Source organism: Streptomyces sp. NPDC053513, from assembly GCF_044544765.1.
Classification (GTDB): Bacteria; Actinomycetota; Actinomycetes; order Streptomycetales; family Streptomycetaceae; genus Streptomyces; species Streptomyces litmocidini.
The window spans coordinates 56,852-113,346 of sequence record NZ_JBITXP010000024.1; the positions used below are offsets into that span (position 1 = coordinate 56,852).

The following is a 56,495-nucleotide window of genomic DNA, read 5'->3' on the forward strand; positions in this document are numbered from 1 at the left end:
GCTGACGGCCATCAACCAGTACTGGCTGCACTACCGCATCCAGGACAACAAGGGGTGGACGAAGCTCGCCAAGTACACCCGCGAAGAGTCCATCGACGAGATGAAGCACGCGGACAAGCTGACCGAGCGCATCCTGATGCTCGACGGCCTGCCCAACTACCAGCGGCTCTTCCACGTGCGGGTCGGCCAGACGATCACCGAGATGTTCCAGGCGGACCGCCAGGTCGAGGTGGAGGCGATCGACCGCCTCAGGCGCGGGATCGAGGTCATGCGCGCCAAGGGGGACGTCACGTCCGCCAACCTCTTCGAGGAGATCCTGGCCGACGAGGAGCACCACATCGACTACCTGGACACGCAGCTGGAGCTGATCGAGTCCCTGGGTGAGGCGCTGTACGTCTCGACGCTGATCGAGCAGCCCAGCTAGGGCCGCTCTAGGCGGCTTCCGACAGTTCGGTCACTTCCGCCGTCAGGGCGGGCACGCCCTGGTCCAGGAGCCCGCGTCGGGGGCAGCTGCCGCGTCCGAGGATGGCCTGGATACGACGGACGCAGGAACCGCAGTCCGTGCCGGCCTTGCAGGCCGAGGCTATCTGGCGGGGCGTGCACGCGCCCGCGTCCGCATGCTCCTTGACCTGCTTCTCCGTGACACCGAAGCATGAGCAGACGTACACGCGGTTCACCTCCCGCCGAGATCGTTAAGGCTAACCTAACCTTACCTGGCGACCCGGAACCCCAAAAGACCCGCATACGGAGATGGGGCCCGGATCACATGATCCGGGCCCCATCTCCGTAGGAACCTACTTACTGATCGCGGTACATCTCCGCCACCAGGAACGCCAGGTCGAGCGACTGGCTGCGGTTGAGCCGCGGGTCGCAGGCCGTCTCGTAGCGCTGGTGCAGGTCGTCGACGAAGATCTCGTCGCCGCCGCCCACGCACTCGGTGACGTCGTCACCGGTGAGCTCGACGTGGATGCCGCCCGGGTGGGTGCCCAGCGCCTTGTGGACCTCGAAGAAGCCCTTGACCTCGTCGAGCACGTCGTCGAAGCGGCGGGTCTTGTGGCCGGAGGCGGCCTCGAAGGTGTTGCCGTGCATCGGGTCGGTGACCCAGGCGACGACCGCACCGGAGGCGGTGACCTTCTCGACCAGCTCGGGGAGCTTGTCGCGGACCTTGTCGGCGCCCATGCGGACGATGAAGGTCAGCCGGCCCGGCTCGCGGTCCGGGTCGAGACGGTCGATGTACGTGAGCGCCTCGTCCACCGTGGTGGTCGGGCCGAGCTTGATGCCGATCGGGTTGGCGATCTGCGAGCAGAACTCGATGTGCGCGTGGTCCAGCTGGCGGGTGCGCTCACCGATCCAGACCATGTGGCCGGAGGTGTCGTACAGCTTGCCGGTGCGCGAGTCCGTACGGGTCAGGGCGCCCTCGTAGTCGAGCAGCAGCGCCTCGTGGGAGGCGTAGAACTCGACGGCCTTGAACTCGGCCGGGTCGGTGCCACAGGCCTTCATGAAGTTCAGGGCGTTGTCGATCTCGCGGGCGAGCGCCTCGTAGCGCTGGCCCGAGGGGGACGACTTCACGAAGTCCTGGTTCCAGGCGTGGACCTGGCGCAGGTCGGCGTAGCCACCGGTGGTGAAGGCGCGGACCAGGTTGAGCGTGGAGGCGGAGGCGTTGTACATCCGCTTCAGGCGCTCGGGGTCCGGGACGCGGGCCTTCTCGTTGAAGTCGAAGCCGTTGACGGAGTCGCCCCGGTAGGTGGGGAGCGTCACGCCGTCGCGGGTCTCGGTCCCCTTGGAACGGGGCTTCGAGTACTGGCCGGCGATGCGGCCGACCTTCACCACGGGCACGGAGGCCGCGTAGGTGAGGACGGCACTCATCTGGAGCAGCGTCTTGAGCTTGGCCCTGATGTGGTCGGCGGACACGGCGTCGAAGGCCTCGGCGCAGTCGCCGCCCTGGAGCAGGAACGCCTCGCCACGGGCGACGGCTCCCATCCGGGCGCGCAGCTGGTCGCACTCGCCGGCGAAGACGAGCGGAGGATACGACTCGAGGTCCGCGATCACATCGCGCAGAGCCTCGGCATCGGGGTACTCGGGCTGCTGCGCCGCGGGCAGGTCTCGCCAGGTCGCCTTGGCGACGGCGTGGGATTCAGCGTTCACGGTCACAAGCACCACAGTAAGGGGTTCTTCGTCCGGTCCTGTCCCTCTGCTCAATGGCTGAGACGCGCGCGCCCCGCGTCACACCCGGTGCCGCACCCGAAATGTCCGCCGAGGATCTTCGGGTCGTCGAGTGGTGCTACCCTGCGGCCCGTTTAACAAGAGCAAAGTCGAACTCACAGGGGTGGGCGTGACGCAGAGGCACCGCAGGGATCGCAAGAAGAAACGACTCTTGTACGGGGCGGCGGCCGCAGTCGTCGCCACCGCCACCATCGGCACCATCGCGGTCGCCTCGCCGGGTCTCCTCGGCGCGGCGGGCGACGGGAAGTCCGGAGGGGACCCTTCCCTCCAGTCGCAGTTCGCAAACGCGGCGCGCGAGTTCGATGTGCCGCAGAGCGTGCTGATGGCGGTGTCGTACCAGCAGACGCGCTGGGAGTCGCACGACGGCGAGCCGAGCACGACCGGCGCGTACAACGTCATGGGGTTGACGAAGGTCGACCCGGAGGACGTACAGCAGAAGGTCACCGACGAGCAGATCGAGCACTTCAACGGCTCGGGCCGCCCGGAGATCGAGAAGACCTTCGACCGCGCGAAGGTCCGGAGCGTCCTGGAGAAGGCCGTCGTCGACACCGACGACCCCCGCCTCCACACCCTGGACAAGGCCGCCGAGCTGATCGACAGCTCCACCGAGGCCGTCCAGAACGACACCGCCACCTCCATCCGGGCCGGCGCGGCGCTGCTCGCCGACTACCAGAAGCAGGCCGGCGCCGAGCTGTCCGACGACGCCGGCGACTGGTACCCGGCCGTGGCCCGGTACAGCCAGTCCCCCGAGAAGAAGGGCGCCGACCTCTTCGCGAAGCGCGTCTTCGACTCGATCAGGACCGGTGAGCAGGAGCTCACCCTCGACGGCGAGCAGGTGGCCCTGCCGGCCGATCCCACGGTCAAGCCGGTCAAGCCGTCGAACGTGCCGCTGGCCGCGTCCTTCGCGAGCACCACGGCCACGCCGACCGCGGACTGCCCCTCGGGTCTGAACTGCAACTTCGTGCCGGTCCGCACGGATCCCGCGAACCCCAACAAGCGCAACTACACCCTCGCCGACCGCCCCAACCAGGGCGTGGACATCCGCCAGATCGTCATCCACGACACCGAGGGCGGATACGACGGGTCGCTCGACGCCCTGACCAACCCGAACGTCCCGGGCAGCGCGCACTACCTGATCCGCGCCTCGGACGGTCTGGTCACCCAGATGCTCGAGAACAAGAACCTGGCGTGGCACGCGGGCAACTGGACCCACAACATGCACGCCATCGGCGTGGAGCACGAGGGCTTCGCCATCAAGGAGGGGAGCTGGTACACCGAGCCGCAGTACCGCTCCTCCGCGGCGCTGGTGAAGTACCTGGCGAACAAGTACGGCGTGCCGATCGACCGCGAGCACATCATCGGCCACGACGAGGTGGCGCTCCAGACGGACACCGGCGTCGCCAATCTCCACTGGGACGCGGGCCCGTACTGGGACTGGAACTACTACATGTCGCTCCTCGGCGCCCCGCAGGGCGACAAGGGCGCGGGCGGCCTCCTCAGGGCCGGCCAGGTGGTCCGGGTGGTCCCGCCGTTCACCACGGCGAACCAGCCGGCGCTGACCACCGGCGGCACGGCCGTCCCGGGCCGTCCGTCCAACTTCGGCTACCTGTACACGTCGCCCTCGACGAGCGCGACGACACTGAAGGACCCGTACTACACCTCGGGCTGGACCGAGGGCTCGAACTACGGCAACAAGGTCCGCGCCGGCGGCCTCTACGTCGTCGCCGAGGCCCAGAACGACTGGACGGCGATCTGGTACGCGGGCCAGAAGGCCTGGTTCCAGAACCCGGGCGGCCAGTACACCGTGCCGGTGTCCGGCGCCACGACCGTGAAGCTCAAGGCGGGTCTCGCCTCGACCAAGGTCTTCGGCCGCTCCTTCCCCGACACCGCCGCCTACACCGCGGCCGGTCTGGAAGCCCCGGGCGACGAGAACGCCCCCCTGTCGAAGTTCGACTTCCTCTCCGACCAGGCCTACGTGAAGGCCGGTCCGGCTGTGAAGGGCGACGACTGGTTCGGCTCCGCCCAGAAGAACGTCGTCGGCAACGTGCTCTTCGTGCCGATCCGCTTCCACCACAAGATCGTCTGGGTGAAGCAGGACGACATCGTGGAGGCGCCCGGCGCCGCCCCCGTCGCCACCACCAACCGCTACAACCTCCTCGCCCGCGACACCTCCGGCGTCCTCTGGCAGTACCAGGGCACCGGCAGCGCCACCAGCCCCTTCCTGGCGAAGTACAAGGTCGGCGGCGGCTGGCAGATCTACAACACCGTCACCCCGCTGACGGCGCTCCGCGCCGACGGCACCGGGGACGCCGTCGCCCGTGACACCTCCGGTGTGCTCTGGTACTACCAGGGCAGCGGCAACCCGTCCGCGCCGTTCAAGGCCCGGCTGAGGACCGGTGGCGGCTGGCAGATCTACGACCGGATCATCGGTGTCCGCGACCTCACCGGGGACTCCAAGCCGGACGTGATCGCCCGCGAGAAGTCGGGTGTCCTGTGGCTGTACAAGGGCACCGGCACCCCGGCGGTGCCGTTCGCCCCCCGGGTGAAGATCGGCACCGGCTGGCAGATCTACAACGACATCGTCAGCACCGGCGATCTGACCTCCGACGGCAAGGCCGACCTGATCGGCCGCGACAGCACCGGCGCCCTGTGGCTGTACAAGGGCACCGGCAGCGCCACCACCCCGTACGCCGCGCGCGTCAAGGTGGGCACCGGCTGGCAGATCTACAACAGCATCACCGGACCGAGCGACCTCACCGGTGACGGCAAGGTCGACTTCGTCGCCCGTGACGGCGCCGGCGCCCTGTGGCTGTACAAGGGCACGGGCAGCGCCACCGCTCCGTACGCCGCGCGCGTGCAGGTCGGTCCGGGCTGGCAGTCCTACAACCTGATCTTCTGATCCGATCAGGCCCCCGCGGGGCCCGGTCCGCGCCGTCCACGGTGCGGACCGGGCCCCGTTCGCGTGCCCTGCTGGGTTACAGTGCTCGCATGTTCGCGCACTCGAACCAGAACTGGTGGTGGACCGCTCATCCGGCGGCCCACTGATCGCGCGTACACCGACAGACACGCGAAGGCCGCCCGAGGGGCGGCCTTTCTCGTACCCGCGAGGCCGTTCCTCTCCGATCCGAAGCTCCCGGAAGGAACACGCCCCTCATGGACCTCTCCCGTCTCCTCGACGACTCCTGCCCTCCCTTCGCCCTGCTGCGCCGCCGCACCCCCGGCCGTGATCACGACACCGTCGAGGTGCTGATCGGCCGGGTCCACGAGGCCGAGCGCCTCGCGGAGCTGCCCGTGGGACCGATGCCGACGCTCGCCCTCGTGCCCTTCCGGCAGATCCGGGAGCGCGGCTTCGACGTGCGGGACGACGGCACCCCGCTCTCCGTGCTCGTCGCCGACGAGGCGTACGAGCTGCCGCTCGCCGAGGCCCTGGCCGCGCTCCCCTCCCATGACGTACGGGTGGAGGGCGGCGGCTTCGACGTCTCCGACGAGGCCTACGCGGAGACCGTGCGGCGGGTCATCGACGAGGAGATCGGCTCCGGCGAGGGCGCGAACTTCGTGATCCGGCGCACCTACACCGGTGAGGTCCCGGGCTTCGGGCGCGCCGACGCGCTCGCCCTGTTCCGGCGGCTGCTCGCGGGCGAGCGGGGCGCGTACTGGACGTTCGTCGTGCACACCGGGGAGCGGACGCTCGTCGGGGCGAGCCCCGAGGTGCACGTCCGGATGTCGGGAGGGACGGTCGTGATGAACCCGATCAGCGGCACGTACCGCTACCCGGCCGGGGCGGCCCCGACCGCCGAGGACCTGCTCGCCTTCCTCGCCGACCGCAAGGAGACCGAGGAGCTCTCCATGGTGGTGGACGAGGAGCTGAAGATGATGTGCACGGTGGGCGACATGGGCGGGGTCGTGGTCGGGCCGCGGCTCAAGGAGATGGCCCATCTCGCGCACACCGAGTACGAGTTGCGCGGGCGGTCCTCGCTCGACGTACGGGAGGTGCTGCGGGAGACGATGTTCGCGGCGACCGTGACCGGCTCTCCGGTGCAGAACGCCTGCCGGGTGATCGAGCGCCACGAGGAGGGGGGCCGGGGGTACTACGCGGGTGCGCTCGCCCTGCTCGGCACGGACGGGAACGGGACGCAGACGCTGGACTCCCCCATCCTCATCCGTACCGCCGACATCGCCGCCGACGGGCGGCTGCGGGTGCCGGTGGGCGCCACGCTGGTGCGGCACTCGGACCCCGAGGGCGAGGTCGCCGAGACCCACGCCAAGGCGGCGGGCGTCCTCACGGCCCTCGGCGTCCGGGAGGGCCGGCCGGCCGACCCGTCGGCGCCGGTGCCGGCGCGGCTCGCCGACGACCCCCGGGTGCGGGCCGCGCTCGACGCGCGCCGGGCGGACCTCGCGCCGTTCTGGCTGAAGATGCAGGCCCGGTCCGCGGAGCTGTCCGGGCACGCGCTCGTGGTCGACGCCGAGGACACGTTCACGGCGATGCTGGCGCACGTCCTGCGCTCCTCGGGCCTGGAGGTGTCGGTGCTCCGCTACGACGAGCCGGGGCTGCGGGAGCTGGCCCTCGCCCACGAGGGGCCGGTCGTCCTGGGGCCCGGGCCCGGGAACCCCTCGGACGCCGCCGACCCGAAGATGCGCTTCCTGCGCGGCCTGACGGCCGAGCTGGTGCGGGACCACCGCCACGGCCTGCTGGGCGTCTGCCTCGGGCACGAGCTGATCGCGGCCGAGCTGGGCCTGGACATCGTCCGCAAGAGGACCCCGTTCCAGGGGGCGCAGCTGCGGATCGACCTCTTCGGCCAGCAGCAGACGGTCGGCTTCTACAACAGCTTCACGGCGCGGTGCGACGACCGGACGGCGACGGAGCTGGCGCTGCACCGCATCGAGGTGAGCCGGGACGCGGACACCGGCGAGGTGCACGCCCTGCGCGGGCCGGGCTTCGCCGGGGTGCAGTTCCACCCGGAGTCGGTGCTCACGACGGACGGGGCGGCCCTGACGGCCTCGCTCCTGGCGGGAGTCCTCGTCTAGGGGGCCCTCGGCACCAGGACGTTCTCGCCGCGTCGCCCTGCGGCGTGGTCGAGGACGGGGCGCGCGGGAAGCCCCGCAGGTCACGGCCCGTCAGGAGGGGCTCCTCATACGCCCGCACGCCGGGTGCCGGGATCTCCACGAGGTCCCTTCACCCTCACGGTGGGCCGCGCGTACGGTCCTCCCGGCCGTCCCGGTCGGCCCGGCCCGCCTCAGGCGTCGTCGAGGCCGCGCTCGATCGCGTACCGGACGAGCTCCACCCTGTTGTGCAGCTGGAGCTTGCCCAGGGTGTTCTGGACGTGGTTCTGGACCGTGCGGTGCGAGATGACCAGGCGTTCGGCGATCTGCTTGTAGCTGAGCCCCTTCGCGACGAGCCGCAGGACCTCCGTCTCGCGCTCGGTCAGCTGCGGGGCCTTCGGCTCGTCGGCACCGGGCGCCGGGGCGGGCTCGGAGGCCAGTCGGCGGTACTCGCCGAGGACCAGGCCGGCCAGGCCCGGCGTGAAGACGGGGTCGCCGACGGCCGTCCGGCGGACCGCGTCGATCAGCTCCTCCGTACTGGCCGACTTGAGGAGGTAGCCGGTGGCACCGGACTTGACCGCCTCCAGGACGTCGGCGTGCTCGCCGCTCGCCGAGAGGACGAGGACCCGCAGCTCGGGCCGGCCGCCGACGAGCTCCTTGCAGACCTGGACGCCCGGCTTGACCGGCAGGTTCAGGTCGAGGACGAGGACGTCGGGGCCGGCCGCGACGGCGCGGCGCACGGCCTGCTCTCCGTCGCCGGCGGTGGCGACCACGTCGAAGCCCGCCTCGGCGAGGTCGCGGGCCACCGCGTCCCGCCACATCGGATGGTCGTCGACGACCATCACCTTGATCAGCTGCTCGCTCACTTCTCCCCTGCCTTCCCCCGTGGGACCTTCAACTCGACTTCCGTGCCCTGGCCCGGGACCGAGATCAGCTCGGCCGAGCCGCCCAGGTCCCGCAGTCTCCCCCGGATGGACAGGGCGACGCCCATCCGGCCCTCGCCCCAGGCCTCCGCGAGGCGACCCTCGGGGATGCCGGGGCCGTCGTCCCGGACGGTGACGATCACCTCGTCCGGCCAGTCCTCGATCAGGACCCACGCGTGCGCGTCCTCACCGGCGTGCACCCGGACGTTGTCCAGGGCGGCGCCGACGGCGGTGGCCAGCTCGCGGGCGGCGGCCGGCGGCAGCAGGACCGGGGCGCCCGGCTCGGAGAGGGTGACCCGGGCCCCGGCGCGCGGGGCGAGCAGGACGCGGAGGTCGGTGGGGGCGTCCGCGTCGGGTTCGTCGTCGACCTCGACGACCCGGACGAAGGCGCCCTCGGACTCGTCCTCGGAGACCAGGCTGGGCCGGGTGAGGCCGCCCGCGACGAGGGTGCGGAGGGCGATCTCCTGCTCCCCCGCCATCCGGCCGAGTTCGGCCGCCTCGCCGCCGAGCGCGGTGCCGCGCCGCTGCACCATCGCGAGGACCTGGAGGACGCTGTCGTGGATGTCGCGGGCGAGCCGCTCCCGCTCCCGGGTGGCGGCCTCGATCTCCAGGGCGCGGGCGAGGGTGCGCTCGGAGGCGCGGGCGACCTCGACGACGTAGCCGATGGCGATGGAGGCGACCCAGACGAGGAGCACGTTGTGGAAGGTGTCCCGGCTGGGGTGGCCGCGCTCGATGATGTTGGCGACGGCGACGAGGGAGGAGGCGATGCCGGCCCAGCGCCAGCCGCCCTTGATCGCGAAGGCGAGGACGGAGCCGGCGGTCCATATCGACGGCAGGGTGGGGCCGTCGATCGACTGTGCATGGGCGTCGGCGAGCGGGGTGAGGAGGATGCCGACGAGGGCGATGGTGAGGTCGGCGACGAGGAAGCGCCTGGTGCAGCCGGCCGCGTTCGCCACCTTGGGGAGGGTGGCGAGGGTCCAGCAGCACAGCACCGCCAGGTAGACGACCGCGATCCACGGCCGCTCGTACCGGTCGCGGCCGAAGCCGAAGATCAGGACGGCGTAGACCATCGTCAGGACGCGGTAGCCGGTCAGCGCCCGCCACAGCGGCTGCTCGACCGACATGCGCACGACACGCTCGCGCTTGGCCATCTCCCCCACCCCCGGGTCCCCGCGGGGACCTTACGCGCCGGATTCTTCCCGAGCGGCGATCTCGGCCTTGACGGCCTCCTTGGCCGCCTTCTCCGCCTCCGCGATCTGCCGCTTGGCGGCCGTCGCGTAGATGTCGACGTACTCCTGGCCGGACAGCTTCATGATCTCGTACATGACCTCGTCGGTCACCGAGCGGAGGATGAAGCGGTCCCCCTCCATGCCCTGGTAGCGGGTGAAGTCCAGCGGCTTGCCGATCCGGATGCCCGGACGCATCAGCTTGGGGACGATCTTGCCGGGCGGCTGGATCTTCTCGGTGTCGATCATGGCGACCGGGATCACGGGCGCGCCGGTGGCCAGGGCGACGCGCGCCAGACCGCCGGGCTTGCCCCGGTAGAGGCGGCCGTCGGGCGAGCGGGTGCCCTCGGGGTAGATGCCGAAGAGGCCGCCGCCCTCGATGACCTCGATGCCGGCCTTGATGGCGGCCTCGCCCGCGCCGCGGGCACCCGAACGGTCCACCGGCAGCTGGCCGACGCCCTTGAAGAAGGCGGCGGTGAGCTTGCCCTTCACACCGGGGGTGGTGAAGTACTCGGCCTTGGCGATGAAGGTGACCTTGCGGTCCAGGACGGCGGGCAGGAAGAAGGAGTCCGAGAAGGACAGGTGGTTGCTCGCGAGGATCGCGGGGCCCTCGGCGGGGATGTTCTCCAGACCCTCCACCCAGGGCCGGAAGGCGAGCTTCAGGGACCCTCCGATGGAGAACTTCATTGCGCCGTAGATCAACTCGCCATGCCTTCCGTGTGCCGTCGCCCCGACTTTATCCCGTACCGGCGCACGGCCCCGGCTACGGCCCTGGTCGGTGTCGGTCCGGTCGCGTACCGTGAAGGTCCTTCCCCATATTCCGTCGCTCCGGCGTACCCGAGGACGCCGGAGTCGCAACGAACAGGAGACCCCGGTGCCGGTCCTTCCCGGAGCCGAGCCGTACCGCCACGAAGGCGGAGAGGTCGGCGTCCTTCTCTGTCACGGATTCACCGGTTCCCCGCAGTCGATGCGTCCGTGGGCCGAGTACCTGGCCGAGCGCGGCCTGTCGGTGTCGGTGCCGCTGCTGCCGGGCCACGGCACCCGCTGGCAGGACATGCAGCTCACCACCTGGCAGGACTGGTACGCGGAGGTGGACCGGGCCCTGCGCGAGCTCCTGGGGCGCTGCCGGACCGTCTTCGTCTTCGGCCTCTCCATGGGCGGGGCCCTCACGCTGCGGCTGGCGGCCCGGCACGGAGACGCGGTGCGCGGCATCGTCCTGGTCAACCCGGCGAACAAGGTGCACGGCCTCGCCGCGCACGCGCTGCCCGTCGTCCGGCACCTGGTCCCCTCCACCAAGGGCATCGCCAGCGACATCGCCAAGGAGGGCGTGGCCGAGGTCGGCTACGACCGGGTGCCGCTGCACGCCGCGCACACCATGCGGCGGTTCTTCCGGATCGTGGACGCGGAGCTCCCGCAGGTCACCCAGCCGGTGGTACTGCTCCACAGCCCCCAGGACCACGTCGTGCCGCCCGCCGACTCGGCCCGGATCCTCTCCCGCATCTCCTCGACGGACGTCAAGGAGATCCTGCTGGAACAGAGCTACCACGTGGCGACGTTGGACCATGACGCGGAGCGGATCTTCGACGAGAGCCTGGCCTTCGTCGAGCGTCTGACCCCGGAACTGGTCGACGGGAAGGGGAGCAGGAGCGGTGGCTGAGCAGCAGGACGGCGACGGGCGGGAGCCGCAGCCCATCGACGAGGAGGCGGCCTGGGCCGCGATCGTCGCCGGGTACGGCGAGGAGCCCGCGGACCCTCCGGGGACGAAGCCGTTCCGGCCCGTCGAGAACCTGTCGCTGCCGGAGCCGGAGGACGGGGAGGACGGGACCGCCGCGGAGGTCAGGCCGTTCAAGGGCACGGCCTGGAAGCCGCGGCCGAAGCCCGCGCCGGATCCCGTCGAGGAGACCGGGACGGACGAGGACCCGGAGGCGGGGCCCGAGCGGCCGGCGTTGGGCAGCTCGATCGTGTTCGCACCCGGGGTGCGGACGGGCGGCCCCCGGGACTACTCGCCGGCCGAGCCGGACGACGCGGCGGGCGGCGCCGACGAGGGCCACTTCGTCCCGCCGGAGCCGCCTCCGCTGCCCGAGGCGGACACGACGACCAAGTTCGCCTGGCTCGCGGTCGTCGGCGGCCCGGTCCTGATGCTGCTCGCCGTCCTGCTCCAGTGGGACATGACCTGGTGGCTGACGACGCTGTGCGTGGGCGGCTTCCTGGGCGGCTTCGCGACCCTGGTGGCCCGGATGAAGCACGACGACGAGGACGACGACGGCTTCGACGACCCGGGACGCGGGGCGGTGGTGTAGCCCGGCCCTACGAGGCGGGGACACGGACCGCCGCCAGCACGGGAAGGTGATCGGTGGCGGCCCGCAGGTCCCCGGGGTCGAGGTCCGTCGGGACTCCGCAGCCGAGGAACTCGATGCCCGGGGTCGCCAGGATCGCGTCGATGCGCTGGTGCGGGTCGGCGGGGGTCGAGGTGTGCTCGCCGCCCCAGGGACTGACCGCCCACCCGTCCTGGAGCTCCTTGGTGAGGCGGGTGAAGGCGGGGCCGCCGGGGCGTTCGTTCAGGTCGCCGGCGACGAGGACGTGCGGGGTGCCGAGGGCGGCGACCCGGTCGAGGACCATCCCGGCCTGGGCGTACCGCTCGTCCTTCCGCAGGCTCAGGTGACAGCTGACGAGACCGAGCCGGGCCCCGGCGAAGCGGACGACCGCGGTCGCGAGGCCGCGCCGGTGCAGGCCCGGCGTGAGCGGCAGCAGGACGTCCTCGGTCCGCTCCACGGTGGCCCGCAGGGAGCAGAGCAGGAGCGGCCCCGCCGCGGTGGCGCCGCCGCTCAGGACGACGAGCTCGCTCTTGGCGGCGAGCCGGGCGGCGTGCTTGCGCCAGCGGAAGAACCGGGGGGCCTCCTGGACGAAGACGAGGTCCGGGGCGCAGGCGCGGATCACCCGGGCGAGGGCGTCCTCGTCGTCGCGCATCGAGCGGACGTTGTAGCTCAGGACCCGGAGGACGGCCGAACCGTCGCTCTCGGTACGGGAGTTGGGCAGCTCACTGATCGCCATGACGGCCAACATACGACGACCGCCCGTCGCGTCCGAGAGGACGCGACGGGCGGTCGTCGTATGGCTCCGTACGAGCTCAGCCCTGGCGGGCCAGGTCCGCGGCGCCGACCAGGCCGGCCTTGTTGCCGAGCTGGGCCGCGAGGACCTGCGCGTGCGGGCGGTACCGGCCGCCGATCAGCCAGCGCCGGAAGGACTTCCGGATCGGGTCGAGAACCAGCTCGCCCTCGTCGGAGACGCCGCCGCCGACGATGAACGCCGACGGGTCGAAGAGCGACGCCAGGTCGGCGAGGCCGGCGCCCGCCCAGCGGGCCAGCTCGCGGAAGGAGTCGATGGCGACCTTGTCGCCCGCCCGGGCGGCCTCGCTGACGTGCTTGCCCTCGATGCCCTCGGGGGTGCCGTCGCCGAGCCCGAGGAGCACCGTGGCGTTCTCGGGGGTGGCGGCGGCGCGCTGCTTGGCGTACCGGACGAGCGCGCGCCCGGAGGCGTACTGCTCCCAGCAGCCCTGGCTGCCGCAGCCGCACAGCAGACCGTCCGGGACGACCCGGATGTGGCCGAACTCGGCGGCCACGCCGAAGCGTCCGCGACGCAGCTTGTTGCCGATGATGATGCCGCCGCCGAGGCCGGTGCCGAGGGTGATGCAGATGACGTCCTCGTGGCCCTGGCCGGCGCCGAAGCGGTACTCGCCCCAGGCCGCCGCGTTGGCGTCGTTCTCGACGACGACGGGCAGACCGACCCGCTGCTCGACCTTGTCCTTGAGCGGCTCGTGCCGCCAGTCGATGTTCGGCGCGAAGAGGACGGTGGCGCGCTTGTCGTCGACGTAGCCCGCGGCTCCGATGCCGACGGCCTCGATCGAGTGGCCCTTGCCGGCCTCGGACACGGCGGCGCAGATGGCGTCGACGATGCCTTCGGGGGTCGGCGGGGTGGGCACGGTGTGCGTGTCGAGGATGTTGCCCTCCTCGTCGACCACGCCGGCCGCGATCTTCGTGCCGCCGATGTCGACGCCGATGGTGAGTCCCATGTGTCCCTCAGTTTTCGGTCGAGCCCCGCTAAGGCCCACCGTACCCGAGGGGAGGTGCCCCACCGATCAGTCGAGGTCGATGTGCTGGCCGGTTCCGGGGCCGTCGTCGTCCTTGCGGGGGACGTCGTCCGGGTCGGCGTCCCGGCGCGGGTCGTCGTCCTCGGGCACGGCGCCGCCGCGGGTCCAGCGGCTCTCGTGGCCCTCGACGGCGGAGCGGTAGGCGGCGAGCAGCTCGCTGCCGGCGGCGGCGAGGTGGTCGAAGACCTGCGGGTTGCGCTCGATGACCGGTTCGACGGCGGCCTTCGCCTGGTTGACGAGCTGCTGCACGGTCTGGGCGGCGGTCTGCGCGGCCCGGCCGCCGAGGAGCGGGTTCCCGAGGCCGCCGGAGACCTTGTCGGCCACGGCCTCGAAGAGCCTGCGGAACTCCTCCGCGGGCGAGCCGGGCTCGGCCGCGCGCTGCGCCCGGCGGCGGGCCTTCTCCGCCTCCAGGTCCTCGGCACAGGCCTTGGCCCAGGCGTCCGAATCGCTCATGGCGTACTCCTCAATGGCTGCGTACTTCGACGGTACACGCCGCCTCAGGGGGTGCGGGGCCAGAGCCCGGGGTCGGGGGTGAAGCGCACCCGGAGGTCCCCGTCGACGAGTCCGGCGCCGGTGACCGTGCAGCGGCGCAGGGCGCCCGGCAGCGGGACGCCGCGGCGGAACGCGCCGACGGTCAGGAGCAGTTCGTCGCCGCGGCGGACGAGCGAGAGCTCCTCCTTGACGGCCCCCGGCAGGGGGATGTGCCAGACGAGGACGCCGTCCTCCCCGCGCCGGTCCTCGACCGTCCACTCCGGTACGGGGACGGGGGCGGGTTCGGGCCGGACGGGGGCGAGCAGGGCCAGGTCCTCGGCGCCGCGCGGAGCACGGCCGAGGTGCGGCAGCTCGTACAGCTGCTCGCCGACGGCGGTACGGAGCTCCGCGAGGTGCCGGTGCTGTTCGGCGGTGAGTCCGGCCAGCCACGGGTCCTCGGAGGCGGCCGGGAGGATCCGGTTCGCGACGACGGCGTCGAGGGCGAGGCGCTGGACGGCGAGGCCGAGCCGGGCGGTGCGCAGGGCGCGGGCGGCGGCGGGGCCCGGTTCGAGGACGAGGCGGACGGTGGTGCCGGGGGCCTCGACGACGGCCTGGACGGCGGCGAGCTCGGCCTCCCAGCGGGCCGTCGCCTCGTACAGCCACTGCGCGGGCATGGGTACGCCGGCGAGCTGGGCGAGCATCGGGCGCAGGGCGCGGGCGGCCTGGCGCTCCGGCGGCAGCAGGCGGCGCAGATAGCGGCGGAGCTGCGCGGGCAGGGCGAGGAGGGCGAGGGCCTCGTCGAGCGGGGGCAGGTCCACGACCACGAGGTCGTGGTCGCCGGCGGCGGCGTCGCGCAGGGCGCGCAGCAGGGCGAACGGGCGGCTGCCGGGGAGTTCGGTCAGCTCGGCGTCCTCGAAGGGGGCGGCACCGAGCAGGTCCAGGGCGGTGGAGGAACGGGCCTGGAGGGCGAGGAACTCCCGGCGGAAGTCGGCGCCGGGGTGCGGGCGCAGGCTGTCGACGCCCGGGAGCGGGGCGGCGTCCTCGGAGACGAGCAGGACCCGGCGGCCGGTCCGCGCCTGCGCCTGCGCCTGGGCTTCGGCGAGGGTGGTGCGGCCGGCGCCGCCGGGGCCGGTGACAAGGATGATCCGCATGCACCGGACGTTACCGGCCCGGCCCGGCCCCACCGCCCGCGGGCCGCCCCACCGTCCCCGTCGCGGACGCGCACCCACCGCTGCGGCGCCCCGCCGTTGTGGGCGCCCGGCGGCGCGGTGCCCGCCCCTCGCGCCCCCGTTGTGGGCGCGCACCCGCCGGCGCGGTGCCCTTGCCCACCCCCGTTGTGGGCAGTCGTTCCGCTGGGGCAAGGGGGTCCCCCCTGCTCGAGCGAAGCCGAGAGCTTGGGGGAGGGTGGGCACAACGGACCCGCGCCCTGCCGGCGCCAGAGGCTCATGCGCCTGAACCCGCACCGGGTTGCGCACCCAGCTTGTGGTGCGGGTCAGGGCGCGGAACGCGGAGGCGCCGCTCAGGGCGCCGTCCCGTGTGCCCACCCGTCCCGCCCCAGCGGGACGATTGCCCACACGGCCAGGGGGCAACGCCCACCCGGGCGCGGCCCACACGGGCAGGGCAGGGCGCGCCGCCCCGCCCGGGAGCGGGCCCTCCCGGGTGTTCGGGGTTACGCGCCGGATTCGACGCGCTTCTTCAGGCCGTCCAGGGCCCGGTCGATGATGACCTTCTCCGCCTTGCGCTTGATCATGCCCAGCATGGGGATCTTGACGTCCACCGTCAGCTGGTACGTGACCTCGGTCCGGTCCCCGGAGCCGAGCGGCTTCAGGAGGTAGGAGCCGTCGAGGGAGCGGAGCATCTGGGACTTGACGAGGGTCCAGCTGACCTCGTCGTCCCCGGTCCAGGTGTACGCCAGGGTGTGGTCGTCCTTGATGGCGCCCGCGTCGAGGAGGAGGCGGACCTTCGAGGCGCGGCCCGAGGAGTCCTCCTCCAGGACCTCCGCCTCCTTCACCTCGCCGGTCCATTCGGGGTAGCGGGCGAAGTCGGCGATCACGCTCATGACGTCGGCCGGCGCCGCCTCGATGGTGATGCTCGAGCTGGTGTGTTCGGCCATCGTGGTGGCTCCTCCACTGTGCGGTCCGGCGGAAGTAAAAGGCGGAAGCGAAAGGGCACAGTCGTGCCGACGGAAGGCTATCGCGCCCCCGTGCCCGCGCCGTCACCACTCCAGGGCGAAGGGCTTCCCGGTGGAGGCGAAGTGGCCGACGTTGACGCACTCCGTCGCGCCGACGCGCATCCGGCGCGCCAGCGGCTGGTGGACGTGGCCGAAGAGGGCGTAGCGGGGGCGGACGCGGTGGAGGGCGTCGAGCAGGGCCCGGCTGCCGCGTTCGAAGCGGCGGGCGACCGTGTCGTACAGCAGCTCGGGCACGTCCGGCGGGATGTGGGAGCAGAGGACGTCGACGTCGCCGAGGGCCTCGACCTTGGCGGCGTACTCCTCGTCGGAGATCTCGTACGGCGTGCGCATGGGGGTGCTCAGCCCGCCGCCGACGAAACCGAACACCAGCCCGCCGAGCTCGATCCGCTCGCCGTCGAGGACCGTCGTCCCCGGTCCGGCGAAGTCCGCCCAGAGCCGGGGGATGTCGACGTTCCCGTAGGTGGCGTACGTGGGCGTGGGGAAGGCGGCGAAGAGTTCGGCGTACTGGCGGCGGACGGCGGCCTCGATGGCGGTCTCGCGGTCGACGTCGAGTCCGGCCCAGAGGCGGCGGCCGAGGTCGCGGGCCTCGTCGAAGCGGCGGGCGGTGCGGAGCTCGACGAGCCGGTCGGCGTTCTCGGTGCCGAAGAGGTCGGGGAAGATCCCCCGGCTGTGGTCGGCGTAGTCGAGGAAGAGGACCAGGTCACCGAGACATATGAGGGCGTCGGCGCCCTCTCCCGCCTTGGCGAGGTCGCCGGCGTTGCCGTGTACGTCACTGACCACATGGACTCGCATGAGCCCACCTTAGGGGGTGTCACCTGCGGTTACTTGGGAGTCGTGAAACCTGTGGATTACTGTGCGCAGAGCACCGTCACACCGGTGTGACGCACGGAACATCTGGCCGGGACCCCCTATCGGGAACCGTGTACTGACGAGTAACGTCCGGGCAGTCCAGTCGTGCTCACCCCCACTGAGCACCTGCCCGATCATGGACTTCACCGGTGCATCACACAGAGCCGTGGCGCCGGCGCCCGATGAGGAGCAGCAGTCTTGCGCGAGTTCAGCCTTCCGGCCCTGTACGAGGTCCCCACGGACGGCAACCTGACGGATCTCATCCGCCGCAACGCCTCCCAGCACCCAGACGTCGCCGTGATGGGGCGCAAGGTCGACGGCGTCTGGACGGACGTCACCGCCACGGAGTTCCTCGCCGAGGTCCGCGGGGTCGCCAAGGGCCTGATCGCCTCCGGCGTGGAGCCGGGCGACCGGGTCGCCCTGCTCTCCCGCACGCGCTACGAGTGGGTGCTCCTCGACTTCGCGATCTGGAGCGCGGGCGCGGTGACCGTGCCGGTGTACGAGACGAGCTCGCCGGAGCAGATCCAGTGGATCCTGGGCGACTCGGGCGCGGCCCTGGTGCTCGTCGAGAGCCCGGCGCACCAGGCCTCGGTGGAGTCCGTACGGGACGGGCTCCCGGAGCTCAAGGGCGTCTGGCAGATCGAGGACGGCGCGCTCGCGCAGCTGACGGCCACCGGCGCGGACGTCTCCGACGAGCTGCTCGACGAGCGCATGTCGGCGGCGCACGCGGACGACCCGGCGACGATCGTCTACACCTCGGGCACGACGGGCCGCCCCAAGGGCTGCGTCCTGACCCACCGGGCCTTCTTCGCCGAGTGCGGCAACGTGGTGGAGCGGCTGAAGCCCCTCTTCCGTACGGGCGAGTGCTCGGTGCTGCTGTTCCTGCCGGCCGCGCACGTCTTCGGGCGGCTGGTCGAGGTCGCGTCCGTGATGGCGCCGATCCGGCTGGGCTGCGTCCCGGACATCAAGAACCTCACGGACGAGCTGGCCTCGTTCCGGCCGACGCTGATCCTGGGCGTGCCGCGCGTCTTCGAGAAGGTCTACAACTCGGCGCGGGCGAAGGCGCAGGCCGACGGCAAGGGCAAGATCTTCGACAAGGCCGCGCACACGGCCATCGCGTACAGCCGGGCCCTCGGCACCCCGCAGGGACCCTCCTTCGGGCTCAGGCTGAAGCACAAGGTCTTCGACAAGCTGGTCTTCAGCAAGCTGCGGGCGGTGCTCGGCGGTCGCGGCGAGTACGCGATCTCGGGCGGCGCGCCGCTGGGCGAGCGGCTCGGTCACTTCTTCCGGGGCATCGGCTTCACGGTCCTGGAGGGCTACGGCCTGACGGAGTCGTGCGCGGCGACCGCGTTCAACCCGTGGGACCGGCAGAAGATCGGCACGGTCGGCCAGCCGCTGCCGGGCTCGGTGGTGCGGATCGCCGACGACGGCGAGGTGCTGCTGCACGGCGAGCACATCTTCACGGAGTACTGGAACAACCCGGCGGCGACGGCCGAGGCGCTGGCGGACGGCTGGTTCCACACGGGTGACATCGGCACGCTCGACGAGGACGGCTACCTCGCGATCACCGGCCGCAAGAAGGAGATCCTGGTGACGGCGGGCGGCAAGAACGTCGCCCCGGCGGTCATCGAGGACCGGATCCGGGCGCACGCGCTGGTCGCGGAGTGCATGGTGGTCGGCGACGGGCGTCCGTTCGTGGGCGCGCTGGTCACGATCGACGAGGAGTTCCTGGGCCGCTGGGCGAGCGAGCACGGCAAGCCGGCCGGTTCGACGGCCGCCTCCCTGCGGGAGGACGCGGACCTGATCGCCGAGGTCCAGCGGGCGGTCGACGACGGGAACGCCGCCGTCTCCAAGGCGGAGTCGGTCCGCAAGTTCCGCATCCTTCCGGCCCAGTTCACCGAGGAGGCGGGCCACATCACCCCGTCCCTGAAGTTGAAGCGGAACGTGGTGGCGAAGGACTTCGCGGACGAGATCGAGGCCATCTACGCCAAGTAGGCCGTCTCCACCGAGCAGGGGTACGCGGAAGGGGCCCGGGGCGATGCGATCGCCCCGGGCCCCTTCCGCGTACCCCTTACAGCAGCTCGCGCAGCCGCTCCGCGAGCAGGTCCCAGCGCCAGCGCTCCTCCACCCAGGCCCTGCCCCGCTCGCCCATGCGGGCGCGGAGCTCGGGGTCGAGGAGGAGGGTGGCGACGCGGTCGGCGGTCTCCTCGGCGGACTCGCCGCGGACCACCCAGCCGGTCTCGCCGTCGAGGACGGCGTCGGGGGCGCCGCCGGAGTCGCCGGCGACGACGGGGAGGCCGGTGGCGGAGGCCTCCAGGTAGACGATGCCGAGGCCCTCGACGTCGAGGCCGCCGCGCCGGGTGCGGCAGGGCATGGCGAAGACGTCGCCGGCGCCGTAGTGGGCGGGCAGCTCGGACCAGGGCACGGCGCCGGTGAAGCGCACGGAGCCGGCCACGCCGGTCTCGGCGGCGAGGCGGTGCAGGTCCTTCTCGTACGGGCCGCCGCCGACGATCAGGAGGACGGCGTCGGGGACCCGGCGGAGGATCGCGGGCATGGCCCGGATCAGGGTGTCCTGGCCCTTGCGGGGGACGAGCCGGGAGACGCAGACGACGACGGGGCGGTCGCTGAGCCCGAGGCGGGCGCGGACCTCGTCGCCGCCCGAGCCGGGGTGGAAGGTCTTCTCGTCGACGCCGGGCGGGAGCTGGACCATGCGGCCGGCGGCGGCCGGGGTGAGGGCGTCCGCGATCCGGGAGCGGGTGTACTCGCCGAGGTAGGTGATCGTGTCCGTGCCCTCGCCGATGCGGCGCAGCAGCTGCCGGGCGGCGGGGAGCTGGGCCCAGCCGGCCTCGTGCCCGTGGGTGGTGGCGACGAGCCGGCGGGCGCCGGCCCGGCGCAGCGCGGGGGCCATGAGGCCGAGCGGCGCGGCCGCGCCGAACCACACGGACTCGCAGCCGTGCTCGCGCAGCAGCGCGGTGGCGCGGGCGGTGACCCGAGGAGTCGGCAGCAGCATGGTGGTGCGATCCCGCACGACCGTGAAAGGCTGTTCGGCGTCGAACGCGGCCGTCGCCTCGATCCCTTCGCGGCTGCGCTTCCACGTGGAGGCGTAGACCACGATCCGGTCGGGGTCCAGGCGGAGTGCCATGTTGTGCAGGAAGGCCTGGATTCCGCCGGGACGCGGCGGGAAGTCGTTGGTTACGATCAGGGTCTTGTGCATCGTGGCCGACAGTACGCGATCGCCTGCACCGCCCGGCAACACACCTGCCCCGCCACCGCGGGCCGACAGGACCAGGACCACCCCCCCGCCACCGCGGGCCGACAGGAGAAGGACGCGACAGTGACGACGGGTGCGGCGGGGAACGGGTCACGCACGGGTCTGCGGCTTCCGCTCGGTCTCTGGGGTCTGTCCCGGGTCCTTCTGCTGCTGTGCGTCTTCAAGGTCGTGGTGATCCCCGGGCCGGACGTCACCTTCGACGTCTCGAACATCTACCAGGGCTGGTACGAGGTCCTGCGGACGGGCACGTACCCGCTGGACGACGTCACCTGGCAGTACCCGCCGGCCGCCGCGTTCGCGATCCTCTCCCCCGCCCTGCTGCCGTTCCTCGGCTACGCGTCCGCCTTCTTCGTCCTCGCCTTCCTCTGCGACGCGCTCGTCTTCGGGCTGCTCCTGCACACGGGCCGCCGCCCCGGCCGCTCGTTCCGGGGCGCCTGGTTCTGGCTGGCGGGCGTCCCGCTGCTCGGGCCGACGGCGTACGCCCGGTACGACGTGATGGTCACCGCCGTCGCGGTGGCGGGACTCCTCGCGGCGGGCCGCAGCCCGCGCCTGCTCGGGGCGCTGGCCGGTTTCGGCGCGGTCCTGAAGGTGTGGCCGGTGCTGCTGCTCGCCGGCGCCCCGAAGGGGCGGGCGACGCTCCGCTCCTGGTCGACGGCGGCGGGTGCGGCGGCCGCGGTGCTCGCGTTCTGCCTGGTGTGGATGCCGGGTGCGCTGGCCTTCCTGGGCTTCCAGCGCGACCGGGGCACGGAGGTGGAGTCGCTGGGCGCGATGGTCTTCCACGTCGTCCGGCACTTCGGCTGGGACGGCGAGGCGAGGATGAACTACGGCTCGATCGAGTTCCTCGGCCCGTACGTGTCCACGGTCTCGACGGCCGCGCTGGTCCTCACGATCGCCGCGTTCGGCTGGCTGCTCGTGTGGCGGCTGCGGGCGCGGCACTTCGGCTCGTCGACGGTGGCGGACGCGGCCTTCGTCGCGGTGCTGCTGTTCACGACGACGAGCCGGGTGCTCTCCCCCCAGTACATGCTGTGGCTGGTCGGTCTGGCCGCGGTGTGCCTGGCCTACCGGTCGAGCCGGATGCGGCGGCCCGCGCACCTGGTGCTCTGGGCGACGGCGGTGACGCAGTTCGAGTTCCCGGTGTGGTTCTCGCACGTGACGCGGAGCGATCCGCTGGGCATGGCGGTGCTGTTCACCCGGAACGGTCTGCTGATCGCCGCCACCGTGATCGCCTGCCGGATCCTGTGGCGGCACACGGTGACGGAGCCGCGTCTCGCGGCGGCCGGCGCGAAGATCCCCGCGCAGCCGACTCAGCCGGACCGCGAGAAGGCCCTGTCCGGCTCGCGCTGAGACTCCCGGGGGACGGCGGCGAGGGTGCGGCGGTGCAGCAGGCCGAGGGCCGCGCACTGGGCGCCCATGGCGAGGGCCATGGCCAGGCAGATCCCGGGAAGGCCGGCGCCTGAGAGGGCGTGGGCGAGCGGGAGCTGGACGAGGACGCCCACGACGGTGATCCGGGCGAGGTACGGGCTGGCCCCGGTGCCCTCGAAGACTCCGGCGAGCGCGATGTACCCGGCCATGAGCAGCAGGTAGGGGCCGAGGCAGCGCAGGAAGAGCGCGCCCGCCGCCGCCACCCCGGGCTCGGCGCCGAAGGCCCGCATGACGGGTCCCGCGCCGAGGAACAGCAGCCCGGCGGCGCCCGCGCCGAGGGTCCCGCCGAGGAGGAGGGCCTGCCGGCCGACGGCCCGGCGCTCGTCCAGGCCCGAGCCGAGGAGGTGGGCGCTGTGGATGGCGGCGGCCTGCCGGACGGAGTAGAAGGCCATGGTCGCCACGTACATGGCCTTGGTGGCGAGGCCGTAGGCGGCGATCTCGGTGACGCCGAGCCGGGCGACGACGGAGACGAGGGCGAGGGCCCCGGCCATCCGGACGACGAAGTCGACGGACATGGGCAGTCCGGTGGCGGCGGTGCGGCGCAGCGCGGCGGCCGTGGGCAGGGCCGCCCGGGCGGCCCGCGCGGCCCTGAGGAGCGGGTCGCGGCGCAGGGCGAGGAGGCCCGCGGCGAGGGCGACGCTCCGGCCGGTGACGGTGGCGAGGGCGGCGCCCGGCACTCCGTACGCGTGGATGAGCAGCGGGTCGAGGACGAGGATCAGTCCGTTGGCGAGGAAGGCGAGCCGCATGGGGGTGCGGGTGTCGCCGGCGCCCTTGAGGATTCCGTCGAGCACGTTCGTGGCGAAGAAGACGGCCGTGCCGGGGAGCGAGATCGCGAAACAGGCGGTGGCCAGGGCGTGGGCGGGGTGGCCGGAGCCGCCGAGCAGGAGGGTCGCGAGCGGTTCGCGCAGCAGGTATCCGCCGAGGGCGACGGGCAGTACGAGCAGGGCGCAGAGGGCGGTGCCGCCGCGGACGGCGGCGCGGACGGCGCCGGGGTCGTCGGCGCCGCGGGCGCGGGCGACGAGGACGGTGGTGCCGGAGCCGGCCATGAGGACGACGCCGAGGAGGAGGTTCTCGACGTTTCCGGCGAGGGCGACGGCGGCGACGGCGTCCCCGCCGAGGCGGGCGACCCAGACCATGTTGATGATGCCGGCGGCGACCCCGGCGAGGAGTTCGAAGTAGACCGGGCGGGCGAGCCGGACGAGTGTGCGGCGGTGTGCGGACATGACGAGAGGACCCCCTCTTTCCGATGTACCTCGAATAGAGGCACCTCGAAAAGAGGTAGCATGCGAAGCGGCCCCCGACAAGCGCGGCGGCCCCGACGAGCGCGAAGGAGAGGTGCCCGGTGCTGGAGCTGTCGATCCTGGGCTTCCTGTACGAGAAGCCGCTGCACGGCTACGAGCTGAAGGAGCGCATCCAGGGCCTGAGCGGCCACGTCCGCCCGGTCAGCGACGGCGCCCTCTACCCCGCCATCACCCGCCTGATGAAGGGCGGCCTGGTCGACAGCCGTACGGAGCCGGGCGCGAGCGCGGCCCCGCGCCGGACCCTCTCGCTCACCCCCGAGGGCCGCCGAGAGCTCCTCGCCCGGCTGCGCGAACCCAAGGACGCCGAGATCACCGACGGCCAGCGCTGGTTCACCCTGCTCGCCTTCCTCGGGCACCTCCCCGACCGGGCGGACCAGGCGGCCGTCCTCCGCCGCCGCCAGGAGTTCCTGCTCACCCCCGCCAGCTTCTTCTACGAGGACGGGACCGCGGTCAGCGTCGAGCGGGAGCCCGACCTCTTCCGGCAAGGGATGCTCCGCATCGCCCGCGCGACGGGCAACGAGGAGAAGGCCTGGCTGGCGGAGGCCCTGGAGCTGCTGGAGAGCTAGCCGAGCCGTTCGCGCAGGTACGCGCGCCAGTCGGCGGTGAACTCCTCCGGCGTGGTGTCCAGGACCTCCCGGAGCGCCTTCTCCACCGCGCCCTCCCGGGCCGGGTGCGCGCCCACCGCCCGGTAGAACGCGGTCAGCTCCTCCTCGCCCCAGCGGTCCGCGATCAGCTCGCAGGCCAGCCACCCGCCCTCGTAGGCCCGGGCCATCGCCTCCGCGTCGCCGCCGAAGGTGAAGGCCCCGTCGTCGGGCAGCTCCGCCGGGAGCTCCCCGGCCCGGACCGCGCGGCGCAGCTCGGGGGCGGCCTGGGCGGCGGTGCGGTCGGTGCCCCGGTAGGCGACCCAGTCGGCGAAGCCCTCGGAGAGCCAGACCGGGGTGGCCGCGGTGGTCTGGACGCGGGTCGCGACATGGGTGGTCTCGTGGGTGAGGACCATCTGCCGGCCGAACGCGCCGAGCACCGCGTACGCGTCCGGGTTCACGATCACCCGGTCCGCGGGCGCCGTCGGGCCGCCGCCGGCCCGGCCGGTGGTGACGGCCGCGATGCCCCGGTAGGAGGCGGCCGGCCCGCCGAGGAGCCGGCCCATCGACTCGATCGAGGCGGGGACGAGGACCACGATCCGGCCCGCCCAGTTCCCGCGCCAGGCGTCACCGACGGCGGGCACCGCCCGGTCCGCCGCCGTCGCGATCTCCCGCAGCCGCTCCCGGCTCTGCCCCACGCCCAGGACGAGGCTGCGCCGGCCGGTCACGGCCGTGACCTCGCCCTGCTGCCACAGCTGCTGCGGGGCGCCGTCGGCGGCGCGGTCGCCGGTCACGTACCAGCGGCCGTCCCGCTCGGCGAGGTCGAGGACCCGCTCGGTGGTGGCGGGCCCGGAGTCGTAGCCCTTGATCCGGTAGCCGAGCTCGGCCCTGGCGGTGGCCCGGCCCTCGCCGGTCCGGTCGACGTCGGTGACCCGGTAGTACCAGCCGCCCAGCGGGATCTTCGCGAGCCGGTCGAACTCGGTGCGCGCGGCCGGCGCGAGCGCGGGGTCGAGGGCCGCGAGGTAGCCGGCCTCGTCGCGGTCGAGCAGCGCCCGCGCGTGCCGGTCGAGCAGGCCCTGGATCTCCCCGCTCGCCGGTCCGGACGGCTCGGGGGCCGCGCACCCGGCGAGGGCGAGCACCGCGGCCAGCAGCCCCGCCGCCGCGCCGCGTGCCACTCCGCTCCGCCGTCCCGCCACGCCCCCGATCGTACGCAGCGGGGGAAGCGGGCGGTCTCAGACCCGGGTGACGGTCACGTGGGACATCATGTTCACCGGGTCGTAGCGGACCCGCGCGCCCGGGTACGGGGCGTGGATGACCTGGCCGTTGCCGGCGTAGATCGCCACGTGGCTGGCGTCGCCGCGGTACGTGACGAGGTCGCCCGGCTGCGCCTGCGAGAGCGGCACCTGCCGGCCCGCGTAGCGCTGCGCCGAGGAGGTGCGCGGCAGGCTGATCCCGGCCTGCCGGTACGACCAGACCATCAGGCCCGAGCAGTCGAAGGCCGAGGGGCCGGTCGCCCCCCACACGTACGGCCTGCCGATCGCGCTGCGGGCGGCGATCACCGCGGCGGCGGCCCGTGAGGGGCCGAGGTCGGCGAGCGGCGGCAGCTCCGCGGCGGGCCCCTCGGCCGGGCTCCCGGCGCGCTCCCCGGTGCGGGAGGCGCGGTCGTAGTCGGCGCGCTGCTCGACGGTGAGGGAGGCGAGCACCCGGCGGGCCTCGGCCAGCTTCTTCTCGACGGTGCGCTTGTGGCGGGCGACCTCGGCCCGGCTGCGCTCCAGTTCGGCGAGGACCGCGCGGGCCTCGGTCCGCTGCTGGCCCAGGCGGCGCTGCTCGCGCCGGAGTTCGGCGAGCGCGGCGCTCTGGCGGGCGGTGACCCGGTCCAGGGCGGAGGCCCGGTCCAGGTAGGTGTCCGGGTCGGAGGAGAGCAGCAGGGCGAGGGCGGGGTCGATGCCGCCGGAGCGGTACTGGGCTCCGGCGACCGAACCGAGCGCGCCCCGCATGCGGTTGATGCGTTCCTGGCCGCGGGCGAGGCTGTCCTGCGCCTGGGAGACCGCCCGGCGCAGCGCGTCCGCCTTCTCGTCCGCCCGGTTGTAGCCCTCGGTGGCCTTCTCGGCCTCCTCGAAGAGGCGGTCGACCGTGGCGCGGGTGGCCGCGGGCGTGGGCCCGGGGTCGGCGCTCGCGGGGACGGCCCCGAGGGACGCCGCCGCGGTGGCCGCGGCGGCGGCGGTGAGGACGGTGACCCTCACGGGTCGACGGTGGGACGCCACGAATTCGCGCTCCGTTCGGCTCGACGCAGACTGGCGCGGCAGACAGTAGCCGCTGATCAGTCCTCGTCCAACGAAGGCGCCGGGTACGCAAAGTGACGCCCCGCCGGAGAACACAGGTCACCGGCGGGGCGTCAGGTCAGTGCGGGTCGCGGCGAACCACCCGATTGGGCGGCATGCCGGAGCGGGTCGCGGCGGGTCAGCCGACGCGGACGCCGAACATGAACGAACCGATGGTGTTCATGGACTCGTAGCGGACGAAGGCGCCCGTGTAGGGGGCGTGCAGGACCGTGTTGTTGCCCGCGTACAGGCCCACGTGCGACAGGCCGTTGAAGAAGACCAGGTCGCCCGGCCTGAGCTGGCTGCGGCCGATCTTCACGCCGTCGTTCTGCTGGGTGTACGTGGTGCGGGTGAGGTCGACGCCGGCCTGGCCGTAGGCCCACTGGGTCAGACCCGAGCAGTCGTACGAGTTGGGGCCTTCCATGCCCGAGGCGTACGGCTTGCCGATCTGGGTGGCCGCGGCGGCGAGGGCGGCGGCGCCGCGCTGCGAGGCCGGGACCTCGTTGCCGAGGTCGACGCGCTCGCCGGCGGCGCGGCTGGCGCGCTGCTCCTGCTGCTGCACCTTGGCGCGCTCTTCGGCGGTGAGGGTGTTGAGGAGCCTGCGGGCCTCGGCCAGCTTGCTCTGGAACTTCTGCTTCTTGGCGCCGAGGGTCTTGCGGACGTCCTCGAGGTCGGCCAGCTTCGAGGTGGCCTCGGCCCGCTGCTGGGCGAGCGTGCGCTGCTTGGCCTGGATCGAGGTGAGCACGTCGGCCTGCTGGGCGCTCAGCTGGTCGATCGCGGACGCCTTGTCGAGGTAGGTGTCCGGGTCGGCGGAGAGGAAGAGCTGGAGCGCCGGGTCGATGCCGCCGGAGCGGTACTGGGCGCTGGCGACCGAACCGATCTGGTCGCGCAGGGTGTTGAGCTCCTCCTGGCCGCGGGCCACCTTGTCCTGGAGGTTGCTGATCTCCTTCTGCAGCTTGCCCCGCCGCTCCTCGGCGAGGTTGTACTGCTCCGTGGCCTCCTCGGCCTCGTGGTTCAGCTTGTCGACCTTCGACTTGACCTCGTCGATCTTGGGCTTTGCGGGGGCCGCCTGCGCTCCGGACTGGGCGGAGAGCGCGACGGCCGCGGCCGCGGCCGCGGTGAGCACGGTCACGCGGGTACGGCTCGGCTGCTTGGGTCGACGGTGGGACGCCACGAAGGCGAGCTCCTTCTTCCTCGAGCCGCCCAACCGGTCAGGGGCAGGCGGTTCCTCCGCTGTCACCCCGGATGGGTGATCAACCGCGCGAAGGTTCGAGCCCCGACCCTAGTGACCAAGTTGTGATCAGTTCAAATCCCGCTGGCAAAAAACTCGCTCACGCACCACTTTATTTACATACATCACACGGCCAGTGATGGGCACTTGACGGTGCGCCGTCCATAATTCGGGCATAACTCTCAGGAGTTGCGATGCCTCACGAGAGCCGCGAAAGCCGCTTGAGCAACAAGGCGGACGCCACCGGCCGCGCCCCCGCCTTCGCGACGCCGTCGGCGACCTCGCGGTCGGTGGAGACCACCACGACCGGCCGCCCCGGCGGCTCCGCCCGGACCAGCTGCCGGATCAACTCGTCCGCCGTGACACCGGGCTTGGAGAACAGCACCCGCACCCCGCGCGGCGGCGCGAGCAGCACCGGGGCCGCCAGCTCCGCCCCGTCGAAGACACAGGTGACCTCGGCCCCCGAGCGGGCGGCGAGCGCCGAGAGCCCGCCGAGCAGCCGCAGCCGCTGCTTCTCCAGCGGCATCGTCGGATAGCCGGTCTTGGTGACGTTGTAGCCGTCGACGACCAGATGCGCCTGCGGCAGCGCGAGCAGCTGGTCGAGCAGCGCCGGGTCCGTCTCGGAGAGCGCCCGCGCCGCGATGTCCTTCGGGGACATCCGACCCGGCTCCACCGCGTCCACGGTGTCCGCCGGGTGCACCGAGACGGGCGGCAGCGCGAGTTCGCGGCGCAGCCCCTGGGCCGCGTCGAGGACCGTGTCGAGCAGCAGCCGCAGCCGCATGTCCTCCACCGAGCGGCCCTCGCGGGCGCTCCTGCGGCTCGCCTCCAGGGCGGCCTCGACCTCGCCGAGCCGCGCCCTGAGCCGCCGCGTCTCGCTCTCCGCGGCCGAGACCTGCGCCGCCGACTCGGCCCGCACGGCCTCGATCTCGCCCTGCGCCTTGCGCAGCGCGGCCTCACCGCGTCTGACGTCGCTCTGGGCGCTGCGCAGCTTGCGGTGAAGCGATTCCGCTTCCTTGCGGGCGGCCTCCAGGTCGTGCCGGAGCTGCTCGGTCTCGCCCCGGGAGCGGTCCCGGGCGGCGGCGAGCTCCTCGCGCAGCCGTTCCAGCTCGCGCCGGCCGGCCTCGTCGGCCCGCTCGGCGTCGGCCCGCTGGGCCTCCTCGCCGGCGGCGGCGACGAGCTTGACCCAGCCGGGCGGGCGCAGCACATAGGCGGCCGCCGCCACGTCCACGGGGTCGGCCGCCGCGGGCGGGGTGCCGGACTCCACGGCTCCGGCCAGCTCGGGCTGGCCCTGCTTGAACCGTTCGCCGATCCGCTGCCGGAAGAGCGGATCGGTGTCGAGCGCCGCGGCCATCGCGTTGCCGGCGAACTTGGCCCGCCGGCTCGCGGTGAAGCGTGCGTACTGCCTCAGGGGTGCGGGCAGCTCCGCGACGGTGAGCCCGCCGAAGGCGTCCGCGACCAGCGCGACGACCCGCCGCCGTACGCCTTCCGGCAGTGGGTGGTCGAGCGTCTCGGCAGCGTCACCTGCCGCGCCGGCCGGCTCACCACCGTGCGCGGGCTGCTCCACGATCCGTCACCCCTATGTCGTCCGCGCCGTCCCTCAGGACTCGGCGCCCGGCCTGTCCACCAGTTCGATCTGGTCCACCGCGTTGCACCAGCGGCAGCGGACCGACTCGATGGTCTCACTCACCACCTGCCGCTCCTCGACCGTCGGCTCTCCGGCCAGGTCCAGATGGACGTACTCCACGACCTTGGAGGATCGGGTCACGTCGAAGCGGGTCAGATTCCCGCAGAGCGTGCAGCGCCAGCGGGTCTCGTCGGTCGGCAGGGGAACCGTCGTCATCGGTGCCGTCCTTCTTCCTGTTGCGTGGTACCAGGTACGGGAGCCGCGGTGCGCCGTCGAACTGCGGTCGGTGGTGCCCGTAACCCTACGGCCTCACGGGGAGGACGGGGCACGGCGAGGCACTCTGTCCACTTCGGCCCCGGTACGCCATGATCTGTCCATGATCGACTGGCGAGGCGGGGCCCTCAATGCCTGGCGGGGCCTCCGCGGCGGCCCCGTGGTGACGTACGGGCTGATCGCCGCCTGCTGCCTCCTCTTCGTGAGCAGCCCGGTCGCCGGACTCCATCCGGTGTACGGCACGGGCGACGCGCTCCTGGCCGCCCAGGGCGCCTACTTCCGCCGCTGGGGCGTGATCCCCGCCGAGCTGACGGGCGGCGCCCCGCGCGCCCTGCTCACCCCGCTGACCGCGCTCTTCGTCCACGGCAGCTGGCTCCACCTGCTGGGCAACATGCTCTTCCTGTACGTCTTCGGGGCGATGGCCGAGGAACGCATGGGCCCGGTCGGGTTCTGCCTCTTCTACCTGGGCACCGGCTACGTCGCCCTGTGCGGGTACGCGGTGGCGCACGCCGACAGCGAGCAGACCCTGGTCGGGGCCTCCGGGGCGATCTCGGCGGTGCTCGGCGCCTTCCTCTTCCTCTTCCCGCGCTCCCGCGTCACCAGTCTCTTCCCCTTCCTGTTCTTCCTGCCGCTGCGCTTCCCGGCCTGGATCGTGCTGATCTTCTGGTTCACGCTGCAGTGGCTGGCCGCGCGGGCGGCGGGCGCGGGGCCCGGCGTCGCCTATCTGGCCCATGTGGTGGGCTTCTCGGTCGGCTTCCTCTACGCCTGGGGGCGCTTCCGCGGTGGGGATAGAGTGAAAGCCCAAGCCGCGGCGACCGAGGGAGAAAGCCAGCCGTGATCACCGCGATCGTGCTCATCAAGACCAGCGTGGACCGCATCCCCGAGATCGCCGAGTCGATCGCCGCGCTCGACAGCGTCAGCGAGGTCTTCTCGGTCACCGGTACGTACGACCTGATCGCCATGGTCCGGGTGCCGCGCCACGACGACCTGGCGGACGTGATCCCCGGCCGCATCAGCAAGATCCCCGGCGTCGAGGCCACCGACACGCACGTCGCCTTCCGGACGTACTCCCAGCACGACCTGGAGGCGGCCTTCGCCATCGGCCTGGAGTCCTGACACCGCGCACCCGGCACGACGGAAGGGGGCCTCCCGATCGGGAGGCCCCCTTCACCCGTACGAGTGAGTGATCAGCCGCGGTCGGGGACGCAGCGGCCGTCCTCGGTGCGGTACTTCCACTGCGCGCCGTCCCGGACGAGCTCCTTCACCGCGCCGACGAACCGCTCCACGTGCTCGTCCGGCGTGCCGGCGCCGAAGCTCACCCGGATGGCGTTCAGGGACCGCTCCCCCGGGGCCGCCTCGGGCGCGCCGCACTCGCCCGGGTCCTGCGGGTCGCTGCCGAGCAGGGTGCGGACCAGCGGGTGGGCGCAGAAGAGGCCGTCGCGGACGCCGATGCCGTACTCGGCGGAGAGCGCGGCGGCGAAGTGGGAGCTGTTCCAGCCCTCCACGACGAAGGAGATGACGCCCACGCGGGGCGCGTCGTCGCCGAAGAGCGAGAGCACGCGCACCTCGGGCACCTCGGCCAGGCCCTCGCGGACCTTCGCGATCAGGTGCTGCTCGCGGGCGACGAGGGAGTCGAAGCCGGCCTCGGTGAGCGCCTTGCAGGCGGAGGCGATCGAGTAGACGCCGATGACGTTCGGCGAACCGGCTTCATGTCGGGCCGAGGTGGTGTGCCACTCCACGTCCACACCACCGTCGGCCCGACGGGCTACCTTGCGGGACGCTCCACCGCCCGCGAGGTAGGGCTCGGAATCCTGCAGCCAGTCGGCACGGCCGGCGAGGACGCCGGAGCCGAAGGGCGCGTACAGCTTGTGCCCGGAGAAGGCGACCCAGTCCACGTCCGACTCCCGTACGGAGACCGGGTGGTGGGGGGCGAGCTGGGCGGCGTCGAGCACGATCCGGGCGCCGTGCGCATGCGCGGCGGCGGCCAGTTCCCGCACCGGCCACAGCTCGCCGGTGACGTTGGAGGCGCCGGTGACGCAGACCAGGGCCGGGCCGTGGGGGTCGCGGTCGGCGAGGGCGCGCTCCAGGGTCCCGACGGCCTCGGCGGGGGTGCGCGGCGCGTTGAGGTAGGTGACGCGGGCGTCCCGCCACGGCAGCAGCGAGGCGTGGTGCTCGGTCTCGAAGACGAAGACCTGGCAGTCCGCCGGGAGGACCTGGGCGAGCAGGTTGAGGGAGTCGGTGGTGGAGCGGGTGAAGACGACCTGGTCGCCGGGGCGGCAGTCGAGGAACTCGGCGACGGTGGCGCGGCTGTTCTCGAAGAGGTCGGTGGAGAGCTGGGAGAGGTAACCGGCGCCGCGGTGGACGCTGCCGTAGTAGGGGGCGTACGCGGCGACGTCGTCCCAGACCCGCTGGAGGGCCGGCGCGCTGGCCGCGTAGTCGAGTGCCGCGTAGGTCACCTCGCCGCCGGTGACGAGCGGGACGGTCACGTCCCGGCCGAGGACCGGCAGCGGGGCGGCGCAGCAGGGGTCGGCGGACTCGGAGTCGGCGGTGACGGCGGCGGCGTTCGGGTATGCGGACATGGCGGTATCTCCCGGCGGGCGGTGCGGAATGGCTTCGGTGGATCCCGTACGCGGCCGGATGCGGCGGGGGGTACGGGTGAGGCCTCGGAGGACGCGGGGGTACGCGGAAGGGACCCTGTTCCGAGGGTGAAGAAGGGGCGGACTCGCCCTATCGCATTCGCTTGCTCACGGAAAAAGCTCCTCGACTGACCAGGACCCCTGGTGTTCGAGGGATCCGCGCTTGCCGTAGACCTCGCTGCCTACGGCCTGGTCATCACCCGGGGCACCCCGCCACGGAAGGAGGGTTGCCGGACAGCAAGCCGGGGCCAAAACGCTGTCACTCGTGACCTGTTCCCGAACTTATGCCAGACGATCACGACGCCGCAACCCCGTCCCGGCATCCGGGACGGGGCCGCAATGCGCCGTTCACACGCGCTCAGGCGTTGCTGGCGGCGATCCACCGCTCCAGGGACCGAAGGGCCGCGCCGGAGTCGATCGACTCGGCCGCCTTGGCGATGCCCGCGCCCAGCCGCTCCGCCAGGGTGCCCGTGCCGGGCTCCAGGGCGGTGAGCGCCGCCGCCGCGTTGAGCAGCACCGCGTCCCGTACCGGCCCGGTCTCCCCCGCGAGCAGCCGGCGGGCCACGTCGGCGTTGTACGAGGCGTCGGCGCCGCGCAGGGCCTCCAGGGGGACGAGCTCGATGCCGACGTCCCGCGGGTCGAAGCGCTCCTCGGTGACGCCGCCGTCCCGGACCACCCAGACCCGGGAGGTGGCGGTGGTGGTCAGCTCGTCCAGGCCGTCGTCGCCGCGGAAGACCAGGGCGGAGTTGCCGCGCTCGGCGAGGACGCCGGCGACGATCGGCGCCATGCGCGGGTCGGCGACCCCGACGGCCTGGGCCTTCACCTTGGCCGGGTTGGTCAGCGGACCCAGGACGTTGAAGGTGGTCCGGATGCCCAGCTGGCCGCGGGCCGCGGCGACGTGCCGCAGCGAGGGGTGGAACTTCACGGCGAAGCAGATGGTGATGCCGGCTTCCTCGGCGACCTCGGCGACCCGTTGCGGGGTGAGGTTCAGGTTGATGCCGAGCTTCTCCAGGACGTCGGAGGAGCCGGAGGCGGAGGAGGCGGCGCGGTTGCCGTGCTTGACGACCTTCGTGCCGGTGCCGGCGACGACGATCGAGGCCATCGTGGAGATGTTGACGGTCTTGGCTCCGTCGCCGCCGGTGCCGACGATGTCGACGGCGGGGCCGGGCACCTCGATCGTATTGGCGTGCGCGTACATGGTGCGGACGAGGCCGGTGATCTCCTGGACGGTCTCGCCCTTGGCCCGCAGCGCCACCATGAACCCGGCGATCTGCGCGTCGGTCGCCTCGCCGCTCATGATCAGGTCCATCGCCCAGGCGGTGTCGTCGGCGGAGAGGTCCTTGCCGTCGAGCAGACCGTTCAGCAGGACGGGCCAGGAGCGGCCCGCCGACGTGGGTCCTCCAGCGGGGGTCGCAGCGCTCATGGCAGCTCCTGTTGGTCACGTGACGGATACGGTCCCACCCTATCGACCCCCGGGGACGGCAAAGAGCCCCGTCCATCGAATGGACGGGGCTCCTGCCGTGGCGACCTTCAGGTCAGGTGTTCAGGCGATCAGTGGTGGCCGTGGCCGCTCTGGATCTCCTTGTACTCCTCGACCGTGGGCTTGGCGATCTGGCTGTCCTCGCCGTAGTAGCCCTTGTTGAGCTTGACCCGGAGCTTCTCCATGCGGCCGATCTTCCGCTCCACGCCGTTCTCGTCGACGGCCGGCGGAAGCTCCGCGGCCGCGTACTGCTCGTGCGCCGTGAGGCGGTGCAGCTCGCCCTGGCTGAGCGGCTCGTGGACCTCGACGAACTCACCGTGCGGCAGGCGCTTGATGATGCCCGACTCGCGGCCGTGCAGCACCTTGTCCTTGTCGCGGCGCTGGAGGCCGAGGCAGATCCGCTTGGTGGCGACGAACGCGATGACCGGGCCGAGGAAGAAGAAGATCCGGACGAACCAGGTGATCGAGTTCAGCGACAGGTGGAAGTGGGTCGCCCAGAGGTCGTTTCCACCACCCACGAGCATGATCATGTACGCGGTGATCCAGGCGACGCCGAAGGCGGTGCGCGTCGGAGCGTTGCGCGGGCGCTGCGCGATGTGGTGCTCGCGCTTGTCGCCGGTGATCCAGGACTCGATGAACGGGTAGACCGCGATGGCCGCGAGGACCAGCGGGAAGATCGCCAGCGGGATCATCACGCCGAGGACCAGCGTGTGGCCCCACAGGTTGATCTCCCAGCCCGGCATGACACGGATCAGACCCTCGGCGAAGCCCATGTACCAGTCGGGCTGGGCGCCGGTGGACACCTGGTCCGGGCGGTACGGGCCGATGGCCCAGATCGGGTTGATCGAGGCGATCGCCGCGATGACCGCGATGACGCCGAAGACCAGGAAGAAGAAGCCTCCGGCCTTCGCCATGTACACGGGCAGCAGCGGCATGCCGACGACGTTGTTGTTCGTCCGGCCGGGGCCGGCGAACTGCGTGTGCTTGTGGACGAACACCAGGATGAGGTGGGCGACCACGAGGCCCAGCATGATGCCGGGGAGCAGCAGCACGTGCGCCGAGTAGAACCGGGCGACGAAGTCGCCGCCGGGGAACTCGCCGCCGAACAGGAACATCGACAGGTACGTGCCGAGGACCGGCACGGACAGGATCGCGCCCTGCATGAAGCGGACACCGGTGCCGGAGAGCAGGTCGTCCGGGAGCGAGTAACCGGTGAAGCCGGTGAACATGCCCAGGAAGAACAGCAGGAAGCCGAACAGCCAGTTGATCTCACGCGGCTTGCGGAACGCGCCGGTGAAGAACACGCGCATCATGTGCACGAACATGCCGGCGAGGAAGATCAGCGCCGCCCAGTGGTGGATCTGCCGGATCAGCAGACCACCGCGCACCTCGAAGGAGATGTGCATGGTCGAGTTGAACGCCTCGGACATCAGCTGTCCCTGGAGCGGGACGTACGGTCCGACGTACTCCACCTCGTTCATCGACGGGTGGAAGAACATCGTCAGGTAGACGCCCGTCAGGATGATGATGAGGAAGCTGTAGAGGCAGACCTCGCCCAGCATGAAGGACCAGTGGTCCGGGAAGATCTTCCGCATGTTGGCCTTGGCCAGCGTGTAGATCCCCAGGCGACCGTCGGCCCAGTCCGCGACCCGCTCGCCGGCGGGCGCCTTCTTCTGCGTGTTGGTCACGGTGCTCATCCGCGCTCCCAGAATGCCGGACCGACGGGCTCGTCGAAGTCGCCGAGCGCCTCGAGGAAGCCCTTGTCGTTCACGCCGATCCGCAGCTGCGGGAGGGGGTGACCGGCCGGGCCGAAGATGACGCGGGCGCCGTCGGAGAGGTCGAAGGTGGACTGGTGGCACGGGCAGAGCACGTGGTGCGTCTGCTGCTCGTACAGGGAGATCGGGCAGCCGACGTGGGTGCAGATCTTCGAGAACGCGACGATGCCCTGGTGCGACCACTCGAGCTCGCGCTTGTCCTTGATGTCCTCCGGCTGGATCCGGACGATCATCAGGGCGGCCTTGGCGATCTCGGTCTGGAAGTGCTCGTCGTGCTCCGAGAGGCCCTCGGGCATCGCGAAGGTCAGCGAGCCGACCGCGACGTCCTCGGGACGCAGCGGCTCGTGCGTGTTCATGTTGATGAGCTGGAGCCCCTTGGTCCACATGGTGGTCCGGAGCTTCTTCTCGGGCAGCGGGCCCATGTCACGCAGCAGGACGATGCCGGAGAGCGGCACGAGCGCCAGCGCGCCGAACATCGTGTTGCGGATGAGCTTGCGGCGGCCCATGCCCGACTCCGCGGCACCGGCCGCGAAGTCCGCCATGACCTTCGCCTTGACCTCGGGCGACGCCTCCATCGGGTGACGCTCGTCGGCGACCTCGACGTCGGACATCAGGGTGCGGGCCCAGTGGACCGCGCCCGCGCCGATGAAGAAGAGGGCGGCACCGAGGGTCAGACCCAGGGCGAAGTTGAGCGCGGACACGTGGCCGAAGGGCCAGATGTACACGATCTTGTCGACCGGGAAGATCACGTACGAGGCGATGAAGCCGACGGTGGCCAGCATCGACAGCGTGAACATGAAGGCGACCGCACGCTCGGACCGGCGGGCGGCCCGCTCGTCGATGTCCTGGATGCGGGGCTTGTGGGGCGGGAGGCCCGGGTCGGCGAACGGGTCGTCGGCGACCGTCACCGCGCCGTGCGCGGTGTCCTGCCCTGCCGGCAGGGTCTCTTCTGGAATCTCTTGGCTACTCATGACTTCTTGGCCTTAGCGGTGTGGGCCGCGACCCAGATGGCAACTGCGATCAGCGCGCCCAGACCGAAGATCCAGGCGAACAGGCCCTCGCTGACGGGGCCGAGGCCACCGAGCTTGAGACCGCCCGGGCTCTCGGACGAGTCGCTGTTGACGGCCTGGACGTACGCGATGATGTCCTTCTTCTCCTTCTCCGGCATCGTGGTGTCGGGGAAGGAAGGCATGTTCTGCGGGCCGGTCTGCATGGCCTCGTAGAGGTGCTTCGGGTCCACGCCCTCGAGGCTGGGGGCGTACTTGCCGTAGGTCAGCGCGCCACCCTCACCGGTGAAGTTGTGGCACTGGGCACAGTTGGTGCGGAACAGCTCGCCACCCTTGGCGATGTCGGCACCGTCAGGGCTGTACTGGCCCTCGGTCGGCTTGATCGGACCGGCACCGAGGGAGGCGACGTACGCCGCGAGCTGATCGATCTCAGCCTGCGAGTAGATGACCTTCTTCCTCGGGACCTGGGCGCCCGGCTGCTGGGCCGGCATACGGCCCGTGCCGACCTGGAAGTCCACGGCCGCCGAACCCACGCCGACCAGGGACGGGCCGTCAGAGGTGCCCTGACCGCCGGTTCCGTGGCAGCTGGCGCAGCCGACGGAGTAGAGCTTCTTGCCCTCCTCGATGGCGAGGGACTGGGCGGTTTCATCGGCCTTCGCCGTGCCCGCGGGCGCGAACGCGGCGTACAGCCCCCCAGTGGCCGCCAGCGCGAGAAGTAGGACGACGACCGCCGCCAGCGGATGGCGTCGTCGTGCGGAGAGCTTTTTCACGGATTACCCCGGTGTCAGGATCTTCTGCGTCGATGCTTGCTGGATGTCTCGGTCCGCCGTGGAGGCGGAGCCGATTACTTGATCATGTAGATCGTGGCGAAGAGGCCGATCCAGACGACATCGACGAAGTGCCAGTAGTAGGACACGACGATGGCGGCGGTTGCCTGCTCGTGAGTGAACCTCTTGGCGGCGTAGGTCCGGCCGAGGACCAGCAGGAAGGCGATGAGACCGCCCGTCACGTGCAGGCCGTGGAAGCCGGTGGTCAGGTAGAACACCGTGCCGTACGGGTCCGAGGACAGCGAGAGGCCGTCCTTCTTGACCAGCTCGGTGTACTCGAAGACCTGGCCGCCGATGAAGATCGCACCCATCACGAACGTGATGATGAACCACGTCCGGAGCTTCTTCACGTCACCCCGCTCCGCGGCGAAGACGCCGAGCTGGCAGGTGAGGGAGGAGAGCACCAGGATCGTGGTGTTGGTCGCCGAGAAGGGGAAGTTCAAGGCCGAGGCCTTTTCCGCCCAGAACTCGGGGCCCGTCACCGATCGCAGGGTGAAGTACATCGCGAAGAGGGCCGCGAAGAACATCAGCTCGGAGCTCAACCAGATGATGGTTCCGACGCTGGTGAGGTTCGGTCGATTGACCGACGGGTGCGCGTGCCCTGTTTCTACTGTCGTTACTGTCGCCACGACCGACATTATGTCGGTCGCTTATCCCGCCCTCACTCCGGGGGGTGCCGTTCGGAGTGTCAGAGGGGTGTGTCCAGCCCGAACGGCCCAGCGGCGGGGCCCCGGAGCACCGTTCGAACAGGTGTTGAACGGGTGTTGACGGGGTGTGGACCGGAGTAGCATCCGGCGCATCGGTCGACGACCTTCCCACGGACTTCCCCACGGAGGAACGATGCAGTCGAGTGCCACGGTCCTGGTCTACAGCGACGACGCGAACACCCGCGCGCAGGTGCGGCTGGCGGCCGGACGCAGGCCCGCGACCGACGTTCCCCCGGTCGAGTTCGTGGAGTGCGCGACGCTGCCCGCGGTGCTGAAGCGCCTGGACGAGGGCGGGATCGACGTGTGCGTGCTCGACGGCGAGGCGGTGCCCGCCGGAGGCATGGGGGTCTGCCGGCAGATCAAGGACGAGGTCTTCCACTGCCCGCCGGTGCTGCTGCTGATCGGCCGCCCGCAGGACGCCTGGCTGGCCACCTGGAGCCGCGCGGACGCCGCGGTCACCCTTCCGGTGGAACCGGTCGAGTTCGCGGCGTCCCTGGCGGCCCTGCTGCGCTCGCGCCTGTCGATCGACGCCTGAGCCGGTCGGGCCCGCTCAGGTCGAGGACCCGAGCGGGTCGGCGCCGTTCAGATCGAGGGCCGCAGCCGGGCCTTCTCCGTGGGGGCCACCGGGTTTCCGGCGGCCTCCACCAGGGCGCTGCCCTGGCGCCACTTGTCCCACTCCATGTTCCAGTCGCCGAAGCCGTTGCCGAAGGTGTCCATCGTGTCGCCGATGCTGTTGACGACGCGGACGATGTCGCCGGGGCGGACGGTCTCGTAGAACCAGGCCGCGTTCTCCGTCGACATGCCGACGCAGCCGTGGCTGACGTTCTCGACGCCCTGGGAGCCGACGGACCAGGGCGCGGCGTGCACGTACTCGCCGCTCCAGGTCACCCGGGTGGCGTAGTACACGGGCAGGTCGTACGAGTCGGAGCTGCCCTCCGCGATGCCGATGCTGGTGCCCCGCATCCGCACGTAGTACTCCTTGCCGAGCACGACCTTGATGCCGTTGCGGGTGGAGAAGCCGGGCTTGCCGGTGGTCACCGGCATGGTGTTGATCACTTCTCCGTTGCGCTTCACGGTCATCTGGTGCGCGCCGGCGTCCGCGACCGCCTCGATCCGGTCGCCGATGGTGAGCTTCAGCGGCTTGGACGCGCCGCCGTAGAGCTTGTCGCCCACCTTGAGGCCGTCCAGGTTCCCGGTGACCGAGACGTGCGCCCCGGCCGGCCAGTACTCCTTCGGACGGAAGTGCAGTTTCTTGTCGTCCACCCAGTACCAGGCGCCCTCGACGGCGGGCGTGGAGCGGACCTTGAGGGCCCGCTCGACGACCGCGCGGGCCGACCGGTCCTTGACGGGGAGGCTGAGCTCCGCCGTGATGGGCTGCCCGACGCCGTACGTGCCCGCCTCCGGCCCGAAGGTCACGGTCAGGGCCCGTTTGGCCGGAGCCGTCTCGAAAGTGAACGTGCGGGCGCCTGGAGCGCCGTCCTCGTCCTCGGTGGCCACCCGCACCGTGTAGCGGGCGCCGGCCGCCAGGGCCGCCGTGGAGCGCCAGCGCCGGCCGTCCGCGGTGAGTTCGCCGGCGAGGTGGTGCCCCGAGGCGTCGGTGGCCGTGACGTCAGTGATCCGGCCGTCGCCGCCCTTGGCGGTGATCTCCAGGGGCTTGTCGGGGTCCGCCTTGGCGCCGTCGGCGGGAGCGCTGACCGTGAGCTGGTCCGCCGCGTCGTAGGCCCTCTCCGACAGCGGGTGACCGTCGGAGCCCGAGCACGCGGAGGCGCCCGCGGTGACGGTGACGGCCAGAAGAGTGCAGCTCAGAACAGTCCGAATGCGCGGCGTGTCGTTCATGACTTCACGCTAAGTACGATCCTCGCCACCGGCGCGCCGAGTGCTGCAAAAGAGGGGCCCGGACGCTTCGTGACGAAGTGTCCGGGCCCCTCGGTGTGCTCCGGTGCGGAGCGGGGTACCGCTACTGGTTCTGGTTCTCGCCGCGGTAGAACTCGAAGACCCAGCCGAAGATGCCGACGAGGATCAGCGGGGCGGAGAAGTACAGCAGCCACCAGCCCATCGCGATGGCGAGGAAGGCGAGCGCGCCGCCGACGGCCAGCGAGAGCGGCTGCCAGCTGTGCGGGGCGAAGAAGCCCACCTCACCGGCCTCGTCCGCGACGTCGGCCTCCTTGTCGTCCTGCGCCATCGCGTCGACACGCTTGGCCGTGAAGGCCAGGTAGTAGCCGATCATGATGGCCAGGCCGAAGGCCAGGAAGAGCGCCGTCGTACCGACCGGCTCCTTGGACCAGACGCCGTAGAGGATCGCCATGGCAAGGATGAAGACGCTCAGCCAGATGAACATCTTGCCCTGGATCTTCACTTGCCGGCCTCCTTGCTGCCCGTGAGGGCCGCGGCCTCGTGCGGCTTGTTCTCGAGCTGGTCGAGAGCGGCGATCTCAGGGTGGTGCAGGTCGAACGCCGGGGATTCCGAACGGATCCGCGGCAGGGTGAGGAAGTTGTGGCGCGGCGGCGGGCAGGAGGTCGCCCACTCGAGCGAACGGCCGTAGCCCCACGGGTCGTCGACCTCGATCTTCTTGCCGTACTTGGCGGTCTTCCAGATGTTGTAGAAGAACGGCAGGATCGACAGACCGAGCAGGAACGAGGAGATCGTCGAGATCGTGTTCAGCGTGGTGAACCCGTCGGCGTCCAGGTAGTCCGCGTAACGACGCGGCATGCCCTCGGCACCGAGCCAGTGCTGCACCAGGAAGGTGCCGTGGAAGCCGATGAACAGCGTCCAGAACGTGATCTTGCCGAGGCGCTCGTCGAGCATCTTGCCGGTGAACTTCGGCCACCAGAAGTGGAAGCCGGAGAACATCGCGAAGACGACGGTGCCGAACACGACGTAGTGGAAGTGCGCGACCACGAAGTACGAGTCGGAGATGTGGAAGTCCATCGGGGGCGAGGCCAGGATGACGCCGGTCAGACCACCGAAGGTGAAGGTGATCAGGAAGCCGACGGCCCAGAGCATCGGGGTCTCGAAGGACAGCGAGCCCTTCCACATCGTTCCGATCCAGTTGAAGAACTTCACGCCGGTCGGAACGGCGATGAGGAACGTCATGAAGGAGAAGAACGGGAGGAGCACGCCACCGGTGACGTACATGTGGTGCGCCCACACGGTCACGGACAGACCGGCGATCGCGATGGTCGCGGCGATCAGACCGATGTAGCCGAACATCGGCTTGCGGCTGAAGACCGGGATGACCTCGGAGATGATGCCGAAGAACGGCAGGGCGATGATGTACACCTCTGGGTGTCCGAAGAACCAGAAGAGGTGTTGCCAGAGCAGCGCTCCGCCGTTGGCCGCGTCGAAGACGTGGGCACCGAACTTGCGGTCCGCCTCCAGGGCGAACAGCGCGGCCGCCAGGACCGGGAAGGCCAGCAGGACCAGGACACCGGTCAGCAGGACGTTCCAGGTGAAGATCGGCATGCGGAACATCGTCATGCCCGGAGCGCGCATGCAGATGATCGTGGTGATGAAGTTGACCGAGCCGAGGATCGTGCCGAAGCCGGAGAAGGCCAGACCCATGATCCACATGTCGGCGCCGACACCCGGCGAGCGGACGGCGTCCGACAGCGGGGAGTAGGCGAACCAGCCGAAGTCGGCCGCACCCTGCGGGGTGAGGAAGCCGGCCACCGCGATGATCGAGCCGAAGAGGTAGAGCCAGTAGGCGAACATGTTCAGCCGCGGGAACGCCACGTCGGGCGCGCCGATCTGCAGCGGCATGATCCAGTTCGCGAATCCGGCGAACAGCGGCGTCGCGAACATCAGCAGCATGATCGTGCCGTGCATCGTGAACGCCTGGTTGAACTGCTCGTTCGACATGATCTGCGTGCCGGGACGAGCGAGCTCGGCGCGCATGAAGAGCGCCATGAGTCCGCCGATGCAGAAGAAGGCGAACGACGTGACCAGGTACATCGTGCCGATGGTCTTGTGGTCGGTGGTGGTGAGCCACTTGATGACCACGTTGCCGGGCTGCTTGCGCCGTACGGGCAGCTCGTTCTCGTACGAGTCCTCAGCTGCGGCGGCACCCTGGGTTTCGTTGTGGATGCTCACAGTTGGTGCTTCTCCGCATTCCTAGCCGGGTCCGTCTGCTCGATGCCGGACGGAATGTAGCCGGTCTGCCCCTTCTCGGCCAGCTCCTTCAGGTGCTGCTGGTAGCGCTCCGGGGAGACCACCTTGACGTTGAAGAGCATCCGGGAGTGGTCGACACCGCACAGCTCGGCGCACTTGCCGAGGAAGGTGCCTTCCTGGGTCGGGGTCACCTCGAAGGAGTTGGTGTGGCCCGGGATGACGTCCTGCTTCATGAGGAAGGGGACCACCCAGAAGGAGTGGATGACGTCACGGGAGGACAGGACGAACCTGACCTTCTCGCCCTTCGGCAGCCACAGGGTCGGGCCCGGGTTGCCGGTCTGCGGGTTCCGGTCGCCCGGGATGCCCGCGTCGTAGACGCCGCCGGCGTTCTCCGGGAAGTCCTTGATGAACTTGTCCGGGAGCGTGGCGAGGTTCTTGTCCGTCTTGGCGTCGCCCTGCACACCGGGCACGTTCTCGACGTAGTTGAAGCCCCAGCTCCACTGGTAGCCGACCACGTTGACCGTGTGGGCCGGCTTCGGGGTGAGCTCGAGGAGCTTCGACTCGTCGCGCGCGGTGAAGTAGAAGAGCACCGAGACGATGATGAGCGGGGTGACCGTGTACAGCGCCTCGATGGGCATGTTGTAACGGGTCTGCGGAGGTACCTCGACCTTGGTCCGGCTGCGCCGGTGGAAGATGGTGGCCCAGAGGATCAGGCCCCACACCAGGATGCCCGTGATCAGGGCGGCGGCCCAGGAACCCTGCCACAGGGAGAGGATCCGAGGCGCCTCTTCCGTGACGGGGGTGGGCATGCCAAGGCGGGGGAAGTCTTCCCAGTTGTACGAGCAGCCGGTGGCTGTCGCCAGGATCAGGCCCGCAGTCAGCACCTGCGGCAGCTTCCGCCGCATCGGGCGCCGCGACGAGCGGTCGGAGCCGTTGGGACTCACGTAGCGCCTTCCCGAGAGTCTCGGCCCGCAGTGGTCGGCCACGGCCGTCCGTCTCGCTGGTCGGTCGCCGCCCCGGCCGCGGGCAGGGGTTTGGATGTTTATGCGGACCAAACCCTACTGGACGCTATTTGGGGTCGCGCGGGGAGGGTGCCCAACGCGCCGTCCGAGCCCCCGAAGGGGTGGACTCCACCGTTCCGGAGGGTGCCGGGAGGCGGCCGTTCGGCGGGTTGCCGGCGTGGGGGGAGGGGGTTCTGACGGGGGCTCATGGGGGGAGGAGGGAGTGGGGCGAGGGGTGGGGCGGGAGGTGCGGCCGTGCCCCGGGGGCGGGGGTGCGGCTGCGCCCGAGGGGCGGGGGTACGGCTGCGCCCAGGGAAAGGGGACCACGCCGAGGGCGACGGGGGCGTGCGGGAGGGCGGGGGCGTGCCCGGGAGGGCGGGGAGCCGTGCCCAGGGCGGTGGGAGGGCCGCGGCCAGGGCGGTGGGAGGGCTGCGGGAGGGCCGCGGCCGGGGCTGCGGGGCGTTCGTCATGGGGTGGCGCGGGGGCGGCGGTCTCAGGCTCTACCGTGGGCGGATGCCGTACTTCGACGCCGCGTCCGCCGCTCCGCTGCACCCCGTCGCCCGTCAGGCGCTGCTCGCCTCCCTCGACGAGGGCTGGGCCGACCCCGCCCGGCTGTACCGGGAGGGGCGGCGCGCCCGGCTGTTGCTCGACGCGGCCCGGGAGGCCGCCGCGGAGGCCGTGGGGTGCCGTCCGGACGAGCTCGTGTTCACTCCTTCGGGGACGCGCGCGGTTCACGCCGGCATCTCCGGCGCGCTCGCGGGACGTCGGCGTGTCGGAGACCGGCTCGTCGTCTCCGCGGTCGAACACTCCTCCGTCCTGCACGCGGGCGAGACGCACGCGGCGGCGGGCGGCACGGTGACCGAGGTGCCGGTGGACCGGTCGGGAGCGGTGGACGCGGACGCCTTCGCGGACGCGCTCGTCCCCGGCACGGCCCTGGCGTGCCTCCAGTCGGCCAACCACGAGGTGGGCACCGAACAGCCGGTGGCCGAGGTCGCCGAGGCCTGCCGGGCGGCGGACGTGCCGCTGCTCGTGGACGCGGCCCAGTCCCTGGGCTGGGGCCCGGTGGACGGCGGCTGGTCGCTGCTCGCGGCGAGCGCGCACAAGTGGGGCGGGCCCGCGGGGGTGGGGCTGCTCGCCGTACGGAAGGGGGTCAGGTTCGCGCCGCAAGGGCCCTCCGACGAGCGGGAGTCGGGCCGGGCGCCGGGCTTCGAGAACCTGCCGGCGATCGTGGCGGCGGCGGCCTCGCTGCGGGCGGTCCGGGCGGAGGCGGCCGCCGAAGGGGAGCGGCTGCGGGCCCTGGTGGACCGGATCCGGACGCGGGTGCCCCAGCTGGTGCCGGACGTGGAGGTGGTGGGCGACGCGGTGCGCCGACTCCCCCACCTGGTCACCTTCTCCTGCCTGTACGTGGACGGCGAGACGCTGTTGTCGGAGCTGGACCGGGAGGGTTTCTCCGTTTCGTCCGGTTCGTCGTGCACGAGTTCGACGCTGACGCCCAGCCATGTGCTGCGCGCGATGGGGGTCCTGAGTGAGGGGAACGTCCGGGTGTCGCTGCCGGCGGGGACCTCGGAGGAGGACGTGGACCGCTTCCTGGCCGTGCTGCCGGGTGTGGTGGCGGGGGTACGGGAGCGGCTCGGGGCCCCCGCCTCCGCCGCCTCGGCCCCGACGCCCTCGGACTCCCTCGTCGTGGACTCCCTGGGCAAGCGGTGCCCGATCCCGGTCATCGAACTCGCGAAGGTGATCGGCGACGTGCCGGTGGGCGGGACGGTGACGGTGCTCTCGGACGACGAGGCGGCGCGGCTGGACATTCCGGCGTGGTGCGAGATGCGGGGGCAGGAGTATGTGGGGGAGTCGCCGGGGGTGGGGGGCGGGACGGCGTACGTGGTCCGGCGGGTGTCGTAGCCCACGGGGCCGTCCCCTGACGGGCGGCCCCCACCCCCGGCGCGGGCGATGCCCCGCCGTTGCGGGCGCGCCCGCCGGGCGGCGCCCGCCCTCGCACCCCGTCGTGGGCTGCACCCGCGGGGCGGTGCCCACCCCCGCGCCCCCGTTGTGGGCGCACGTCCGCCGGGGCGGTGCCCCTGCCCCCCGTTGTGGGCAGTCGTTCCACTGGGGCGGAACGGGTGGGCACAACGGACCCGCGCCCTGCCGGCGCCCGAGGCTGATGTGCCTGAACCCGCACCGACAGGTACGGCGCACACGGGGTGCGGGTTCAGGCGCGGAACGCGGAGGCGCCGCTGAAGGGCGCCGTCCCGTGTGCCCACCCGTCCCGCCCCAGCGGGACGACTGCCCACACGGAGGTGGGCAGGGGCACCGCCCCGCAGGGCGCAGGCCCACACAGGTAGGGGGAGCCGCCCCGGCGGGCGCGGGCCTCACACGGACAGGGGGCGCTGCCCCGGTGGGCGTGGGGACCGAGGGGGGATCAGAGGAGGTGGGACTGGACTTCCGTGGCCGCCTCTTCGCCGTACGCCTTCGTGAACCGCTCCATGAAGTTCGCCCGCCGCAGCTCGTACTCCTGCGTCCCCAGCGTCTCGATGACCAGCGTCGCCAGCATGCAGCCGACCTGCGCCGCCCGCTCCAGGCCGACGCCCCAGGACAGGCCCGTGAGGAAGCCCGCGCGGAAGGCGTCGCCGACGCCGGTGGGGTCGACCTTGGCCGTCTCCTCGGGGCAGCCGACCTCGATGGGGGTCTCGCCGACCCGCTCGATGCGCACGCCGCGCGAGCCGAGCGTGGTGATGCGGTGGCCGACGCGGGAGAGGATCTCGGCGTCGGTCCAGCCGGTCTTGGACTCGATGAGGCCCTTCTCGTACTCGTTGGAGAAGAGGTAGGTCGCGCCGTCGAGGAGGGTGCGGATCTCCTCGCCGTCCATGCGCGCGATCTGCTGCGAGAAGTCGGCGGCGAAGGGGATGGACCGGGTCCGGCACTCCTCCGTGTGGCGGAGCATCGCCTCGGGGTCGTCGGCGCCGATGAGGACCAGGTCGAGGCCGCCCACGCGGTCGGCGACGGCCTTGAGCTCGATCAGCCGGGCCTCGCTCATCGCGCCGGTGTAGAAGGAGCCGATCTGGTTGTGGTCCTTGTCGGTGGTGCAGACGAAGCGGGCCGTGTGCAGGACCTCGGAGATGCGCACCGAGTCGGTGTCGACGCCGTGCCGGTCGAGCCAGGCGCGGTACTCGTCGAAGTCGAAGCCGGCCGCGCCGACGAGGAGGGGGCGGCTGCCGAGCTGTCCCATGCCGAAGCAGATGTTGGCGGCGACGCCTCCCCGGCGGACGTCCAGGTTGTCGACGAGGAAGGAGAGGGACACCGTGTGGAGCTGGTCGGCCACGAGCTGGTCGGCGAACCGGCCGGGGAAGGTCATGAGGTGGTCGGTGGCGATGGAGCCGGTGACTGCGATACGCACGGCGGGGTGCTCCTGCGGAATTCGGTGGGAGCGCACGGGGCGCTCGAACGGAGGTGGTGGCGGTCGACGGGAGAGAACGACAGTTCACGCTACCGGGTGGGGGGCGTCCTGCCGAACAGTGGAAACTACCCCAGAGTAGGTCTTTTCCCCGGAGCGGTGCGGTGCATACGGTGCGCCCATGACCACGTATCCCGCTCCTCGTGAGCGTCACGAGTCCGAGTTGAGCCTCGCCCAGCTGCGCGGGGACGGCGCCCGGATGGCCCCCCACTGGGTGGCTCCGGCCGGCCCGGACCCCGTTCGGGTCTCCCCCGCGTCGATCCACGGCGTCGTCGTTCCGGCGGCCTCGGCGCGGCTGATCGACGCCACCGTCGAGTACGGCGGCTGACGGACGGAGGGAACCGTCCGCGCGTCCGCTCCGTCCCATCGGCATCCGGTCGAGACGAGGGAGCGTTGCGGTGAGCGGTACGGAGAACGTGCGGAGGCGACGGAACGTCATCGCCGCCTCGGTGGCGGCGGGCGTCCTGCTCGCCGGAGGCGGTGGCGTCTATCTGGCGGCCACGGCGTCCGGCGATGCCCGGCCGGACGGGGCGGCCGCGAAGGACGCCGGCGGACCGCCCCCGCCGCTGCGGCTCGGCAGCGGCGGCAGCGGCGGTCCCGGGATCGCCCCCGGTGAGCCGGACCCGAGCGGCGGCGCGCACGGGACGGTCTACAAAGCCAAGGGCCCCCTCCCCCAAGGGCCCTCCTCGGCCGCGGTCCACCGGCCCGAGGGCCTGGTCACCTCCGCGGAGGTGACCAGGCTGGCCGAGGCGCTCGGGGTCGAGGGCCGCCCGGAGCTGGTCGGGGACGTCTGGACGATCCGGCCGGAGAAGGACGGTTCGGGACCGCGGCTCGACGTGATGAAGGCGGCTCCGGGCAGCTGGACGTACTCCTGGTACGACGGCGGTCCGGTCGGCGACGCCTGCCTCAAGGGCCCGGCGTGCCCGCCCCCGGGCGCGGCGAAGCCCCCCGCCTCGGGCCGTACGCCGGTGAGCGAGGCGGCGGCGAGGGCGGCGGCCGCCCCCGTCCTGAAGGCCCTGGGCCAGGACGACGCGAAGGTGTCGGCGGACCAGGTGATGGACGGTTCGGTGCGGGTGGTCAACGCCGATCCGGTGGTGGACGGGCTGCCGACCTACGGCTGGTCGACGGGGCTGCGCATCGGTCCGGACGGCCGGCCGGTCTCCGGGAGCGGGACGCTGAAGGAGCCGGCGAAGGGCGCCACGTATCCGGTGGTCGGGGCGGTGAAGGCGCTCGCGGAGCTGAACGAGAAGGCGAAGGGCGCCGGCCCGGTCGGCATCGGCGGCTGCGCGACGGACCCGCCGGCCGGGGTCGAGGGAAGCGGCGGGGGCGGCCCGGCGCCGGTCGACGGGAGCGGGAAGGCCGACCCGGCCGCGCCCTGCCGGCCGACCGGGGACACGGCTCCGCCGACCGAGGTCCCGGTGACGGGCGCGGTCTTCGGGCTGGCCGCGCAGGACGTGGCGGGCGAGCGGGTGCTCGTGCCGGCGTGGCTGTTCACGGCGGACCCGGTGGACGCGGCGCCGTACACGGTGACGGAGACGGCGGTCGCCCCGGAGTACCTGGCGCCGGTGAAGCCCTCGCCGGACGAGGGCACGGCGCCGGCCCGGCGGATCGAGTCGTACCGGACGGCGGAGGACGGCCGGAAGCTGTCGGTCACCTTCTGGGGCGGGGTGTGCAGCACCTACACCGCGAAGGCGGTGGAGTCGCCGGCGAAGGTGAGCGTGCGGATCGACGAGAAGTCCGATCCCGGGCGGGCGTGCATCGCGATCGCCAAGGAGATCACGCTGACCGTGGAGCTCCAGAGCCCGCTGGGCGGGCGGCCGGTGGTCGACGCGGCGAGCGGGGAGTCGGTGCCGCGGCGCTGACGGTCTCCGGACACGGGGGGGGGGGGGGGGGGGGGGGGGGGGGGGGGGGGGGCGGGGGGGGTGGGGGCCGCCGCCCCGGGGGGGGGGGGGGGCCCCGGGGGGGCCCGGGCCCCGCCGCCCTCACGCGTACAGGCTTAGCTGAACGAGTCGCCGCAGGCGCAGGAGCCCGTGGCGTTCGGGTTGTCGATGGTGAAGCCCTGCTTCTCGATCGTGTCGACGAAGTCGATCGACGCGCCCCCGAGGTACGGGGCGCTCATGCGGTCGGTCACGACCTTGACGCCGTCGAAGTCCTTCACGACATCGCCGTCGAGCGAACGCTCGTCGAAGAACAGCTGGTAACGCAGGCCGGAGCAGCCGCCGGGCTGAACGGCGACGCGCAGGGCCAGGTCCTCGCGGCCTTCCTGGTCGAGGAGGGCCTTGACCTTGGCCGCGGCGGCGTCGGACAGGAGGATGCCGTCGCTGACAGTGGTCTTCTCGTCCGATACGGACATCTGCTTCTCTCCCGGTGTGTACGGAGACTGCTTGCCGACGGTTGAAACCGACGGTGCCCCGGATTCATTCCGGGCCGAGTGGGGTCTTCCCCCTTTCATGCTCGCACACCCCGTCCGGGAGCGCGGACGGCGAATTCGTCACATCGACACTATGGACATCGTCAATATGACGTGAAGCAGGTTATGATAGATAGCGTCATTTCGACGAAAAGGTTCCCCGAAGAAAGGGTGCGTGACGTGACCACCGCCCAGCCCCTGGACGTCCAGCCGACGCCGCTCGCCCTGCTCCTGCTCGGCCGCGAGGCCGACCCGAAGAGCGAGCGCGGCGTGGAGTGTCCGGGCGATCTGCCGTCGCCCTCCGACCCGGACCTCGTGGAGCGCGCCCGCGCCGCGAAGGAGAAGCTCGGGGACAAGGTCTTCGTGCTCGGCCACCACTACCAGCGCGACGAGGTCATCCAGTTCGCCGACGTGACCGGTGACTCCTTCAAGCTCGCGCGCGACGCCGCCGCCAAGCCCGAGGCCGAGTACATCGTCTTCTGCGGCGTGCACTTCATGGCCGAGTCGGCCGACATCCTCACCGGCGACGAGCAGAAGGTCGTCCTGCCCGACCTCGCGGCCGGCTGCTCGATGGCCGACATGGCCACCGCCGAGCAGGTCGCCGAGTGCTGGGACGTGCTGACCGAGGCCGGCATCGCCGAGCAGGTCGTGCCCGTCTCGTACATGAACTCCTCGGCCGACATCAAGGCCTTCACCGGCAAGCACGGGGGCACGATCTGCACCTCGTCCAACGCCGAGCGGGCCCTGAACTGGGCCTTCGAGCAGGGCGAGAAGGTGCTCTTCCTGCCGGACCAGCACCTGGGCCGCAACACCGCCGTCCGCGACATGGGCATGTCCCTGGACGACTGCGTGGTCTACAACCCGCACAAGCCGAACGGCGGGCTCACCGTCGAGGAGCTGCGCGCCGCCAAGATGATCCTGTGGCGGGGCCACTGCTCGGTGCACGGCCGCTTCTCGCTGGACTCGGTCAACGACGTGCGCGAGCGCATCCCGGGCGTGAACGTCCTCGTCCACCCCGAGTGCAAGCACGAGGTCGTCGCCGCCGCGGACTACGTGGGCTCGACCGAGTACATCATCAACACCCTGGAGGCGGCCCCGGCCGGTTCCAAGTGGGCCATCGGCACGGAGCTGAACCTCGTCCGGCGGCTGGCGAACCGGTTCGCCGACCAGGGCAAGGAGATCGTCTTCCTCGACAAGACGGTCTGCTTCTGCTCGACGATGAACCGCATCGACCTCCCCCACCTGGTGTGGACCCTGGAGTCCCTGGCCGAGGGCAACCTCGTCAACCAGATCCAGGTCGACAAGGAGACCGAGAGCTTCGCCAAGCTCGCCCTGGAGCGGATGCTGGCGCTGCCGTAACGGTTCCTCGTACGGACACACGGAAGGGGCGCCCCGCATCGCGCCGGGCGCCCCTTCGTCATGCCGTACGGATGGACGTGCCGTGCGGATCAGACCGCCGCCGGTTCCTTCGCCTGCGGCGGGACCGGCGCCTCGCCGGACTTCGCCGCGCGCTTCGCCGCCTTCTTCTTCGCGCGGCGCTCCTTGCGGAGCTCCACCATCGCGTAGAGCGTCGGGACGAGGAGGAGGGTCAGCAGCGTCGAGGTGATCAGACCGCCGATCACCACCACGGCCAGCGGCTTGGCGATGAACCCGCCCTCGCCGGTGACGCCGAGCGCCATCGGCAGCAGCGCGAAGATCGTCGCCAGGGCGGTCATGAGGATCGGACGCAGCCGGTGCCGGCCGCCCTCGATCACCGCCTCGACCACGCCCAGGCCCTGGGCCCGGTACTGGTTGATCAGGTCGATCAGGACGATCGCGTTGGTGACCACGATGCCGATCAGCATCAGCATGCCGATCATCGCCGGGACGCCCATCGGCGTGCCCGTCGCGACCAGCAGGCCGAGGGCGCCGGTCGCCGCGAACGGGATGGAGACCAGCAGGATCAGCGGCTGGACCAGCGACCGGAAGGTCGCGACCAGGAGCATGAAGACGATCGCCACGGCCGCGAGCATCGCCAGGGCCATGCTGCTCGCCGCCTCGGCCTGGTCCTCGGAGACGCCGCCGACGGTCGCCGTGGCGCCGTCCGGCAGGTCGAGGCCGTTGAGCTTCGTCTGGAGCGCCGCGCTGACCTCACCCGTGTTGTCGGTGGTCGGCTTGGCCGTGATCGTCGCCGCGCGGGCGCCGTCGATCCGGGTCATGGAGACCGGGCCGGGCACCAGCTCGACGGTCGCGATGTCGCCCAGCCTGACCGGGCCGAGGGGCAGCGCCTTCAGCTCGGCCAGGGTCGTGGCCGGCTTCGCCGAGGTGATCAGGACGTCCCGCTCGGTGTCGTCGAGGGTCGCCTTGGCGGCCGGGGTGCCGCGGACGGCCTGGGAGACGATCATCCCCAGGGTGGTGTCGTCGAAGCCGGCGTCGGCCGCCTTGGCATTGGCCCTCACCGAGACCCGGGGCACCGACTGGGACAGGTCGCTCTGGACGTCCGTGACGTTCTCGAGGCCCGCCACCGCGTTCCTGACCTGCTCCGAGGCCTTCTTCAGGACCTCCGGGTCACCGGCCTTGACGACGACGCTCAGGTCCTGGTTGCCGAAGGCGGCGCCGGCCGAGATCGAGGTGTCGCCGATGCCGTCGAGCCTGCCGAGCTCCGCGTCGATCGCGTCGCGGGTCTTCTCGTACGAGGCCGAGTCCTCCAGGGTCACCTGGAAGGAGGCCTGGTTCGAGCCGGTGCCGCCGCCGAAGGCCGCCATCCAGCCGGAGGAGCCGACGGTGACCTGGTAGTCCTTCACGCCCTCGGTGCCGGCGAGGACCTTCTCGACCTTCTTCGCGGCCTCGTCCGCGGCGGCGAGGGCGGTGCCGGGCGCCAGCTTCTGCTTGACCGTCAGGACCGGCTGCTCGCCCTGGTCGAAGAAGTTGGTCTTCAGCAGCGGCGCCATGCCGAAGGTGACGACCAGGACCACGAGGGCGATCGCCAGGCTGGTGAGGCGGCGGCGGGTCGCGAAGCGCAGCACCGGCACGTACGCGCGCTGCAGCCTGCTCCTGTTCTCCTTCTCCTCGGCCGCCCTGCGGGCCTGCTCCGGGTCCTCCGAGGTGCCCTTGGGGGCGCGCAGGAACCAGTACGAGAGGACCGGGACCACCGTCAGCGAGACCAACAGCGAGGCGAGGAGCGCCGCCGTGACGGTCAGGCTGAAGGAGCCGAACAGCTCGCCGATCATGCCGCCGACCAGGCCGATCGGCAGGAAGACGGCGACCGTGGTGAGCGTGGAGGAGGTGACCGCGCCGGCGACCTCCTTGACCGCCGTGATGATCGCGGTCTCGCGCTCCTCGCCGTAGCCGAGGTGCCGCTTGATGTTCTCCAGGACCACGATCGAGTCGTCGACGACCCGGCCGATGGCGATGGTGAGCGCGCCGAGGGTCAGCACGTTCAGCGAGAGGTCACGGGTCCACAGCACGATCAGGGCGAGGACGACCGAGAGCGGGATGGAGACGGCGGTGACCAGGGTGGAGCGCAGCGAGGCGAGGAAGACCAGGATGACCAGGACGGCCATGACCAGGCCGAGCGCGCCCTCCGTGGTGAGACCGGAGATCGACTTGGCGACGGCCGGGCCCTGGTCGGAGACCACGGTCAGCTCGGCGCCCGCGCCGAGGTCCTTGCGCAGCTGCGGCAGCTTGTCCGCGACCGCGTCGGAGATGGCGACGGCGCTGCCGTCCTTGTCCATGGTGGCCATCACGGCGAGGCTGGGCTTGCCGTCGGTGCGGGTGATGGAGACGCGTCGCGACTCCTCCTGCCGGACGGTCGCGACGTCGCCGAGGCGGACCGCCCTGCCCTTCGCGGGCTTGATCCGCAGGTCCTCGATCTGCCGCAGCGAGGTGTAGCCGCCGCCGACCTGGACGGTGCGGCTCTTGCCGGCCTCGGAGAAGGCGCCGGCGGGCATCGTGCCGCCGCCGTTGCGGATCGCCTCGGCGAGCTTCATCGAGGTCAGGCCGGCCGCCGCGAGCTTGCGGTCGTCGGGCGTGACGGAGACCTGGAGGTCCTGCACCCCGTCCACCGTGACCTGGGCGACCCCGTCGATGTCCTCCAGGGCCGGGACGACGGTGCGCTCCAGCTGGTCGGCGAGGGCCTGCTGGTCCTTGTCCGAGGAGACGGCGAGGACGACGGTCGGGATGTCGTCGGTGGAGCCGGCCACCACCTGCGGGTCGACCGAGTCGGGCAGCGTGGCCCGGGCCCGGTTGACTGCCTGCTGGACGTCGGCGACGAGCTGCTTGGTCCCCTCGTCCCCGTAGTCGAAGCTGGCCATGATGACGGCGCTGCCCTCGGAGGCGGTGGACGTGATGCCCTTGATGCCGTCGACGGCCTTGAGGTTGTTCTCCAGCGGCCGCACGACCTGCTTCTCGACCACGTCGGGCGAGGCGCCCTGGTACGGGGCGATGATCGAGACCATCGGGAGCTCGATCGAGGGGAACAACTGCTGCTTCAACTGCGGGATCGCGATCACTCCGAAGAGGAGCGCGACAAGGGACATCAGCCCGATCAGGGCCCGTTGCGCGAGGCTGAATCTGGACAGCCAGGACATGGGGTCTCTCTTCTGTGGCGTACTCGTCGACAGGCGGGAGCAGCCAAGACCCCGGCCCGGACCCGATGGACCCGCCGGAGGTGCCCCCCGCCTATACGATCTGCCATCCGCGGCCGGAAGTCCTCGGCCCCCGGGTCCACTTCTTTACGCCGCGCATACCGCGTCTGGAGTACGCGCCCGCTCCGCCTCACTCCACCCGGGGGCGTACGAGGCCGGACTCGTAGGCGGTGACCACCAGCTGGGCCCGGTCGCGGGCGCCGAGCTTGGCCATGGTCCGGTTGACGTGCGTCTTCACCGTGAGCGGGCTGACGTCGAGCCGCTCGGCGATCTCGTCGTTCGACAGGCCGCCCGCGACGAGGACGAGGACCTCGCGCTCCCGGGCGGTGAGCGCGGCGAGCCGCTCGGTGCGGGCGTCGCCGGCCGCGTTCGCGGTGTCCGCGCCCGGGGCCTGGGCGAGGAAGGAGGCGATCAGGCCCTTGGTGGCGGCCGGGGAGAGCAGCGCCTCGCCGGCGTGGGCGATCCGGATCGCGCCGAGGAGCTCCTCCGGCTCGGCGCCCTTGCCGAGGAAGCCGGAGGCGCCGGCGCGCAGCGACTGCACGACGTACTCGTCGACCTCGAAGGTGGTCAGCATGACGATCCGTACGTCGGCCAGCTCGGGGTCCGCCGTGATCATCCGGGTGGCGGCGAGGCCGTCGGTGCCCGGCATCCGGATGTCCATCAGGACGACGTCCGGCCGCGTGGAACGGGCCAGCGCGACCGCCCCGTCGCCGTCCGGCGCCTCCCCGACGACCTCCATGTCGGGCTCCGAGTCCACCAGGACCTTGAAGGCGCTGCGGAGCAGGGCCTGGTCGTCGGCGAGCAGTACGCGAATGGTCATGCCTGGTCCTCCCCCGTGCGGGACGTCACCGGCAGTATCGCCTGCACGCGGAAGCCGCCGCCGTAGCGGGGCGCCGCGGTGAGGGTGCCGCCGAGCGCGCCGACCCGCTCGCGCATGCCGAGCAGTCCGTGGCCGCCGACCGGGGGCTGCTCGCCGGGCTGCGGCGGGACGGTCCGGGGGGTGCCGTCGTCGAGGACGGTGATCTCGACCGTACGGCCCACCCGGACGACGCTCACCTCGGCCTTCGCGTCCGGTCCCGCGTGCTTGCGGACGTTGGTCAGGGCCTCCTGCACGATCCGGTACGCCGCGAGGTCGACGGTCGCGGGCAGGGTCAGGCCCTCGTCGGCGCGGGCCAGGGTGACGGGGAGCCCGGCCTTGCGGAAGCTGTCGAGCAGCCCGTCCAGGACGGCGAGGCCCGGGGCGGGCTCGGTGGGGGCCTCCGGGTCGCCGGACTGGCGCAGCAGGCCGACGGTGGCGCGCAGCTCGTCCAGGGCGGAACGGCTGGCCTCGCGGACGTGCGCGAGGGCCTCCTTGGCCTGGTCGGGGCGCTTGTCCATGACGTGGGCGGCGACCCCGGCCTGCACGTTCACCAGCGCGATGTGGTGGGCGACGACGTCGTGGAGGTCGCGGGCGATCCGCAGCCGCTCCTCGGCGACCCGCCGCCCGGCCTCCTCCTCACGGGTCCGCTCAGCCCGTTCGGCCCGCTCCCGGATGGCGTCCACGAAGGCCCGGCGGCTGCGGACCGCGTCCCCGGCCGCGGCCGCCATCCCGGTCCAGGCGAAGACGCCGAGGTTCTCCTGCGCGTACCAGGGGGTCGGGCCGAAGGCCATGGCCGCGGCGGTGAGCGCGGCCATCGTGGCGAGGCCGACCCGCCAGGTGGTGGGCCGGTCGGTGCGGGCGGCGACCGTGTAGAGCGCGACGACGGCGCTCATCGCGATCGGGGCGGGGCGGTTGTCGTCGATCAGCTCGACGAGGGTGATCACGACGGTGAAGGAGAGCACCGCGAAGGGCCTGCGCCGGCGCATCACCAGCGCGGCGGCGCCCGCGATCATGGCGAACACGCTCCACATGTCGGGCGTGCGGTCCCCGAAGGTCGGCCCGTCCGGGCTGCCGTGCGGATCGGTGAAGGACCCGGCGACCATCGCGACGAGCGAGCCGGCGGCGATCACCGCGTCGAAGGCGAGGGGGTGCGCGCGGAACCAGTCGCGGAGGCGGGCGTGGGGGGTGCCGGGGGTGGGGCCGGTGGGGTTCACGAAGCCACGGTACGGGTCCCTGCGGGGCGGCCCCCGCTCCCCCTCTGCCCCTGAGCCGGCGGCGCGTGGGGCGGTGCCGGGCCGGGCGCCGCGTGGCGGGGCGGCGCCGTGTGGGGCCCGCGCCGTGTGGGGCCCGCGCCGTGTGGGGCCCGCCCCCTGCGGGGCGGCTCCCACCCGCCGTGTGGGCAATCGTCCCGCAGGGCGGGACGGGTGGGCACACGGAACGGCGCCCTTCAGCGGCGCCTCCGCTTTCCGCGCCCTGACCCGCACCTCGTGTGCGGCGCACAGCCCGGTACGGGTCCAGGCACAGAAGCCTCGGGCGCCGGCAGGGCGCGGGTCCGTTGTGCCCACCCGTTCCGCCCCAGCGGAACGACTGCCCACAACGGGGTGGGCACCGCCCCGCGGGCGCAGCCCGCAACGGGAGGCGCGAAGGGTGGGCACCGCCCGGCGGGTGCAGCCCGCAGTGGGGCGCGAAGGGCGGGCGCCGTCCGGCGGGCGCTCCCCACGGTGGGTGGGGGGCGCCCGGCGGGGTGGTCAGCCGGGGATGAGGCCGTCTTCCGAGAGCATCTCGCGGACTTCGTCCAGACTCGCGTCCGGAGCCGGAAGGATCAGCTCAGAGGGCTCCAGCGCGTCGTCCGGCAGGGTCGAACCGAGCCTGCGGACGGCGTCGAGGAGGGCGCACAGCGTGCGCCGGAACCCTTCCTCGTCCCCCGCCTCCATCTCTTCGAGCAGCTCGTCGTCGAGCTTGTTCAGCTCGACGAAGTGGCTGTCGGCCAGCTTCCACTGGCCCTCCCCCATGATCCGTACGATCATGACGCGTCCTGTCTGTCGCCGAAGCCGCTTCCGCCGAGGCTACTTCTCGAAGCGCGGGTGGGACTGCTGCGTGCGGTCCTGCGGCGCGGCCGCGCCACCGCCCTCGATGGCCTGCTGCTGCGCCGAGGGCCCGCCGGCCAGCTCGGCCTTCATCCGCTGGAGCTCCAGCTCGACGTCCGTGCCGCCGGACAGCCGGTCCAGCTCGGCCTGGATGTCGTCCTTGGCCAGGCCCGACTGGTCGTCGAGCGCGCCCGAGGCGAGCAGCTCGTCGATCGCGCCGGCGCGCGCCTGGAGCTGGGCGGTCTTGTCCTCGGCCCGCTGGATCGCCAGGCCGACGTCGCTCATCTCCTCCGAGATGCCGGAGAACGACTCGGCGATCCGGGTCTGCGCCTGGGCCGCCGTGTAGGTCGCCTTGATGGTCTCCTTCTTGGTGCGGAAGGCGTCCACCTTGGCCTGGAGACGCTGGGCGGCGAGGGTGAGCTTCTCCTCCTC

General features: G+C 71.9%; 51 protein-coding genes and 1 riboswitch (2 of these 52 running past the window's edge). Of the genes, 16 read left to right on the forward strand and 35 right to left on the reverse strand.

Translation table 11 applies throughout. From position 1 onward, the window contains the following. A protein-coding gene (bfr, locus tag ACIGW4_RS30360; protein WP_123451457.1) for a bacterioferritin crosses the window boundary here: on the forward strand, positions 1–424 show its 3' portion. Its footprint begins 53 nt before the window's first position; the window shows 424 of its 477 coding nt (coding positions 54–477); its start codon lies off the left edge, out of view; it ends in the stop codon at positions 422–424. Between the two features lie 7 nt (positions 425–431). Here bfr and ACIGW4_RS30365 read toward each other — a convergent pair whose 3' ends face one another. Together ACIGW4_RS30365 and ACIGW4_RS30370 are read right to left on the reverse strand one after the other, a co-directional pair. Further along, a complete protein-coding gene (locus ACIGW4_RS30365) occupies positions 432–677 on the reverse strand; it encodes a bacterioferritin-associated ferredoxin (protein WP_123451459.1) in 246 nt (81 codons plus the stop codon). A gap of 121 nt (positions 678–798) precedes the next feature. Further along, positions 799–2,151, reverse strand: a complete 1,353-nt coding sequence (locus ACIGW4_RS30370) for a class II 3-deoxy-7-phosphoheptulonate synthase (protein WP_123451461.1) — start codon at positions 2,149–2,151, stop codon at positions 799–801. A 181-nt stretch (positions 2,152–2,332) separates the two neighbouring features. Between ACIGW4_RS30370 and ACIGW4_RS30375 the strand changes: the two genes are divergently transcribed. From ACIGW4_RS30375 to ACIGW4_RS30385, 3 genes are all read left to right on the forward strand, one after another. Beyond that, positions 2,333–5,122, forward strand: a complete 2,790-nt coding sequence (locus ACIGW4_RS30375; protein ID WP_399584159.1) for an N-acetylmuramoyl-L-alanine amidase — start codon at positions 2,333–2,335, stop codon at positions 5,120–5,122. A gap of 89 nt (positions 5,123–5,211) precedes the next feature. Further along, positions 5,212–5,268: a trp operon leader peptide gene (locus ACIGW4_RS30380; RefSeq protein ID WP_101392327.1), complete on the forward strand. Its 57-nt coding sequence runs from the start codon at positions 5,212–5,214 to the stop codon at positions 5,266–5,268. A 108-nt stretch (positions 5,269–5,376) separates the two neighbouring features. Then, a complete protein-coding gene (locus tag ACIGW4_RS30385; RefSeq protein WP_399584162.1) occupies positions 5,377–7,248 on the forward strand; it encodes an anthranilate synthase family protein in 1,872 nt (623 codons plus the stop codon). Between the two features lie 209 nt (positions 7,249–7,457). Here ACIGW4_RS30385 and ACIGW4_RS30390 read toward each other — a convergent pair whose 3' ends face one another. The 3 genes from ACIGW4_RS30390 to ACIGW4_RS30400 are packed head-to-tail and all read right to left on the reverse strand — an operon-like array spanning position 7,458 to position 10,099. Beyond that, complete coding sequence (locus ACIGW4_RS30390) at positions 7,458–8,105, reverse strand: response regulator (protein ID WP_398710915.1); 648 nt, start codon at positions 8,103–8,105, stop codon at positions 7,458–7,460. Positions 8,106–8,125: 20 nt separating this feature from the next. Continuing rightward, positions 8,126–9,337 carry a MacS family sensor histidine kinase gene (macS, locus tag ACIGW4_RS30395; protein WP_399584165.1) on the reverse strand — a complete coding sequence of 404 codons (1,212 nt, stop codon included), beginning with the start codon at positions 9,335–9,337 and terminating at the stop codon, positions 8,126–8,128. Positions 9,338–9,367: 30 nt separating this feature from the next. Then, entirely contained in the window at positions 9,368–10,099 is a 732-nt protein-coding gene (locus tag ACIGW4_RS30400; protein WP_123451467.1) for a 1-acyl-sn-glycerol-3-phosphate acyltransferase, read from the reverse strand. A 187-nt stretch (positions 10,100–10,286) separates the two neighbouring features. Here ACIGW4_RS30400 and ACIGW4_RS30405 point away from each other — a divergent pair, with 187 nt between their 5' ends. Together ACIGW4_RS30405 and ACIGW4_RS30410 are read left to right on the forward strand one after the other, a co-directional pair. Continuing rightward, positions 10,287–11,069: an alpha/beta hydrolase gene (locus ACIGW4_RS30405; protein WP_399584168.1), complete on the forward strand. Its 783-nt coding sequence runs from the start codon at positions 10,287–10,289 to the stop codon at positions 11,067–11,069. Then, positions 11,062–11,712: a hypothetical protein gene (locus tag ACIGW4_RS30410; RefSeq protein ID WP_399584170.1), complete on the forward strand. Its 651-nt coding sequence runs from the start codon at positions 11,062–11,064 to the stop codon at positions 11,710–11,712. The genes ACIGW4_RS30405 and ACIGW4_RS30410 overlap by 8 nt, the downstream gene beginning before the upstream one ends. Before the next feature lie 7 nt (positions 11,713–11,719). On the opposite strand, the gene ACIGW4_RS30415 is transcribed toward ACIGW4_RS30410, so the two are convergent. The 6 genes from ACIGW4_RS30415 to ACIGW4_RS30440 form a co-directional block, all read right to left on the reverse strand. After that, the gene (locus ACIGW4_RS30415; RefSeq protein WP_359592158.1) at positions 11,720–12,463 is read right to left on the reverse strand and encodes an endonuclease/exonuclease/phosphatase family protein; all 744 of its coding nucleotides are present in this window, start codon (positions 12,461–12,463) and stop codon (positions 11,720–11,722) included. A gap of 76 nt (positions 12,464–12,539) precedes the next feature. Next, positions 12,540–13,481 carry an ROK family glucokinase gene (locus ACIGW4_RS30420; protein ID WP_093876514.1) on the reverse strand — a complete coding sequence of 314 codons (942 nt, stop codon included), beginning with the start codon at positions 13,479–13,481 and terminating at the stop codon, positions 12,540–12,542. Positions 13,482–13,547: 66 nt separating this feature from the next. After that, on the reverse strand, positions 13,548–14,012 hold the full coding sequence (locus ACIGW4_RS30425; protein WP_123451475.1) for a DUF5304 domain-containing protein: 465 nt from the start codon (positions 14,010–14,012) through the stop codon (positions 13,548–13,550). Between the two features lie 44 nt (positions 14,013–14,056). Next, on the reverse strand, positions 14,057–15,181 hold the full coding sequence (locus tag ACIGW4_RS30430) for an ArsA family ATPase (RefSeq protein WP_398710899.1): 1,125 nt from the start codon (positions 15,179–15,181) through the stop codon (positions 14,057–14,059). Positions 15,182–15,699: 518 nt separating this feature from the next. Then, entirely contained in the window at positions 15,700–16,143 is a 444-nt protein-coding gene (locus tag ACIGW4_RS30435) for an SRPBCC family protein (protein WP_123451480.1), read from the reverse strand. Positions 16,144–16,245: 102 nt separating this feature from the next. After that, positions 16,246–17,001 carry a metallophosphoesterase gene (locus ACIGW4_RS30440; RefSeq protein WP_123451482.1) on the reverse strand — a complete coding sequence of 252 codons (756 nt, stop codon included), beginning with the start codon at positions 16,999–17,001 and terminating at the stop codon, positions 16,246–16,248. A gap of 267 nt (positions 17,002–17,268) precedes the next feature. On the opposite strand from ACIGW4_RS30440, the gene ACIGW4_RS30445 reads away from it, so the two are divergent. Then, positions 17,269–19,065 carry a long-chain fatty acid--CoA ligase gene (locus ACIGW4_RS30445; protein WP_123451484.1) on the forward strand — a complete coding sequence of 599 codons (1,797 nt, stop codon included), beginning with the start codon at positions 17,269–17,271 and terminating at the stop codon, positions 19,063–19,065. Positions 19,066–19,141: 76 nt separating this feature from the next. Here ACIGW4_RS30445 and ACIGW4_RS30450 read toward each other — a convergent pair whose 3' ends face one another. After that, positions 19,142–20,284: a glycosyltransferase family 4 protein gene (locus ACIGW4_RS30450; RefSeq protein WP_123451486.1), complete on the reverse strand. Its 1,143-nt coding sequence runs from the start codon at positions 20,282–20,284 to the stop codon at positions 19,142–19,144. Between the two features lie 120 nt (positions 20,285–20,404). Here ACIGW4_RS30450 and ACIGW4_RS30455 point away from each other — a divergent pair, with 120 nt between their 5' ends. Further along, positions 20,405–21,685, forward strand: a complete 1,281-nt coding sequence (locus ACIGW4_RS30455) for a glycosyltransferase 87 family protein (protein ID WP_399584176.1) — start codon at positions 20,405–20,407, stop codon at positions 21,683–21,685. Here ACIGW4_RS30455 and ACIGW4_RS30460 read toward each other — a convergent pair. After that, complete coding sequence (locus tag ACIGW4_RS30460; protein ID WP_399584179.1) at positions 21,646–22,986, reverse strand: MATE family efflux transporter; 1,341 nt, start codon at positions 22,984–22,986, stop codon at positions 21,646–21,648. The two genes, ACIGW4_RS30455 and ACIGW4_RS30460, sit on opposite strands and share 40 nt — an antisense overlap. Positions 22,987–23,105: 119 nt before the next feature. Here ACIGW4_RS30460 and ACIGW4_RS30465 point away from each other — a divergent pair, with 119 nt between their 5' ends. Further along, complete coding sequence (locus ACIGW4_RS30465; protein ID WP_399584181.1) at positions 23,106–23,630, forward strand: PadR family transcriptional regulator; 525 nt, start codon at positions 23,106–23,108, stop codon at positions 23,628–23,630. Here the strand turns inward: ACIGW4_RS30465 and ACIGW4_RS30470 are convergent. The 5 genes from ACIGW4_RS30470 to ACIGW4_RS30490 all read right to left on the reverse strand — a co-directional run bounded on the left by ACIGW4_RS30470 (position 23,627) and on the right by ACIGW4_RS30490 (position 29,037). Then, positions 23,627–24,841, reverse strand: a complete 1,215-nt coding sequence (locus ACIGW4_RS30470) for a hypothetical protein (protein ID WP_399584182.1) — start codon at positions 24,839–24,841, stop codon at positions 23,627–23,629. The genes ACIGW4_RS30465 and ACIGW4_RS30470 overlap by 4 nt on opposite strands. A 36-nt stretch (positions 24,842–24,877) precedes the next feature. Continuing rightward, complete coding sequence (locus tag ACIGW4_RS30475) at positions 24,878–25,909, reverse strand: C40 family peptidase (RefSeq protein WP_123451494.1); 1,032 nt, start codon at positions 25,907–25,909, stop codon at positions 24,878–24,880. 196 nt (positions 25,910–26,105) lie between these two features. Continuing rightward, on the reverse strand, positions 26,106–27,140 hold the full coding sequence (locus tag ACIGW4_RS30480; protein ID WP_123457273.1) for a C40 family peptidase: 1,035 nt from the start codon (positions 27,138–27,140) through the stop codon (positions 26,106–26,108). A gap of 256 nt (positions 27,141–27,396) precedes the next feature. Beyond that, on the reverse strand, positions 27,397–28,761 hold the full coding sequence (locus tag ACIGW4_RS30485) for an NYN domain-containing protein (RefSeq protein ID WP_359590203.1): 1,365 nt from the start codon (positions 28,759–28,761) through the stop codon (positions 27,397–27,399). Between the two features lie 33 nt (positions 28,762–28,794). Next, the gene (locus ACIGW4_RS30490) at positions 28,795–29,037 is read right to left on the reverse strand and encodes a hypothetical protein (RefSeq protein WP_123451498.1); all 243 of its coding nucleotides are present in this window, start codon (positions 29,035–29,037) and stop codon (positions 28,795–28,797) included. A gap of 160 nt (positions 29,038–29,197) precedes the next feature. Here ACIGW4_RS30490 and ACIGW4_RS30495 point away from each other — a divergent pair, with 160 nt between their 5' ends. Both ACIGW4_RS30495 and ACIGW4_RS30500 read left to right on the forward strand, forming a co-directional pair. Beyond that, positions 29,198–29,932, forward strand: coding sequence for a rhomboid family intramembrane serine protease (locus ACIGW4_RS30495; RefSeq protein ID WP_398710895.1), 735 nt, complete (start codon positions 29,198–29,200; stop codon positions 29,930–29,932). Further along, positions 29,929–30,210, forward strand: coding sequence for an Lrp/AsnC family transcriptional regulator (locus ACIGW4_RS30500; RefSeq protein ID WP_017238849.1), 282 nt, complete (start codon positions 29,929–29,931; stop codon positions 30,208–30,210). The genes ACIGW4_RS30495 and ACIGW4_RS30500 overlap by 4 nt, the downstream gene beginning before the upstream one ends. Positions 30,211–30,281: 71 nt before the next feature. Here the strand turns inward: ACIGW4_RS30500 and ACIGW4_RS30505 are convergent, their stop codons facing one another. The 6 genes from ACIGW4_RS30505 to ACIGW4_RS30530 form a co-directional block, all read right to left on the reverse strand. Continuing rightward, positions 30,282–31,673, reverse strand: coding sequence for an aminotransferase class V-fold PLP-dependent enzyme (locus ACIGW4_RS30505; RefSeq protein WP_398710894.1), 1,392 nt, complete (start codon positions 31,671–31,673; stop codon positions 30,282–30,284). A 211-nt stretch (positions 31,674–31,884) separates the two neighbouring features. After that, positions 31,885–32,001, reverse strand: a riboswitch (SAM riboswitch). A gap of 87 nt (positions 32,002–32,088) precedes the next feature. Beyond that, on the reverse strand, positions 32,089–33,153 hold the full coding sequence (trpD, locus tag ACIGW4_RS30510; protein ID WP_123451502.1) for an anthranilate phosphoribosyltransferase: 1,065 nt from the start codon (positions 33,151–33,153) through the stop codon (positions 32,089–32,091). 128 nt (positions 33,154–33,281) lie between these two features. Beyond that, positions 33,282–34,907 (reverse strand): cytochrome bc complex cytochrome b subunit, encoded by a 1,626-nt coding sequence (locus ACIGW4_RS30515; RefSeq protein ID WP_123451504.1) that lies wholly within the window; start codon positions 34,905–34,907, stop codon positions 33,282–33,284. Next, positions 34,904–35,956 (reverse strand): ubiquinol-cytochrome c reductase iron-sulfur subunit, encoded by a 1,053-nt coding sequence (locus ACIGW4_RS30520; protein WP_123451506.1) that lies wholly within the window; start codon positions 35,954–35,956, stop codon positions 34,904–34,906. The genes ACIGW4_RS30515 and ACIGW4_RS30520 overlap by 4 nt, the downstream gene beginning before the upstream one ends. Further along, positions 35,953–36,762: a c-type cytochrome gene (locus ACIGW4_RS30525; RefSeq protein WP_123451508.1), complete on the reverse strand. Its 810-nt coding sequence runs from the start codon at positions 36,760–36,762 to the stop codon at positions 35,953–35,955. Before ACIGW4_RS30525 ends, ACIGW4_RS30520 begins: the two co-directional genes overlap by 4 nt. A gap of 74 nt (positions 36,763–36,836) precedes the next feature. Beyond that, a complete protein-coding gene (locus tag ACIGW4_RS30530; RefSeq protein ID WP_041128837.1) occupies positions 36,837–37,457 on the reverse strand; it encodes a heme-copper oxidase subunit III in 621 nt (206 codons plus the stop codon). A gap of 202 nt (positions 37,458–37,659) precedes the next feature. Here ACIGW4_RS30530 and ACIGW4_RS30535 point away from each other — a divergent pair, with 202 nt between their 5' ends. After that, positions 37,660–38,061, forward strand: coding sequence for a hypothetical protein (locus tag ACIGW4_RS30535; RefSeq protein ID WP_123451510.1), 402 nt, complete (start codon positions 37,660–37,662; stop codon positions 38,059–38,061). A 47-nt stretch (positions 38,062–38,108) separates the two neighbouring features. On the opposite strand, the gene ACIGW4_RS30540 is transcribed toward ACIGW4_RS30535, so the two are convergent. From ACIGW4_RS30540 to coxB, 4 genes are all read right to left on the reverse strand, one after another. Further along, positions 38,109–39,362, reverse strand: coding sequence for an Ig-like domain-containing protein (locus ACIGW4_RS30540; RefSeq protein ID WP_123451512.1), 1,254 nt, complete (start codon positions 39,360–39,362; stop codon positions 38,109–38,111). Between the two features lie 121 nt (positions 39,363–39,483). After that, complete coding sequence (locus tag ACIGW4_RS30545; RefSeq protein WP_123451514.1) at positions 39,484–39,882, reverse strand: cytochrome c oxidase subunit 4; 399 nt, start codon at positions 39,880–39,882, stop codon at positions 39,484–39,486. After that, positions 39,879–41,615, reverse strand: coding sequence for a cytochrome c oxidase subunit I (ctaD, locus tag ACIGW4_RS30550; RefSeq protein ID WP_123451515.1), 1,737 nt, complete (start codon positions 41,613–41,615; stop codon positions 39,879–39,881). Before ctaD ends, ACIGW4_RS30545 begins: the two co-directional genes overlap by 4 nt. Continuing rightward, entirely contained in the window at positions 41,612–42,577 is a 966-nt protein-coding gene (coxB, locus tag ACIGW4_RS30555) for a cytochrome c oxidase subunit II (RefSeq protein ID WP_123451517.1), read from the reverse strand. The genes ctaD and coxB overlap by 4 nt, the downstream gene beginning before the upstream one ends. 570 nt (positions 42,578–43,147) lie before the next feature. On the opposite strand from coxB, the gene ACIGW4_RS30560 reads away from it, so the two are divergent. Then, positions 43,148–44,533, forward strand: coding sequence for a cysteine desulfurase/sulfurtransferase TusA family protein (locus tag ACIGW4_RS30560; protein ID WP_399584193.1), 1,386 nt, complete (start codon positions 43,148–43,150; stop codon positions 44,531–44,533). Between the two features lie 517 nt (positions 44,534–45,050). Here ACIGW4_RS30560 and ACIGW4_RS30565 read toward each other — a convergent pair. Continuing rightward, on the reverse strand, positions 45,051–46,025 hold the full coding sequence (locus ACIGW4_RS30565; RefSeq protein ID WP_123451519.1) for a carbohydrate kinase family protein: 975 nt from the start codon (positions 46,023–46,025) through the stop codon (positions 45,051–45,053). A 178-nt stretch (positions 46,026–46,203) separates the two neighbouring features. Here ACIGW4_RS30565 and ACIGW4_RS30570 point away from each other — a divergent pair, with 178 nt between their 5' ends. Both ACIGW4_RS30570 and ACIGW4_RS30575 read left to right on the forward strand, forming a co-directional pair. Beyond that, positions 46,204–46,410, forward strand: coding sequence for a hypothetical protein (locus ACIGW4_RS30570; RefSeq protein ID WP_123451521.1), 207 nt, complete (start codon positions 46,204–46,206; stop codon positions 46,408–46,410). Positions 46,411–46,480: 70 nt separating this feature from the next. Then, positions 46,481–47,944 carry a hypothetical protein gene (locus tag ACIGW4_RS30575; RefSeq protein WP_399584198.1) on the forward strand — a complete coding sequence of 488 codons (1,464 nt, stop codon included), beginning with the start codon at positions 46,481–46,483 and terminating at the stop codon, positions 47,942–47,944. A gap of 134 nt (positions 47,945–48,078) precedes the next feature. On the opposite strand, the gene ACIGW4_RS30580 is transcribed toward ACIGW4_RS30575, so the two are convergent. After that, positions 48,079–48,435, reverse strand: a complete 357-nt coding sequence (locus ACIGW4_RS30580) for an iron-sulfur cluster assembly accessory protein (RefSeq protein ID WP_015033024.1) — start codon at positions 48,433–48,435, stop codon at positions 48,079–48,081. A 237-nt stretch (positions 48,436–48,672) separates the two neighbouring features. Here ACIGW4_RS30580 and nadA point away from each other — a divergent pair, with 237 nt between their 5' ends. Then, positions 48,673–49,851: a quinolinate synthase NadA gene (nadA, locus tag ACIGW4_RS30585; RefSeq protein ID WP_123451525.1), complete on the forward strand. Its 1,179-nt coding sequence runs from the start codon at positions 48,673–48,675 to the stop codon at positions 49,849–49,851. An 89-nt stretch (positions 49,852–49,940) separates the two neighbouring features. Here the strand turns inward: nadA and ACIGW4_RS30590 are convergent, their stop codons facing one another. From ACIGW4_RS30590 to ACIGW4_RS30610, 5 genes are all read right to left on the reverse strand, one after another. After that, positions 49,941–53,060, reverse strand: coding sequence for an efflux RND transporter permease subunit (locus ACIGW4_RS30590; protein WP_399584201.1), 3,120 nt, complete (start codon positions 53,058–53,060; stop codon positions 49,941–49,943). A gap of 187 nt (positions 53,061–53,247) precedes the next feature. Continuing rightward, positions 53,248–53,937: a response regulator transcription factor gene (locus ACIGW4_RS30595; RefSeq protein ID WP_123451528.1), complete on the reverse strand. Its 690-nt coding sequence runs from the start codon at positions 53,935–53,937 to the stop codon at positions 53,248–53,250. Next, positions 53,934–55,190: a sensor histidine kinase gene (locus ACIGW4_RS30600; protein WP_185094513.1), complete on the reverse strand. Its 1,257-nt coding sequence runs from the start codon at positions 55,188–55,190 to the stop codon at positions 53,934–53,936. The genes ACIGW4_RS30595 and ACIGW4_RS30600 overlap by 4 nt, the downstream gene beginning before the upstream one ends. 534 nt (positions 55,191–55,724) lie before the next feature. Further along, entirely contained in the window at positions 55,725–56,003 is a 279-nt protein-coding gene (locus ACIGW4_RS30605; RefSeq protein ID WP_359590187.1) for a hypothetical protein, read from the reverse strand. Between the two features lie 39 nt (positions 56,004–56,042). Further along, positions 56,043–56,495 carry the 3' portion of a PspA/IM30 family protein gene (locus ACIGW4_RS30610; protein ID WP_017238869.1) on the reverse strand. Its footprint extends 342 nt past the window's final position, so only the last 453 of its 795 coding nucleotides appear in the window; its start codon lies beyond the right edge, outside the window — the gene reads right to left on this strand; it ends in the stop codon at positions 56,043–56,045.

What these genes read in the sequence shown, in the direction of transcription:
- ACIGW4_RS30520 (WP_123451506.1), bottom strand. Translation starts at nt 35,956, where the DNA reads ATGAGTAGCCAAGAGATTCCAGAAGAGACCCTGCCGGCAGGGCAGGAC.
- ACIGW4_RS30580 (WP_015033024.1), bottom strand. Translation starts at nt 48,435, where the DNA reads ATGTCCGTATCGGACGAGAAGACCACTGTCAGCGACGGCATCCTCCTG.
- ACIGW4_RS30595 (WP_123451528.1), bottom strand. Translation starts at nt 53,937, where the DNA reads ATGACCATTCGCGTACTGCTCGCCGACGACCAGGCCCTGCTCCGCAGC.
- ACIGW4_RS30420 (WP_093876514.1), bottom strand. Translation starts at nt 13,481, where the DNA reads ATGGGACTCACCATCGGCGTCGACATCGGCGGCACGAAGATCGCGGCC.
- ACIGW4_RS30530 (WP_041128837.1), bottom strand. Translation starts at nt 37,457, where the DNA reads ATGTCGGTCGTGGCGACAGTAACGACAGTAGAAACAGGGCACGCGCAC.
- ACIGW4_RS30605 (WP_359590187.1), bottom strand. Translation starts at nt 56,003, where the DNA reads ATGATCGTACGGATCATGGGGGAGGGCCAGTGGAAGCTGGCCGACAGC.
- ACIGW4_RS30560 (WP_399584193.1), top strand. Translation starts at nt 43,148, where the DNA reads ATGCCGTACTTCGACGCCGCGTCCGCCGCTCCGCTGCACCCCGTCGCC.
- ACIGW4_RS30430 (WP_398710899.1), bottom strand. Translation starts at nt 15,181, where the DNA reads ATGCGGATCATCCTTGTCACCGGCCCCGGCGGCGCCGGCCGCACCACC.
- ACIGW4_RS30435 (WP_123451480.1), bottom strand. Translation starts at nt 16,143, where the DNA reads ATGGCCGAACACACCAGCTCGAGCATCACCATCGAGGCGGCGCCGGCC.
- ACIGW4_RS30400 (WP_123451467.1), bottom strand. Translation starts at nt 10,099, where the DNA reads ATGAAGTTCTCCATCGGAGGGTCCCTGAAGCTCGCCTTCCGGCCCTGG.
- macS (WP_399584165.1), bottom strand. Translation starts at nt 9,337, where the DNA reads ATGGCCAAGCGCGAGCGTGTCGTGCGCATGTCGGTCGAGCAGCCGCTG.
- ACIGW4_RS30450 (WP_123451486.1), bottom strand. Translation starts at nt 20,284, where the DNA reads ATGCACAAGACCCTGATCGTAACCAACGACTTCCCGCCGCGTCCCGGC.
- ACIGW4_RS30515 (WP_123451504.1), bottom strand. Translation starts at nt 34,907, where the DNA reads ATGAGCACCGTGACCAACACGCAGAAGAAGGCGCCCGCCGGCGAGCGG.
- trpD (WP_123451502.1), bottom strand. Translation starts at nt 33,153, where the DNA reads ATGAGCGCTGCGACCCCCGCTGGAGGACCCACGTCGGCGGGCCGCTCC.
- ACIGW4_RS30425 (WP_123451475.1), bottom strand. Translation starts at nt 14,012, where the DNA reads ATGAGCGATTCGGACGCCTGGGCCAAGGCCTGTGCCGAGGACCTGGAG.
- ACIGW4_RS30505 (WP_398710894.1), bottom strand. Translation starts at nt 31,673, where the DNA reads ATGTCCGCATACCCGAACGCCGCCGCCGTCACCGCCGACTCCGAGTCC.
- ACIGW4_RS30495 (WP_398710895.1), top strand. Translation starts at nt 29,198, where the DNA reads ATGATCGACTGGCGAGGCGGGGCCCTCAATGCCTGGCGGGGCCTCCGC.
- ACIGW4_RS30535 (WP_123451510.1), top strand. Translation starts at nt 37,660, where the DNA reads ATGCAGTCGAGTGCCACGGTCCTGGTCTACAGCGACGACGCGAACACC.
- ACIGW4_RS30490 (WP_123451498.1), bottom strand. Translation starts at nt 29,037, where the DNA reads ATGACGACGGTTCCCCTGCCGACCGACGAGACCCGCTGGCGCTGCACG.
- ACIGW4_RS30460 (WP_399584179.1), bottom strand. Translation starts at nt 22,986, where the DNA reads ATGTCCGCACACCGCCGCACACTCGTCCGGCTCGCCCGCCCGGTCTAC.
- ACIGW4_RS30570 (WP_123451521.1), top strand. Translation starts at nt 46,204, where the DNA reads ATGACCACGTATCCCGCTCCTCGTGAGCGTCACGAGTCCGAGTTGAGC.
- ACIGW4_RS30390 (WP_398710915.1), bottom strand. Translation starts at nt 8,105, where the DNA reads ATGGTCGTCGACGACCATCCGATGTGGCGGGACGCGGTGGCCCGCGAC.
- ACIGW4_RS30385 (WP_399584162.1), top strand. Translation starts at nt 5,377, where the DNA reads ATGGACCTCTCCCGTCTCCTCGACGACTCCTGCCCTCCCTTCGCCCTG.
- ACIGW4_RS30540 (WP_123451512.1), bottom strand. Translation starts at nt 39,362, where the DNA reads ATGAACGACACGCCGCGCATTCGGACTGTTCTGAGCTGCACTCTTCTG.
- ACIGW4_RS30590 (WP_399584201.1), bottom strand. Translation starts at nt 53,060, where the DNA reads ATGTCCTGGCTGTCCAGATTCAGCCTCGCGCAACGGGCCCTGATCGGG.
- ACIGW4_RS30415 (WP_359592158.1), bottom strand. Translation starts at nt 12,463, where the DNA reads ATGGCGATCAGTGAGCTGCCCAACTCCCGTACCGAGAGCGACGGTTCG.